Here is a 57,671-nt window from a genome sequence, read left to right on the forward strand (position 1 = left end):
CCGGCTCAGCTTGAGCAGGTTGTACGCGCAGCAGGTCTCGGCGTTGGTGTCGCTGACCGTCCCTGCGATCACCCCGCGCGCCTTCCAGAACTCGCCCGTGCTGGTGCCGCCGATCCCGTACATGCGCTGCGGGATCACCATCCCCCAGAAGTTCTTCGCGGCGGTCAGATAGCGCGCCTCGCCCGTCGCGTCGTACAGCCGGACGTAGCCGGTGAAGATCGGGATGTGCTGGTTGGCGTGCAGTCCGTTGAGCGTGTCGGTGTTCGCCGCGCACGCGTCGATGAGCGAGTCGAGGTCGAACAGCTTGGCCAGGGCGAGGTGATCCGCCTTGCCGGTGATCGTGTACAGGTCGACGATCGTCTCGACGATGCCGCCGAACTCCCCGCTGGAGAAGATCCCCCACATGCGCTGAAGGGTGGCGTCGGGCAGCTTGGACAGCCGGGAGTACATCCAGTCGCACATCCCGGACGCGAGATCCAGCGCCCGGGCGTCGTCCGTGGCGAGGTAGGCGTCCAGCAGACCCTTGAGGATCTTGTGCGCCGTGTAGTAGGGCGCCCAGATCTTGGTGTAGTCGGCGCTTGTCGCCGACTCCAGCGCGATGAACTGCGTCTCCGGGTAGGCGGCGAGGAAGCCCGGGTGGCTCGGGCCGCCCCAGGTGCGGCGCAGGGTGGCGGTGAGCCCGCGCCCGGAGGCGTCGCCGAAGGTGCCGCCGGTGGTCGCGGAGAAGTAGTACGAGGCGAGGTTGCCCAGCCCCGCGGCGGAGTTCTTCGCCTCGCTGCTCTGGAACGAGGTGATCTCGGCCTGCGTCAGGGCGCGCGAGTAGACGTTGAACTCGTCGAACGCGCCCGCGTAGACGGGGTCGCCGGAGTAGTTCGAGCGGCCGAGCCAGTTGTTCGTCAGGGTGCCCAGGACGGACGGGTTGACGGTCATCGCGGTGTTCGTGGCGACGGCGGTGCCGTTGACGTAGAGGGTGCCCGTGGTGCCCGAGATGGTGACCGCGAGGTGGCTCCACTGGTTCAGCGGCAGCGCGGCGGTGCCGTTGAGACCCTGTTCGCCGCCGGCACCGTTGGTGGTGATGGCGAAGCGCGGCACGCCGCTCCCGTTGCGGGAGGCCAGGTACATGTACCTGGTGGTGTCGTTGCCGAAGTCGAAGACCCGCTGCCAGTTGGCGTCGTGCGTGGGCCTGACCCAGATGGACAGGGTGATCGCCGAGGCACCGCCCGGCACGGCCGCCGGGAGGTCCACGTACTGGTAGGAGCCCCGGACGTTCTCGTGCGCGCCGCCCCACCTCCCGGTGACGACGAGCATGCGCGGGTCGGTGCGCAGGGCCGCGCGTACGTCGGTCAGGGCGCCGACCATGGTCGCGATCTTGGCGGCGTAGGCCTGGTCCCTGGTGCTCGCGTACGCCTGCGACAGCATGCTGAGGAAGTGGCCCGTGTAGTGGCCGCGCAGGTTGCCGTTGGCCTCGCCGTCCAGGCCCTCCCAGCCGCCCGGGGCGACCGCGCCGCCGGTGGAGAGGCCCGCGTTGGCACGGAACACCTGGAGCAGCCGGTTCACGTCGTAGCCGCGCCCGTGGTCCAGCATCAGCTGGCGCTTGCTCGCGAAGACGCCCTGTCCGAGCGAGACGTCCTTCAGCTCGAACGGGCGCAGCGTCCAGGCGGACGGCGCGGGCAGCGCGGCTGCGGCGGCCCGGCCGGAGGCGGTGTAGGCGAACGCGGGTGCCGCCGCCGCGAGGATCGCGCTCTGGAGCAGGAATCGTCGGGACAGAGGGGGTGTCACATGTGCCTCGTCTCTGAGGTGCTGACATGTCTGGGTCTGACTCGGCCTTGCTCGGCGCTCGACTACTCGGTGTAGTACGTCGCGTCCTGCTGGTCCAGCGAGGTGCTGAGCGGCTGGAGCTGGAGGAGGCCGTTGTAGTGGCGGATGTACCGGCCCGGGAAGTTGTACGACTCGAAGGACACCCCGGCCGGGTCGGCGAGGCCCGCCCGCCGGGTGAAGGAGGCGTCGGCGAGGAAGGTGGCGGTGCCGTCGTTCTTCTCGACCCACAGCTCGTAGTTCTTGTGCCGGAGGTAGTAGCCGGGGAAGTTCGCCGACTCCAGCGAGACGGTCCCGGAGCCGGTCAGTCCGGTGACGAACCGGAACTGCGAGTCGGCGAGGTTGGTGACGTTCGCCTCGATCCTCGCCCGGTACTCCCAGTGCCGGATGTACCGGTCCGGGTAGTTGAACGACGAGAAGCGGACCGGGGTGACACCGTCGGAGACAGGGATGCCGAAGTTCGGGGTGCCGTCGGCGTTCCAGTACAGCTTCTGGTAACGGGTGCGCCGGTTGGGGTCGTTGAGCGGATCGCCGCTGATGTCCTTGTAGTTGCGGTCGTGATAGACGAGGACGTCGGAGGTGCCGTCCTCGGAGACCGTGAAGGTGTTGTGTCCCGGCCCGTACTGGCCCGTCGAGGCGTTGCTGGTGAACACCGGCTGCGAACTCTTCGCCCATGAGGCCGGGTTGAGCAGATCGGCGGACGCGGACGCGGTCAGCAGCCCCAGGCAGTAGTTGGCGTCGGTGGCGCTCGCCGAGTAGGCCAGGAAGACCTTCCCGTTCCGCTGGATGACGGAGGGGCCCTCGTTCACCGTGTGCCCGATGATCTCCCAGGACAGCGTGGGCCGGGAGATCATCGCCGGAGTGCCGCTGATGGTCCAGGGGTTGGACATCTTCGCGAGGTAGAGGTTGGTGCCGTCACCGACGGCCGGGTCGTTCTGCGCCCAGCTCAGATAGCGGGTGCCGTTCACCACGAAGGTGGTCGCGTCGAGCGAGAAGGTGTCCAGGGGCAGCGCGATACGGCCCTTCTCCGTCCATGTCCCGGTGATCGGGTTGGCGGACGAGGACTCCAGGACCCATGGGCGGATCTTCCAGATGTCGTTCGAGGCGCCGGCCGCGAAGTAGATGTACCACTTGCCGTCGATGAAGTGGATCTCCGGAGCCCAGATGTGGGCGCCCATGTCACCGCTGGCGTGCTTGGTCCAGATGGTCGTCTCGGCGGCGGTCGCCAGACCCTGCAGCGTGGTCGCGCGGCGCAGCACGATCCGGTCGTACGCGGGGACCGTGGCGGTGAAGTAGTAGTAGCCGTCGGTGTGCTTGTAGATGTGCGGGTCGGCGCGCTGCGCGGCGATCGGGTTGGTGAAGGTGACAGCCGGGGAGGCCGGGACGGCGGCGAACGCGGGGGTGCCGACGACGGCAGGCACGGTCACGGCGACGACCAGTGCCGTACAGGCCTTGAGGAGCGTGCGTCTGCTGGTCGCGTCGTTGCGGCTGCGGTCCACGGCGAGTCTCCTTCAGCGGCCTGTCTCCGGGCCGACATTGTTCGATATATGGAACGACGTGCGGAGGTTCGACCGAAAGATAGGTAAGGGGCGGGAGCGAGTCAATGTTTCCGACAGATTGAATTCCGGTTGACCCCTCACGCCCCTCCGAAGATCACCTAGAAACGGGCGCCGATGTTCGTTCCCGCGCGCGGAACCAGGAAGTTGGGCGCGGCGGGCGGTGAACCGTCCGCGCGCCGTCCGCCCGTGATCGCCGCCGGGTCGGTGCTCAGCACCGAGGCAGCGTTCCAAGTGCCTCCCAGATCCCAGGAGTTGCCGGTGGAGACGGTGGCGGAGCCGAGGGCGACGGCACGTCCGTCGGCGAGTGAGAGATCGGCGGTGAGGGTGGCGCGTCCCCCGGAGACGTCGAAGTCGAAGCCGGTGCCCGCGTTCCCGTACGCCGTACTCCGGTTGACGCCGAGAGCGCCCGGGTTGCCGTTGTCCGTGAAGCCGTGCGCCGCGTTCTTGAACGCCACCGTGTTGCGCAGGACGTGCGCCACAGCGGGCGCCGGAGAACCGCCGCCCAGCTTGAATCCGTTGCCGTCACCCGCGAAGTCGGGGAAGTTCCAGCGGTTGAAGCCGTTGCCGTACGTGATCGTGTTCTCGATCGTGATCGGCGAGGTGAACTTCCAGGCGTCGAAGCCGTCGTCGACGTTGTTCCACAGTCGCGCGCCCCGCACCAGGTTGCCGGTCCCGGTGCCTTCCTTGACGGCCAGTCCGTCCGCGCTCTCACCGTTCTTGCGCGGGTCGCGGTTGCCGTAACTGTCCAGATCCAGGATCTGGTTGTTGGCGGAGGCGCCCTGGAGCTGGAATCCGGACTCGTAGTTGTCGTGGGTGACGAGCCGGGCGAAGACGTTGTTGTTGCAGCCGTCGCAGTAGACGCCGTACGGCCCGTTCACGATCTCCAGCCCCGAGATCCGCCACCAGGAGGCCTCCTGGTGGATCGCACCGCGCTCGCCGCGCGGGATGCTGCCCCCGACCGGCGTGTGACTGGCGGGCAGCCGCTCGCCGTCCACGACGACGCGCTCGCCCGGATAGGCACCCAGGGTGATGGGCTGGGAAGCGGTGCCGGAGGCGGCGATGGTGATGTTGTCGGTGAGCGCGTAGGTACCCCCGCGCACGGTGATCGTGTCGCCCGGTTTCGCCAGGTCGACGGCCCGCTGGATGGTCCTCAGGGGGCGCGCCGACGTGCCCGGCGCCGAGTCGTCGCCCCCTGTCGCCACGACGAGCGTCGTCGCGGCGGACGCTCCCGTGGCGGCTCCCACCAGCATCCCCGCTGTCATTAACGCGGTGCCCAGGACCGCCGTTCCCGTCCGGATCGCTGCGTTGCGCATGTACGGCTCCCGCCTCTGCCTCGGCTGTGTCGCCAAGGAGTGGCCGCCGAGGCGGCGGAGGTTGCCGGGTCAGGCCGACTGACTAGGGTCGGTGACCGTGACGCAGAACAGCAGCCCGAGACACAACAGCCCGAAGAGCGGCGGCACGGCGAGCGGTAGACCGCTCGCCGTGTTCGACCTCGACAACACCCTCGCGGACACCGCGCACCGGCAGCGGTACCTGGAGCGCAGACCGCGTGACTGGGACGCGTTCTTCGCCGCCGCGCCGCACGACCCGCCGCTCACCGAGGGCGTCGCGCTGGCCCTGGAGAGCGCGCGGGAGTGCGAGGTCGTCTATCTCACCGGCCGGCCCGAGCGCTGCCGCCGCGACACGCTCGCCTGGCTCGCCGCGCACGGACTGCCCGAGGGCCGCCTCCATATGCGGCGCGACGACGACCGCAGGCCCGCCCGCGGCACCAAGCTGGAGATCCTGCGCCGGCTGGCCCGGGGCCGCGAGATCCGCGTCCTGGTGGACGACGACGAACTCGTCTGCCAGGACGCGCGGCGGGCCGGCTTCAGCGTCGTACGGGCCGACTGGACAGCCGAGTCCGGCCCGCTGAAGGAGGCGCAGGAGACCGAGGGCCGGACCTGAGAGAGCGGCCCGGTCCCGCTACTCGCCGTCCTCCAGCCGGAAACCGACCTTCAGGCCGACCTGGTAGTGCTCGACCTCCCCGTCCACGATCTGGCCCCTGACCTGCGTGATCTCGAACCAGTCCAGGTTGCGCAGGGTCTGCGAGGCCCGGCTGATGCCGTTGCGGACGGCCTGGTCGACCCCTTCGTGCGAGGTGCCGACGATCTCGGTGACCCGATAGGTGTGGTTCGACATGCGGGTACTCCTCTTCGCGGTACTGGACGTGCTGGACGTACGGGACTTTTCTGGCGCCGTTCCACCGTGCCCCATGTGGCGGTGGTTCGCGAGGTGTCGCTGGGCCCTGTCTGACAATTCCTAGCGTGCGGTGCTCAGCGACAGGGCGAAACGGCCCTGCTCGTCCGTCCACCAACGGATCGTCTCCAGGCCGGCCACGGCCAGTTCGGCGCGCACTCCCTCCTTGCGGAACTTCGCGGACACCTCCGTCCGCATCTCCTCACCCGCCGCGAAGTCCACGGCGAGATCGAGCGCGGGAATCTTCACGGTCTGCTCGACGAGCGAGCGCAGCCGCATCTCGATCCACTCGTTGTCGGCGTCCCACAGCGCCACGTGGTCGAAGGCGTCCGGGGCGAAGTCGGCGCCGAGTTCACGGTTGACGACGCTCAGCACGTTCTTGTTGAACTCGGCTGTCACGCCCGCCGCGTCGTCGTACGCAGGGACCAGCACCGACGCGTCCTTGACCAGGTCCGTGCCGAGCAGCAGCGCGTCGCCGGGCGACAGCAGGGAGCGCACCGAGGCCAGGAACACGGCCCGTTCGGCGGGCAGCAGATTGCCGATCGTGCCGCCGAGGAACGCCACCAGCCGGGGCCCGGGCGTGTCCGGCAGTGCCAGACCGCTGGTGAAGTCGGCGATCAGGGCGTGTACGCCGAGTCCGGGCCGCTCGGCGATCAGCGCCTCGCCCGCCTGCCGCAGCGCGCTCTCACTGACGTCGACCGGGACATACGTCTCCAGTCCCGGCAGCGCGTCGAGCAGGTGCCGCGTCTTCTCCGAGGAGCCGGACCCCAGCTCGACCAGCGTGCGCGCCCCCGTCGCCGAGGCGATCTCCTCGGCACGGGCGACGAGGATCTCCCGCTCGGCTCGGGTCGGGTAGTACTCGGGCAACTCGGTGATCCGGTCGAAGAGTTCGCTGCCGTGAGCGTCGTAGAACCACTTCGGCGGGAGGGTTTTGGGCGTGCGGGTGAGCCCGTGCAGGACGTCGGCGCGCAGGGCGGCCTCCGTGGCGTCCTCGGGCAGGGTGCGGGTGACCAGGAACGGACTCACGTACGAAGCTCCTCGGATGGTGCGGATGCCAGGTCGCCGCTCAGGTCCTGGAGCGGGGTGAGCCGTACCTCGGTGCGGCTCGCGATGACGAGGTTGCGGTCGGGTACCTCCTGCCAGCGGGGGTCGTCGTCGTACGGCTCCGATGCCACGACCGTGCGGGGGCCGGGCCCGGTCAGGTGGTAGAGGCTGTCCCCCCAGGTGGTCGCCGCGATCGTCTCGCCGTCGGTGAGCAGCAGGTTGAGCCGGGAGCCGGGAGCCGCCGCGTCGACCTCCAGGACGGTCCGGGCCAACGCCTGTCCGACGTCGTCACCGGCGTGCAGCCGGTGCAGCACCAGGGCCCAGACGAACGCCGAGTCGGTGCGTGCCTCCAGCGACAGCAACTCCTCGCCGGGCAGCGCCTGTACGAGGGGCGCGAGGGATCCCGGCCAGCCCTTGACCGCCCCGTTGTGCCCGAACAGCCAGGCACCGGCCGCGAAGGGCGCCGCGGCGGCCTCACCGTCGGCGCCGGCCAGCGTCGCGTCCCGTACGGCGGCGAGCAGCGCCGTGGTCCGTACGACCCGGGCGAGGTCGGCGAAGGACGGGTCCGCCCAGACGGGCCCGGCGCGCCGGTAGCGGGCCGGTACTGGATCGCCCTCGGCGTACCAGCCGACTCCGAAACCATCGGCGTTGACCGTTCCGTACCGCTGGCGCCGGGGCGCCCACGACTGCCGGTACAGCCCGTGCGGCGGGTCCACCACCACACTGCCGATCGCCTCCGGGGGCCCCAGGAAGGCCAGTTGACGACACATCAGACCTCCTCCGGGGTACGGGCGGTGCGGAACCCGGAGAAGATCTGCCGCCGGATCGGATAGTCCCAGTTGCGGAACGTCCCCCGGCAGGCCACCGCGTCCACGCCGAACGAACCGCCGCGCAGCACCTTGTACTCGGGCCCGAAGAACACCTCCGAGTACTCCTTGTACGGGAACATGCTGAACCCCGGGTACGGCGCGAAGTCGCTGGCCGTCCACTCCCACACATCACCGATCAACTGCCGTATCCCGAGCGGCGATTCCCCGGCCGGATAGCTGCCGGCGGGTGCCGGACGCAGATGCCGCTGACCGAGGTTGGCGTGCTCGGGCCCCGGGTCGGCGTCGCCCCAGGGGTAGCGCGTCGAGCGGTCGGTCGCCGGGTCGTGCCGCGCCGCCTTCTCCCACTCCGCCTCGGTGGGCAGCCTGCGCCCGGCCCAGCGGGCGTACGCGTCCGCCTCGTACCAGCAGACGTGCACGACGGGCTCGTCGGGCGGCACCACCTCGGTGACCCCGAACCGCCGCCGCAGCCACTGCCCGCCGTCCCGGAACCAGAACTGCGGTGCGTACAGGGAGTTCCGGCGCACATGCGTCCAGCCGTCCGGTGTCCACCAGCGCTGGTCCTCGTAGCCGCCGGCCGCGATGAACGCCTGGTAGGCGCCGTTGGTCACGGGCGTCGTGTCGATGAGGAAGGGCGCCACCTCACGCCGGTGCGCGGGCCGTTCGTTGTCCAGGGACCACGGCTCGGTGGAGGTGCCCATCGTGAACGGGCCACCGGGGACCAGGACTTCGGACGGACCGGTGAACGGGGGAGCGGGCGCCGGGTCGGGAGCCCGCAGGACCGCCGGTCCCGTCCGCAGCTGATGGGTGATCAGCATCGTCTCGTCGTGCTGCTGTTCGTGCTGGGCGATCATCCCGAAGGCGAACCCGGCCCTGGTCAGCTGGGCGCCCGTACCTTCGAACTCGGCGTTCTCCAGTACGTCCAGGGCGCGCCCGCGCACCTCCGCCGCGTACTGACGGGCCTCGGCGGGCGGCAGCAGCGGCAGCGTGGGCCGTTCGGCGCGCGAGTGCTCGAAGGCGTCGTACAGGCCGTCGATCTCGGGCCGCATCGCCTCCCGGCCGGCGACCGCGCGCAGCAGCCACAGCTCCTCCTGGTTGCCGATGTGCGCGAGGTCCCACACCAGCGGGGACATCAACGGCGAGTGCTGCGCGGTGAGTTCGGGATCGTCCACGGAGGTGAGGAGCGCGGTCCGCTCGCGCGCGGTGGTGAGCGCGGCGAGGGCACGCTCGCGGAGCACCGCCGGTTCCAGGGCGGGGTCGGTCATGTGCGGAGATCCTTTCCGTACGAGGTTCCGTGCGCACGCCGGTCCGTGCCGGGCAGGCGGTCGAGCAGGTCGTCGGCGGGGCAACGGCCCTTGACGACGAAGCGGTTGAGGAACGCGTCGACGGCGTCGACGACCTCCGCGCTCGCGCCGAGCCGGGGCAGGGCCTCCAGCGCGGCCGAGAAGCAGACCAGAGCGACTTCCCGCAGCTCGGGATCGCTCAGGCCGTAGCGGGCCGCGTCGGTCCACAGGGGGTTGTGCGGGGCCGGGAGGGACAGGGTGCGCTCGGCGAGCGGCTTGACCGCCCGGTAGGCCACCTCGGCGGCCTCCGGGTCGTCGAAGAGCGCGGCCGTGACCGCCAGCGGGACGATCCAGCCGTCGTCGCCGGGCTGGGCGTCGATCATGCGCAGTTCGAGATGACCGCGCGGCCGGACCGGCGGGAACAGGGTCGTCAGGTGGTAGTCGAGATCCTCCTGGGTCGGCGGCCGGGGCGCCCCGGACCGGATCCACTCCCGGAACGTCAGCCCGTCCTCCGGCACGTCCCACGGCCCGCTGTCGCGCCGTACGCACATCACCGGGGCGTCGAGCACATGGCGGGCCCACGCCTGTCTCGGTTCGGCTTCCAGCGGGGGTGCGCCGGCCCGTCCGGCGCCGATCTCCGTCCACAGCACCTGCCGGGTGGAACGCCAGCCGGTGGGGCTGCGCCGGGCGATCGGGGAGTTGGCGAAGGCGGCCACGAGGACCGCGCCGAGCTGGTGTGCGAGCCACCAGCGCCGTCCGTGCCCCAGCGGGCCGGGTTCCTCGTGACCGGCGTCCAGGCACACCTGCACGGAGGCCGAGGTGCACATCATGGCCCGGCCGGCCGGGCCCGTGAGGTCGAGGCTCCGCTCCAGGGCGTCGTAACGCGGCTCGTGCAGGAAACGGCGGGGCGGGTGCCAGGGATCCTGGCCGATGCCGACGAGGCCGAGACCGTCCTTGCGCAGTACCGCGCGGACGGCTTCCAGATCGGCGGAGACGGATTCGACGCACTCCATCAGGGAGTCGGCGGGAGCGGAGCTGAGCTCCAGCTGGCCGCCGGGTTCGACGGTGAGCGCCGACCTGAGAGGCAGGTTCCGCAGTGCGGCGTAGGCCGCTTCGAGTCGTGCGGGTGTCACGGGGAGCCGCGGATCGCGCAGCTCGTGGACGAGCCATTCCACCTCGACCCCGAGGGTGCGGGGTGGACCGGTCTTGAAGCAGATTCCCCGGAGCAGGGCTTCCACCTCGGCCTCGGACAGGGCGGTGCGGCGCTTCGTACAGCCACTTACCGAATCGGACATGTCGGGATCCTCCTGAGATTCCTTCATGTCGCCCGGACCGGCTTCGGATGGGCCGGACAGGCAACACTCGTCCCACCCAAACCCCTCGCATGGAATCGCACAAGGGTGCACATGGGCACTTTCAGGACGATGGATCTCCGTTTCCGTGGCGTTTCCAGACTGTTCGCCAACCCGGAAACCCTGTTGCACAGCACGTCCAGCATCACCCACGATGCCGGTATGGGCACGGCGGGGGAGCGAGTACCGGGCGAGGCCATGGCGCACACGGGGGTGGCGCCATGAGTGCTCGCCTGCGCGACCTCGCCCGTGGTACGGAGGAGATCGTCGCGGCCGGTTCCTACCGCGCGTCCGACGGGCGCGAGGTGTCACTCGCCGCGGCGATCGAGGCCGCCCGAGCGGGCACCCGCCTCTACGGCCCGGGCCCGCTGGAGGTCCCGCCGGCCGCCGCGCCGGTGCACACGGCCTTCGAGGTCACCGGCGAGAGCAGCCTGGAGGCCGCCCGTCGCCTTCCCGGCCCGGTGGCGGTCCTGAACTTCTCCTCGGCCCGCAACCCGGGCGGCGGCTACCTCAACGGCGCCCAGGCCCAGGAAGAGGCCCTGTGCCGGGCATCGGCGCTGTACACCTGCCTGACGGAGGTGCGCGAGTTCTACGACCACCACCGCACTCACCGCGACCCCTTCTACACGGACCGCGTCATCCACTCACCCGGGGTGCCGGTCTTCCGCGACGACCGGGGCCGCCTCCTGGACGCCCCGTACACGGCGGGCTTCCTGACCTCGGCGGCCCCGAACGCCGGAGTCGTCCGACGAACGGCGCCCGAACGGGCGGCGGACCTCCCCGAGGCCCTGGCCTCCCGCGCGGAACGGGTCCTGGAGACGGCGGCGACAGAGGGCTACCGCCGCCTGGTCCTGGGCGCCTGGGGCTGCGGAGTCTTCCAGAACGACCCGGCGACCGTGGCGACCACGTTCAGAGATCTACTGGTGGGCGGCCGTTTCGAAGGCAGATTCGAGAAGATCGTCTTCGCGATCCTGGACCGCACGACCGGCACGACGACAAGGGCGGCTTTCGAGCGTACGTTCACCCCCTAGGTGCGCGGGGAACCACGCGACCAGCCCCCACGCACCCGCGCCGTGAAGACGACCGAACCTCACTGCCACCCGTACCGCTCCCGCAACCGCAGCACGACGGAGTTGAACCGCATCCGGTCCAACGCACAGGCCTCCCGCCGCATCCCGTCCTCGAACAGCCGCAGCACCCGATCCACGTCGACCCACGAATCGCGCCCGGTCCGGTCCCACGGCCCGCTCCCGATCGCGACCCACTCCCGGTCCCCGTCATGCCGCTTGCTGGACAACTGCACGGCGAGGAACGTCCCGGCGGTCTCGCGGGCGACAACCAGCACGGGCCGGTCCTTGCCCCGCCCGTCGTTCTCCTCGAACGGCACCCAGGTCCACACGATCTCCCCGGGGTCGGGATCGCCGTCGTGGGCGGGCGAGTACTCCGTACGCACCCGCCCCACGTCGCGAGGGTCGGCCTCGGTGGTGGCGGAGGGGCCGTAGCGGCCCGGGACTTCGTCATGGGAAAGGTCGGTCACGAGGCCCACGTTAGAGCCTGCGCACCACCCCACCAGGCAGCGCCCCGCACCTCACCGCACGGCCCTCACCGCATCAGCCCTCGTTCTTCTCCACCGGCACCTTCTGAACCGTCGGCGCCGCCACCCCGTTCAGCGCCGAAGTCCCGTTCGCCGGCTGCCCGTTCTGGTTCATGGACGCGAGCAGCTGCCGCGCCATGCCCAGTCCCGTACCGCCCATGGTGAGCGCCTTGGCGAGCATCTCCGCCATGCCGTCGGCGCCGTTGAGCACCACCATGTTGTCGATGCTGCCGAACGCGGACGCACCGGCCTTGACGATCTCCGGCCAGTTCTCGGCGAGTTGCTGGGCGACCACCGCTTCCTGGTTCTCCGCTAGCGCGGCGGCCCGTGCCTTGATGGCCTCCGCCTCCGCGAGTCCCTTGGCCTTCGTCGCCTCGGCGGCGGCGAGTCCCTTGGCCTGGGACGCGGCTGCCTCGGCCTCACCCGTGGCCCTGGTCGCCATGGCGGTGGCGGCACCCCGTGCCTTGGTCGCCTCGGCCTCGGCGGTCGCCGCCGTCGTGACCCGGTTCGCCTCGGCCAGGGCCGCGAGCTCCGTCTCCTTGGCCTTGGCCTGCGCCGCCGAGATACGCGCGTCACGCTCGGCCTCGGCCCGCGCCCGCGTCTCGTAGGCCTGTGCGTCGGCCGGCTTGCGGACGTCCGCCTGGAGCTGCTGTTCCCGGCGCAGGGCGTCGAGTTCGGCGATGCGGGTCTCCTGGACGACGACGTCCTGCCGGGCGGCGGCGTCGGCGAGCGGTCCGGCCTGGCGGGCCTTCGCCGCCGCCTTGTCGCGCTCGGCCTGGTAACCGGCCTGCAGGATCTCGCTGTCCCGGGTGGCCTCCGACATCCGCGCCGCGGCCTTCTGCTCGGCCTCGGTGGCGAGACGGTTCGCCTCGGCCTGTGCGATCCGCGCGTCCCGCTGGACGGCGGCGGCGTGCGGCATGGCAAGGTTCTTGATGTACCCGGTCGGGTCCTCGATCTCGTGGATCTGGAGGGAGTCGACGATCAGGCCGAGCTTCTCCATCTCCGTGCCGCACGCGGCCCGGGTCTGCCCGGTGAGTTTCTCGCGGTCGCGGATCATCTCCTCGACGGTCAACCCGCCGACGATGGACCGCAGATGACCGGCGAACACGTTGTGCACACGCTCCGCCATCATCTTCTGCTGGTCCAGGAAACGGCGCCCCGCGTTGGCGATCGACACGAAGTCGTCGCCCACCTTGAAGATGACCACACCCCGCACCTTGAGCGGAATCCCCTGGGTGGTCACACAGTCCACATGCAGTTCGGTCTCGTTCAGGTCGAGCGAGATCTTGCGCACCGCCTGGACCCCGGGCAGCACGAGGGTGCCCCGCCCGGTGACGATACGGAACCCCATGCCTGCCTCAAGGCCTTCGGTCCGATGCTTGGAACCGGAGATGATGAGTGCCTCGTTGGGTTCAGCGACCCGCCACATCATCTTGAAAATACCGATGAGTGCGAGGACCGCTACTACCGCGACCCCCGCAACGACGCCGACGAACATCGGCATACGCCCCCTTTGCCTGGTGCCCTTTCGGCACCGAACGACGCAAGGGTGCTCCTGTGCGAGGCCTGGGTACAGCGGCTGGGGAATCCTTGTTGCAAGCTTGACGCACACGTGATCATCCGCAGACGTACGGACTCCACGGACGTGCGTCCGCCGGGCTCAACTGTCGTAGGCGGCGGTGACGTACACGGTGCGCGGCGGCAGGTACTCGACGACCATGACCACCGTCCCGCGCTCGATACGGTCCTGGGCCGCGGCGGGGTACGCGAGGAAGTGCTCGGCGCCGCCCCGCACCCGGACGATGACCTCGCCCACCAGCCCCGGCCCGATCGTGCCCGTCACCCGCCCCATCAAGCCGACCATCGGCGCGTCGTCCATCGCCACAGCGTAAGGGCCGGGGCGCCCGTCTGCCGCCGTCGAGTCGGCGACCCGCTGGACCGGCGGTCGTGGCCGCGCCGCGACAGCGCCTTTCGCATAGCGATTGCACAGCTTTACTGCCGCCCGGCGCCGACCGGCCGGGCGGTGCGGTACGAGATGTCGAATGTGCCCTGTCCGGCCGGAAGTTCACAGGTCGGAGCACGTCCGAACTATTGACGCGCACACGACGTGGACTTACGGTCTGACCGATTTACCGAACTGCGTTCGCAATGTCGAACGTAGAGAGCCGTCGGTTGGATCACCAAGGAGCCGTACGTGACCAGTTCCCGCCCCACGCCCTCCCGTCGCAGCCTGCTGCGCGCGCTGGCCGCCCTGCCCGTCTCGGCACTCGTCCTGGGCGAAGCCCCCGGGCTGCTCGGCACCGCCGTCGCGGCGGCCCCGCCCAGTGGCTCCGCCACGCGCTACACCATCGTGCCGTTCCTCAACAGCAACGACGGCACGGTGAACGTCTACCAGTCCGACGACGCCACCGACTTCCGCCTCGTGCAGTCCTCGGCCTACACCCCGCCGAGCAACCGCATCCGCGACGCGAGCGTCTTCAAGCACACCAACGGCTACTACTACGTCACCTACACCACGCACACCTGGCAGGACACCAGCACCACCATCGGCTTCGCCCGCAGCTCGGACCGCGTCAACTGGACGTTCCTGTACGACTACACGGTCCCGATCGCCAATCTGTCCCGCGCGTGGGCCCCCGAGTTCTTCGTCGACAGCGACGGCAGCGTGAACATCATCGTGTCCTGCTCGGTCACCAGCGACGAGTGGATCTTCACCCCGTATCTGCTGAAGGCCACCAACTCCGCACTCACGGCGTGGAGTTCGCCGGTGGCGCTGTCGGGCATCGGATCGAACCACATCGACACCTGCATCGTGAAGATCGGTTCGACCTACCACGCCTTCCCGAAGAACGAGACGACGAAGTACATCGAGTACGCCACCGCCACCAGCCTCGCAGGCCCCTACACCATCTCGAAGACCGGCGACTGGGCCGGCTGGGGCAGCTACCGCGAAGGCCCGTCGGTGATCCAGCTCGACAACGGCGGCTGGCGGATCTTCTTCGACGGCTACGGCGACGGGAAGTACTACTACAGCGACAGCTACGACACGTTCGCCACCTGGACCGCCGCGAAGGCGCTGCCCTCCGTCTCCGGAACGGCCCGGCACTTCACGGTGGTCAAGGAGACGGTCAGCGGCGGCCCGAGCCTGTCCAAGGGCGTCACGCGCTCCTTCCAGTCGGTCAACTACTCGACGCGGTACTGGCAGGTGCAGTCCTCCCTGCTCAACCTCCCCGTGGTGAGCAGTTCCAGCACCACCGCGCTCAAGCAGGCGTCCACCTTCACGGTCGTCGCGGGCCTGGCCGACGGCAACGGCTACTCGTTCCGCGACAGCTCCGGCAACTACCTGCGCCACTGGGACTTCCGCGCCCGCTTCGACGCCAACGACGGTACGTCGACCTTCGCGAAGGACGCCACGTTCATCGCCCGGACGGGCACGGCGTCGGGGTCGGTGCGCTTCGAGTCGTACAACTACCCGGGCTACTTCCTGCGCCACTACAACTACCAGTTGCGCGTGGACGTGACGGACGGCACCGACACCTTCCGCCAGGACAGTTCCTTCGTCCCCGTGACGGCCTGGGCGTAGTCGCAGACCCCGCTACCCTCGCCCCAAATGCCGCATGGTCAGGGCCAGTTGCAGTCTGAGCCGGCCCTGCGGGGTACGGACGGGCCACCCGAGCAGCGCCTCGGCGTGGCCCAACCGGTCCTGGAGCGTGGAGTGGTGGACGTTGACCTCGACCGCGGCCGACCGCAGGCTCGCCGTCGAGGCCACGGCGTGCAGCGTGGTCAGCATCCAGGGCGCGTCCGCGACCGCTGCCTCCAGAGCCTGGACATCGGGCGGTGGATCCGCACCCGGCACGACGAGCTCGGCGAGCAGTCCGACACCGCCGAGCTCATCGGCGTACACGACCCGTGGGCCGGGGGAGTGCGGGGTGCCGTCGGCCGTGAACCGGAGGGCGGTGCGGGCGGCGGCCCAGGAGCCCGGCAGTTCGAGCACGGGCACGGCGGGGCCGACACCGGCCCGGCCGGGCGGGAGCGGGAAGCGGGCGGATCCGGGGTCGGAGGGGGCCGGCTGGGCCTGAGCCGGTGAGTCCGCCCTGCGGGGCTCCCCGGCGGCGAGCACGCGGGGCGGGCCGTCGAGCGGGGCGACCGCCCGGGCCAAGGCGCCCGGGTCCAGTCCCAGACGCCGGGCCGCGTGCAGCCGTACCTGTTCGGGCGCGGTGGCGTCGAGGAGGGTCTCCACGAGCGCCGGGTCGTCGGCGGGGGCCGCCGGGGCACGTCCACGGGTGCGGTCGATGACGACCCGGATGGCGGCCGCCGCCCGCTCCAGGATCACCGCGTCGACGACGGTGGGTGCCCCCGCCCGCTCCAGCCACAGTGCCGGGTCGCCGTCCGGGGACAGCGAGGCGGACGGCCAGGCCGGGTCCGGCGGCTGGTCGGTGTCGCGGCGGCGCCCGTCGGTCTCCACCCGCAGACGCACCCGCCGCCCGTCGTCGGCGAGCCGAGCGGGACACCCGGCCAGTACGGCGACTCCGCGCACCAGCGCCTCAAGGCCCGCCCGGTGCTCGGCCAGCCGATCGAAGTAGGCGATGACCCGAACGGCGGCGCCGGCATCCGGGTCCAGTGCGGTCAGGCGCCCCGCGAGCTCTTTCATGGCCCCATGGTGCCAGTTGCTCCGCAGGTTGTGCGGGGTCGTGGCTGGGGGCTCGGTGGGGGGTGGGTGCGCGGTTCCTCGCCGCCCCCGGCCCGGGGTGGGTCGTGTGGGGGCGGGGGTTCAGCCTGCCGCTGCGGGCCTGTTGTGGCTGGGCGCGCAGTTCCTCGCGCCCCTGGGGGGCTTCGCCCCCAGGCCGGGTCGTGTGTGGGGTGTGGGCCCGTCTCATGCTGCGGGCCTGTTGTGGCTGGGCGCGCAGTTCCCCGCGCCCCTGGGGGGCTTCGCCCCGGCGCAGGCCCGATGTTCTCTACTCCGCCAGGAGTCTGCGCAGCCAGTCCACCTGGGCCGACTGGCAGGCCTGGGACAGGACTGCCTGGGGGGCGAAGCCGTCGAAGCCGTGGAAGCCGCCCGGCCAGACGTGGAGCTCGGCGGCTCCGCCGGCCTGCCAGAGGCGGGTGGCGTAGGTGACGACCTCGTCGCGGAACGTCTCGGCGGAGCCGACGTCGAGGAAGGCCGGGGGCAGCCCGGACAGATCCTCCGCTCGGGCCGGGGCGGCGTACGGGGAGACGTCCGGGCCACCGCGCTCCGCGCCGAGCAACGCGGTCCAGCCGGTGTCGTTGGCCGTGCGGTCCCAGACGCCGAGGCCCTCCATCTGGTACACGGAGGGGCTGTCGTTGCGGTCGTCGAGCATCGGGCACATCAGCAGCTGGCCGAGCGGCCGGGGACCCTTGCGGTCCCTGAGGAGCAGCGCCAGTGCGGCCGTCAGGCCACCGCCCGCGCTGGCCCCCGCGATGACGATCCGCTCGGGGTCGGCGCCGAGCTCCGCCGCGTGGTCGGCGGTCCACAGCAGCCCGGCGTACACGTCGTCGATGGGCGCCGGATACGGGTTCTCCGGCGCCAGCCGGTACTCGACGGACACCACGACCGCGCCCAGCTCCTTGCCCCACCGCAGCGGACCGTCGACGCCGACACGGTTGTTGCCGAGCACCATGCCGCCGCCGTGGACGTGGTAGATCACCGGCAGCGGACCCTCCGTCGCCGGAGCGACCGGCCGGCAGATCAGCAGCGAGATGTCTGGCGCGTTCTCGGGGCCCGGCACGATCCGGTCCTCGACCTCGAAGGCTCCGCCCAAGGTCAGGTCCATGTCCGCGAGCATCTCCAGAGCGGGCCCGTTGCGCACCGTCGCGATCTCGTCCATGGTCAGCTTGGGCGGCAGCGTGTCCTTGATCATCTCCAGGACGGCGGCGAGTTCCGGGTCGAACGGGGGCGGCGTAAGCGTCATTGCCTCTGCTCCTCATGCTGCGTGCGGCGGATCGTACGCCGATGGTCCGCGCGTCCCTCGGCGCCGGACACGCCGCCGTCCGGCGGAACCTGCCCGCCATTCGGCGGGTAGCCCGGGCGGCCCTGGTCCCGGCCGGAACCGTGACAAAGGCGGTGACCTCGTGATTTGGCCAAGTGATGACCTGATGTTCACTGTGTGGGGGTGGAAGTGATCACTGGCTATGACAACGCTGCCATTCGCACAACTTTCCTCTGGAGCACCTGTGAACGTCTCACTCACCGTCTGGACGCTGACCGTCGTCGGCCTGTGCGTCCTGGTCGCCGTCGACTTCTTCATCGGCCGCAAGCCGCACGACGTGTCCCTGAAGGAGGCCGGCACCTGGACCGTGGTGTGGGTCGTCCTCGCCTGTCTGTTCGGGCTCGGGCTGCTGATCTACGGCGGGACCAAACCCACCGGTGAGTTCTTCGCCGGGTACATCACCGAGAAGTCGCTGAGCGTCGACAACCTCTTCGTCTTCGTCCTGATCATGGGCAAGTTCGCGGTGCCCTCGCAGTACCAGCAGCGGGTACTGATGGTCGGCGTCCTGGTCGCCCTCGTCCTGCGGGCCGCGTTCATCGCGGCGGGCGCGGCGATCATCACCACGTTCTCGTGGGTCTTCTACCTCTTCGGCGCCTTCCTCATCTGGACCGCGTGGAAGCTGGTCCAGGACGCCAAGGCGGGCTCGCACGAGGAGGAGTACGAGGAGAACAAGCTGCTCAAGATGGCCGAGCAGCGGTTCGGCGTCGCGGACCGGTACCACGGCACCAAGCTGTTCATCGTGGAGAACGGCAAGCGGATCATGACGCCGATGATGGTCGTCATGCTCGCGATCGGCTCCACGGACGTGCTGTTCGCGCTCGACTCCATCCCCGCCATCTACGGGCTGACCCAGGACCCGTACATCGTCTTCACCGCCAACGCGTTCGCCCTCATGGGCCTGCGCCAGCTGTACTTCCTCATCGGCGGCCTCCTGAAGAAGCTGGTGCACCTCAGCTACGGCCTGTCGATCATTCTCGGCTTCATCGGCGTGAAACTGGTGCTGCACGCGCTGCACGAGTCGGGCGTCCACGTCCCGCAGATCTCCATCCCCTTCTCGCTCGGCTTCATCGTCCTCGTACTGGCCGTCACGACCCTGACGAGCCTGCGGGCCTCGAAGAAGCAGGAGGAAGCCGCGGCCGCCGAGCCGCGGGCTTGACTTCGTGTGCGCTCCAGGAACTAGCGTCGCCGCTGGAACACGGCTGGACGAAGGCGATCGGAGACGGACATGCGACTCGGCGTGCACATCACTCGGTTCAACCACCCGGAAGGCGGTCCCGCGCTCGGTACCGAGCTGGCGGCGGTCGGTGCCGCGGTCGAGGCGGCGGGCGTCCACCGGCTGACGGTCATGGACCACTACTTCCAGATGGAGTTCAACGGCGGCGCCGAGGACCCCATGCTGGAGGCCTACACGACCCTCGGCTTCCTCGCCGCCCACACCTCCACGGTCCGCCTCGGTGCACTGGTCACCGGTGTGACGTACCGCCACCCCGGTCTGCTCGCCAAGATCGCCACCACGCTCGACGTCCTCTCCGGCGGCCGGGCCACCCTCGGCATCGGGGCGGCCTGGTACGACAGGGAGCACAAGGGTCTGGGGGTGCCGTACCCGTCGACGGCCGAGCGGTTCGAGCGGCTGGAGGAGACGCTGCGGATCTGTCTCCAGATGTGGGACCCGGACGACAACGGACCCTTCGAGGGCACGCACTACCGGCTCGCCGAGACCCTCTGCGTCCCGGCCCCCGTCAGCTCACCGCGCCCGGAGATCATGATCGGCGGTGGCGGGGAGCGGAAGACCCTGCGCCTGGTCGCCCAGTACGCGGACGCCTGCAACCTGTTCGCGAGCACCCCGGAGGAGATCGGGCACAAGCTCGACGTACTGCGCGGCCACTGCGACAGCGTGGGACGCCCGTACGACGACATCACCAGGACGCTTCTCTACATGGGCGACGCGGCGGCCGAGAACGACGTCGACGCCTTCGTCCGGGACATCGAGGGGTACGCCAAGTTCGGCATCGAGACGGTGATGCTGGCGCCGCGCACGGGCGAGCCGGCGGCCTGGATCGAGGAGTTCGTGGCCCCGGCGGCGCGGCGCGCGGCCGAGCTGGGCTGAGAACGGGGACATGAGGGGAGGGCCGGAGCCCGTACGTCGTACGGGCTCCGGCCCTCCCCTCATGTCCGTGCCGCTACGGCGGTCAGGCGGCGGCGGACGTGGCCTCGGTGTGGATCAGGCCGATGACCTCGGCGAGCTGCGCGGCGACCTCGGCGTCGTCGGAGGGGTGCGTCTCGGCGAAACGGACCAGCGAGCCGGGGATGGCGAGCTTGACGTCGACAACCTTGGCGCCGGCGATGCCCACGGACTTGCGGGCCTCGTCCTGCGCCCAGACGCCGCCGAACTGGCCGTACGCGGTGCCGACCACGGCGACCGGCTTCTCGGAGAGGGCGCCGGCACCGTACGGGCGGGACAGCCAGTCGATGGCGTTCTTCAGGACGGCCGGAATCGTGCCGTTGTACTCGGGCGAGAAGAGCAGCAGCGCGTCGGCCGAGTTGGCGGCCTCGCGCAGCGCGACGGCGGCGGCCGGGAGGCTGCCTTCCACGTCGATGTCCTCGTTGTAGAACGGGACGTCACCGAGGCCTTCGAACAGGATGACCTCGACACCCTCCGGGGCGTGCTTCACGGCCGCCTCGGCGAGCTGGCGGTTGGTGGAACCGGCGCGAAGGCTGCCGACGAGACCAAGGACACGAACAGACATGAGGGACTCCACAGAGGGTTGAAACATCGTCGTTACGATCCGGACCGAGGTCCGTTTAAAGTTCTACCAGCGAAACGGACCGTGGTCCAGTTTTCTTCCGACGCGTTACGATTCCTTCATGTCCGACATCCTGCAGCCCTTTCCGAAGCCCCTGCGGCGGACCGACGAACCCCTGCTGCTGGAACTGGGGACCGGCTCCGGCGCTGAGGCCGGCCCCGGTGTCGGTATCGAAGGGGAGGCCGACGAGCCGTGCCTGCGCGCCGACGCCGCCCGGAACCGCGCCCGCCTGCTGGAGGCCGCCGGGCGGCTGGTGGAGCAGCACGGCGTGGCCGGCCTGACCATGGAGGCGGTGGCCGCCGCTGCGCAGGTGGGCAAGGGGACCGTGTTCCGCCGCTTCGGGGACCGCACCGGCCTGCTGATGGCCCTGCTCGACCATTCGGAGCGAAAGCTCCAGGCCGCCTTCCTGGGCGGCCCCCCGCCGCTCGGACCCGGGGCGCCGCCCGTGGAGCGGTTGCGCGCGTTCGGGGTGGCGGTGATGCGCCGGGCCTTCGACGAGCTGGAACTGCAGCTGGCAGCCGAGGGTGAACCCGGCCGCCGCTTCGCATCCGCACCCCACCTGGTCCGGTCCGGTCACGTCACCATGCTGCTGCGTCAGGCGATTCCGGACGCCGACTGCGAACTCCTCGCCAAAACACTGATGGGTTATCTGGATCCGGCCCTCATTCATCACTTGACCAGGCAGTGCGGGATGCCGCCGGCGCGGCTGGAGGCGGGCTGGATCGACCTCGTCGACCGGATCGCGGGCGGCACGCCGTCACTTTGAGCGCGAGTTTCGGCCAATCGCGCCGGTAGTGCCGCGGCGCGCGGAGGTGGTCAACCGGTGCGTCCTGTCCGGGACTTGACTCCGGCTGTCCGGAAAGCGCGTTCGGTGGGCGACAACGCGGGGAGCAGGTGTGAAGCAGTTGGCCACGGGCCCGGGGTGCTTGGAAATGATCTTTCAAAGGCGGATTGGTAAAGCGCTTTCCTAAAGCGCTTTCGTCAACCGCCTTTGCTATCGGGTCGATTGCGAAGTTCCCCCGGTCAAAACTATGCCCCGAGCTTCTGCAAAGATGCCGTACGTCATGGTGCAGATACCGAATTCGGCCGCCCCGGCGGTACCCCAGCCGCGCTCCGTGCCCACGAGCGCGGATGTGGCACGCCTGGCCGGCGTCTCCCGCGCAACCGTCTCCTACGTCCTCAACAACACCAGTGCCGTCCGGATCAGCGAACCCACCCGCCGCCGCGTCCACGAGGCGGCGAAGGAACTCGGGTACGTTCCGCACGCGGCGGCCCGCAGTCTGCGGGCCGGACACAGCCGTATGGTGCTGATGCCCGCGCCCAGCGTGCCGATCGGCCCGCTCTACAGCCAGTTCATCAACGAACTCCAGTGGGCGCTCAGCCGTCTCGACTACACCGTCGTCCAGTACGCCTCGGTCGGACTGCGCGGTGACGAGGCAGCCCGGGCCTGGGCCGAACTGCGGCCCGCCGCCGTCCTCGTGCCCGTCGGCGGGATCGGACCGGAGGGTGTGGCCGTCCTCAAGCGCTCCGGAGCCCGGGCCGTCGTCACGCTCGGTACCGAGCGCATCGAGGGCGCGCACAGCCTGCTCATCGACCACGCCGGCGTCGGCCGCGTCGCGGGCGCGCATCTGTACGCTCGGGGCTGTCGCCGCATCGGCGTCGTCATGCCGGCGGAGCCGGGTCTGAAGGTCTTCTCCAAGCCCCGCCTCGACGGGGTGCGCGGCGCGCTGGAGGGCACGGACGCCTCGGTGACCGTGCTGCCGCTCGCGTACGAGGAGGAGTCCGCGGCCCGTCTGGCCGCCCGCTGGCCCGAACTCGGCCTGGACGGCGTCTTCGGGTTCAACGACGAGTACGCGATGCTCCTGATGCGGGCCCTGCAGGACGCGGGCGTCACGGTCCCCGGGGACACGGCGCTGGTCGGCGCCGACGACCTGGTCCTCGGCAGGCTGCTGCGGCCCAGACTGAGCACGGTGCACATCGAACTGCCGGCCGGCCGGGACCTCGCGGAACTCGTCGACCGCGCGGTGCGCAATCCCGGCGCCGCCGCCGAGACCCACCACGTCCACGGAGCGATGCTCGTCCACCGCGACTCCAGCTGAACCGGCGTGTGCACGCGGCGACTTGGGCGGCGCGGTTCCCGTACGGCGTGACTAGGATGTTGCACGCTCAACCAGTGGGGATGCCGTCGACCACCGGACGCCGTGTGCTGCTCTGCCGCGCGCCGGATCACCGCATCCCGCCCCGCGGCTGACGAACGGCCGCGAACCACAACGGGACCCGTGTTCGCTCCGCGCGTCCCGCCGGTGACTGATCGGAGAGCCGCAATGCCGTTGCTCGACCCCAAGACCTGGCAGTCCCAGGCCGCCCGTCCGCTGTCGGGCCCCGAGTACGCCGTCACCGAGCCCGCCACCGGCGACACGCTCGGTACGGTCACGCTCGCCACCGGCGAGGACGTCGGACCGGCCGCCCAGGCCGCCCGTGCCGCCCAGCGGGAATGGGCGCGCGCCCCGCACTTCGTGCGTGCCGGGGTGCTCCGCAAGGCGGGGGACCTCTTCGCCGCGCACGCCGACGAACTGCGCGACTGGATCGTCCGCGAGTCCGGTTCCATACCCGGCAAGGCCGAGTTCGAACTGCACGTCGCCGCCCAGGAGTGCTACGAGGCCGCCGCCCTCGCCTCCCGCCCGGCCGGACAGGTGTTGCCCTCCGAGGCGCCGCGGCTGTCCTACACCCGGCGGGTGCCCGTCGGGGTGGTCGGCGTGATCTCGCCGTTCAACGCCCCGCTGATCCTCTCCATCCGTTCCGTCGCCCCGGCCCTCGCGCTCGGCAACGCGGTCGTGCTGAAGCCGGACCCGCGCACGGCGGTCTGCGGCGGGCTCTCCCTGGCCGCGGTCTTCGCCGAGGCGGGCCTGCCCGAGGACCTGCTGCACATCCTGCCGGGCGGTCCGGACGCGGGCCAGGCACTGGTCGCGGACCCGCTGGTGCCGGTCATCTCCTTCACCGGCTCCACGGCGGCGGGCAGGGCGGTCGGCGAGGCGGCCGGCCGCCACCTCAAGCGGGCCCACCTCGAACTCGGCGGCAACTCCGCCATGATCGTGCTGGCGGACGCGGACCTCGACGCGGTGATCTCCACCGCCGCCTGGGGCTCCTTCTTCCACCAGGGCCAGATCTGCATGACGACCGGCCGCCACCTCGTCCACCAGTCGCTGTACGGGGAGTACGTCGAGCGGCTCGCAGCCAAGGCCGACGCCCTCGCCGTCGGCGACCCGTACCGGGCCCAGGTTCACCTCGGCCCGATCATCGACGGCTCCCAACTCGCCAAGATCCACGGCCTGGTGGAGTCCAGCACGGCGAGCGGTGCCAAGCTCGCGGCGGGCGGTACGCACGAGGGCCTCTTCTACCGGCCGACGGTCCTCGCCGACGCCGACGACCGGACCCCCGCCTACGCGGAGGAGGTCTTCGGCCCGGTCGCGCCCGTACGCCCCTTCAGCACCGTCGACGAGGCCGCAGCGCTCGCCTCGGTCGGCCCCTACGGGCTTTCCCTCGGCATCGTCACCCGTGACACCGCACGTGGCCTCGAGCTCGCCGAGCGCATCCCGACGGGGATCGTCCACATCAACGACCAGACGGTCAACGACGAGGCCGTCGCTCCCTTTGGCGGAGTTGCCGCGTCCGGCACCGGTGCGCGGTTCGGTGGGGAGTCGAACCTGGAGGCGTTCACCGATGTGCGGTGGACCACTGTGCGGGGGGATGTGGCCCCGTACCCGTTCTAGAGCGATCCGGTCCGTTGTCGGCCGCGGGTGCGTCGTGGCCGGTCGCGCAGTTCCCCGCGCCCCTGCGGGGGCTGCGCCCCCGGTCGGCTTACTCGCTCTGCTGGGCCTGCTGTTCGGCAACCGACTTGCGGACCTCGTCCATGTCCAGCTTGCGGGCCTGCCCGATGACGTCCGTCAGGGCGGCCTCGGGCAGGGCGCCCGGCTGTGCGAACACGGCGACCTGGTCCCGGACGATCATCAGCGTCGGGATCGACTGGATACCGAAGGCCTGCGCCAGCTCCGGCTGCGCCTCCGTGTCGATCTTGCCGAACACCAGGTCGGGGTTGTCCTCGGCGGCCTTCTCGTACACCGGGGCGAACTGACGGCACGGCCCGCACCAGGACGCCCAGAAGTCGATCAGCACGAACTCGTTCTCCGTGACCGTCTGGTCGAAGTTCTCCTTGGTGAGCTCCACGGTGCTGCTCATGACCTGATTCCTCTTCCTGCTGTGGGGTCGTTACCTGTGGCGCTCGCACAACACGGCCCGGCCACTGCCTATTCCGCGCCCCTACCCGTGTCGCCACGGGCCACACCAGCTACCAGACTGGGCCCATGACGGAAACGGAAACCAACGTGTACGACGTCGTGGTGCTCGGTGCCGGACCCGTGGGGGAGAACGTGGCCGACCGCACCCGCGCGGCCGGCCTCTCCACCGCGATCGTGGAGAGCGAACTGGTCGGCGGCGAGTGTTCCTACTGGGCCTGCATGCCCAGCAAGGCCCTGCTGCGCCCGGTCATCGCCCGAGCCGACGCCCGCCGGGTACCCGGCCTGCGCCACCTCGTCCAGGGCCCCCTGGACGCCGAAGCGGTTCTCGCCCACCGCGACTACGAGACCTCGAACTGGCAGGACGACGGCCAGCTCGCCTGGCTGGAGAGCATCGGCGCCGACCTCTACCGCGGCCAGGGACGCCTGGCCGGGCCGCGCACGGTGAAGGTGACGGGCGAGGACGGTTCGACGCGGACGCTGACCGCCCGGCACGCGGTCGCCGTGTGCACGGGCACCAGCGCCCAACTGCCCGACTTCCCGGGTCTCGCCGAGGTCCGGCCCTGGACGAGCCGGGAGGCGACCAGCGCCAAGTCGGTGCCCGGCAGCCTGATCGTGGTCGGCGGCGGTGTCGTCGCGGTCGAGATGGCCACCGCCTGGCAGGCCCTCGGCTCCCGGGTCACCCTGCTGGTCCGCGGCAAGGGCCTGCTGCCCCGCATGGAACCGTTCGCGGGCGAACTGGTCGCCGAAGCCCTGGCGGAGGCGGGTGCGGACGTCCGCACCGGTACGTCGGTCCAGTCGGTGACCAGGGAGAACGGCACCGTCGTCGCGGTCACGGACACCGGCGACCGGATCGAGGCCGACGAGATCCTCTTCGCGACCGGACGCGCCCCGCGCACCGACGACATCGGCCTCGACACGGTCGGTCTGGAGCCGGGCTCCTGGCTGCCTGTCGACGACAGCCTCCGGGTCACCGGCAGCGAGTGGCTGTACGCCGTCGGCGACGTCAACCACCGCGCCCTGCTCACCCATCAGGGCAAGTACCAGGCCCGGATCGCGGGCGCGGCCATCGCGGCCCGCGCGGCCGGCGTACCCCTCCTGGAGACCGACCCCTGGGGCGCCCACGCGGCCACCGCCGACCACGACGCCGTCCCGCAGGTGGTCTTCACCGACCCGGAGGCGGCGTCCGTCGGTCTCTCCCTCGCCGAGGCTGAGCAGACGGGCCGTCGAGTGCGCGCGGTCGACGTGGAGTTCTCCTCGGTGGCGGGCGCCGGCCTGTACGCCGACGGCTACCGGGGCCGCGCCCGCATGGTCGTCGACCTGGACCGCGAGATCCTGCTCGGCGTGACCTTCGTGGGCCCCGGCGTGGGAGAACTGATCCACTCGGCGACCGTCGCCGTCGCCGGTGAGGTGCCGCTCGGACGGCTGTGGCACGCGGTGCCGTCGTATCCGACGATCAGTGAGGTCTGGCTGCGGCTGCTGGAGGCATTCCGGGACACGAAGTAGGAACCGGCCCGCGGAGAAGGCGGATGCCCGGAGAAGCCGTGGCGGTCGGAGCGGCCGGGCGGTCAGCGGCGACGGGCGGTCAGAGGGCGAAACCCAGCTCCTCGGCCGCCCGTGCCGGGGTCGGCTGGGCCCACCGCTCCGCCATGGCCGTGCCGGAGGAGAGGGAGCGCAGCTCGGCGCGGTCGAGATAGAGCGTGCCGTCCAGGTGATCGGTCTCGTGCTGGACGATCCGGGCAGGCCACCCCGTGAACACCTCGTCCACCGCCCGCCCGTGCTCGTCCTGGCCCGTGAGCCGCACCGCCTCGGGCCGGGACACCACCGCCTGCCAGCCCGGCACGCTCAGACAGCCCTCGAAGAACGCGGCCCGCTCGGTGCCGACCGCTTCGTACGACGGATTGACCAGCACCCGGAAGGGCAGCGGGACACGCCCGCGCGCCACCCGTACCTCCTCCGGTACCGGCGCCGGGTCCTCGATGACCGCGATCCGCAGTCCCACCCCGACCTGTGGCGCCGCCAGGCCGACGCCCGGCGCGGCGTACATCGTCTCGCGCAGCGCCTCGACGAAACGGGCGAGCAGCTCAGGGCCGAGCTGCCCGTCGAAGGGCACGGACGCCCGGCGCAGCACCGGGTCACCGGCGGCGACGATCGGCAACGGGCCGCCGACGGCGAGGAGTCGCTCGACCTGGTCGGCAAGGGTGCGTGGGTCATGGGGAGTTGCCATGGCGCCAGGATGCCATGCGCTTCCGACACCCGGCGCCCCCTTGTGTGACGTACGCCACTTGCGAGCTCGGGAACTCGACGGCCCGACGATCCGACTACTGAGCCGTCCCCCTGTCGTACCCGCTCGCAGTCGGTCGCCCCCACAACCGCCTTCCCCGCTCACCGTCCCCAGCCCACCGGAGAAGCCCGCCGATGTCCACCGCACCCACGACCACGACGGACGAATCCCCGGATTCACCGGACGCGTCGAAACCCTCCGCCCCGGCGAAGCCGTCCCCCGCCGCCACGCTCCGCCCGCTGGTCCTGCGGCTGCACTTCTACGCCGGCCTGCTCGTCGCCCCGTTCCTGCTGGTCGCCGCGCTGACCGGATTCCTGTACGCGGCCTCGTTCCAGGCCGAGAAGATCGTCTACGCCGACGAGCTCACCGTGTCCTCCGTGGGCGACACCAAGCTCCCGATCTCAGAGCAGGTCGCCGCCGCCCGCAAGGCCCACCCCGAGGGCACCGTCGCGGCTGTGCGCCCCTCGCCCGAGGACGACGCCACGACGAGGGTCATGCTGTCCGGCGTCCCCGGTGTCGGCGAGGGACACACGCTCGCCGTGTTCGTCGACCCGTACACCGCGAAGGTGGAGGGCGCGCTCGAACAGTACGGGTCGTCGGGCGCGCTGCCGCTGCGTACCTGGATCAGCGAGTTCCACCGCAATCTCCACCTCGGTGAGAGCGGGCGCCTCTACAGCGAACTCGCCGCGAGCTGGCTGTGGGTGATAGCCGGCGGCGGCCTGGTGCTGTGGTTCGCCCGCCGCCGCACACAGCGCAAGGTACGCGGCACGAGCGGACGCCGCCGCACCCTCGGGCTGCACGGCACCGTCGGCGTCTGGGCCTCGGCCGGCTTCATCTTCCTCTCCGCCACCGGACTGACCTGGTCGACCTACGCCGGCGCCAACATCGACGTCCTGCGAACCTCCCTCGGCCAGTCCACCCCCTCGGTCTCCGCCGCGGCCGGCGGCGACCACGCGGGCCACGGGGCGGCGGCCGGTGCCGGAAGCACCGGCGAGCACGGAGTCGGCCTCGACAAGGTGCTGGCCGCCGCCCGCGCCGAGGGCCTGGGCGACCCGGTCGAGATCGTCCCGCCCGCCGACGAGTCCTCCGCGTACGTTGTGAAGCAGACTCAGCGCAGCTGGCCCGAGAAGCAGGACGCGGTCGCCGTGGACCCGTCGACCGGCGAGGTCCTCGACGTCCTCAGGTTCGCGGACTTCCCGGTGCTCGCGAAGCTGACCCGCTGGGGCATCGACGCCCACACTGGGCTTCTGTTCGGGTTCGTCAACCAGCTCGCGCTGATGGGCCTCGCGCTCTCCCTCGTCCTGCTCATCGTCTGGGGCTACCGCATGTGGTGGCTGCGCGGTCGGGCCTCCTCCTTCGGCCGCCCGATCCCGCGCGGCGCCTGGCAGCAGGTGCCCCCGTTGCTCCTCGTGGCGCTGATGGCGGGCGTGGCCGTCGTGGGCTACTTCGTTCCGCTGCTCGGCATCCCGTTGGCCGCCTTCATCGCCGTCGACGTGATCCTGGGCGAGATCGACCACCGCCGGGGCAACCGGACGTACGGGGAGCGGGCCGGCGCGAACAAGTAAGCGGTACTACAGGACGGCCCGGCATCCCCTCGAAGCCTGTACCGGGGAGCCGGGCCGTCCTGTGTGTCGTGGTGCGCGACTACTCGAAGTCGCCCGCGAGGGCGGAGGCGAGCTTCATGTGCGGTGCGGCCTCCTCGTGACGGCCCTGGCGCTGGAGCGTGCGTCCGAGCAGTAGCCGGGCGTAGTGCTCGACCGGGTCGCGCTCGACGAGGACCCGCAACTCGGCTTCCGCGCGCTGCAGTTGAGCCGAGTGGTAGTAGGCGCGGGCCAGCAGCAGCCGAGGTCCAGTCTGCTCCGGCACCTCCTCGACCAGCCCGCCCAGCACCCGCGCCGCACCGGCGTAGTCCTTGGCGTCGAAGAACAACCGCGCCCGCTCCCAGCGCTCCGCAGCGGTTCCGTGGTCGTAGTACGTGTACGTCGTGGTCTCCACTCGTGCCTCCTTCGGAGTCGCTAACCACTCAGGGCGGCCGCTCATTCCGCCGCTGGTCCGGCCAGGGGCCGACGCCGACGGCGCCGACGTCGTAGCGCCTGCTCATGAGGTGTCCCGCTGTCGGGGAGTTCGGTGGCCGGCTCGTGGGGTGAGCGGTGGTGCGGCGCGTTGGTGGGGCGTCAGGGTGGCGTGGATCTGGTCGCGGATGTCGGCGAGTACGGCTTCGTCGCTGCGGTGCCGGTACATGGTGGCGGTGGTGCTGATGTGGATGATCGCGGTGATCACCCGCGCCAGCGTCGCCGCGTCGGTGGCGCCGATGCGTTCGTCGCGGGTGAGCAGACCGGTGACGCCGTCCTCCAGACGGCCGGCAAGGGCCAGGCCCGCGCGCCGGTAGGGCTCGGCCGGGTCGCCGAAGACGAGTTCGTGCAGGTATGTGCGGCCGTTCTCGATGTGCTCCCGCATGCACTCCACCACGGGACGGACGAGGGCGAGGACCGGTTCGAGCGCGCCGTGTCCGGCGGTGGCGTTCGCGGTGGCGAGGCCGTCGTCGATGGCCGCGGCGAACTTCTCGTTCTGCACCATGATCAGCAATTCGGCCTTCGTGGACGCGTACAGGTAGAGGGTGCCGATCGCCACGTCGGCCCGGCGGGCGATCTGCTGCGTCGTGACTCCGCTGACGCCGTGTGCGGCGAACAGCTCGCGGGCCGCGGTCATGATGCGCTCGCGCTTGGCCTCTTTGCCCCGCTCGCGCCGCCCGAGCGGCAGGTGACCGCGTCCCATGTCGACCTCCCTTGACATTAATTCTGAGTGCGCTCATAGTTGAGTGTACTCGGATTGAACGGGTGAGGTGAGACCTCGGCCGTCACTCCGAATTGGCCGGTTCGGTCAGACCTGAATAAATAGGATAAAAGTAAGGAGTTGGACCCCATGAGAGCGTTCGTCGTCACCAAGTACAAGGAGCCGCTGCAGGAGGCGGAGGTGCCGGAACCCACCGTGGGGGAGCACGATGTGCTGGTGCGCGTGGAGGCCGCCGGGCTCAACCCGCTGGACGAGAAGATCCTCGCCGGTGAGTTCAAGCGGATCCTGCCCTACAAGCTGCCGCTGATCCTGGGCAACGACGTCGCGGGCACCGTCATCGGCGTCGGGACGGCGGTTCGCGGCTTCAAGCCCGGAGACGAGGTCTACGCCCGGCCCAGCCAGGACCGCATCGGCACGTTCGCCGAGCGTATCGCCGTCGCGGAGGGGGACGTGGCGCTCAAACCCGCCTCGATCAGCATGGATGAGGCCGGCTCGCTGCCGCTGGTGGCGCTCACGGCGTGGCAGGCGCTGGTGGAGCGCGGGAAGGTGCGGCCCGGGCAGAAGGTTCTCATCCACGCCGGGGCCGGCGGGGTCGGTTCGATCGCGATCCAGCTCGCCGCGCACCTCGGCGCGAGCGTCGCCACGACCGCCAGTGGTTCCAACGCGCACTTCGTGCGCGCGCTCGGCGCGGACACGGTGATCGACTACCGCACCCAGGACTTCGAGCAGCTCCTGACCGGCTACGACCTGGTGTTGGACGGCCTCGGTGGTGAGAACCTCGAGAAGTCCCTGCGGGTGCTCAAGCCCGGCGGCAAGGTCATCGGGATCGCAGGTCCCCCGGACCCCGCTTTCGCCCGCGAGGCCGGCCTGAACCCGCTGCTGCGCCTGGCGGTCGCAGGCCTGAGCGGCAAGATCCGCAGGCAGGCGAAGAAGCTCGGCGTGACCTACGAGTTCCTGCTCATGCGCGCCAGCGGCGACCAGCTCCGCCAGATCACCACCCTCATCGACCAGGGCTTTTTGCGCCCGGTAGTGGGGAAGGTGGTCCGCTTCGACCAGACCCCGCAGGCGCTGCGGTCCCTGTCCCAGGGTGGCATCCGCGGCAAGACCGTCATCGGCACCAGCTGACCCGCCGCAACCGCGACGGGCGACGCGACCCACACACCGCACGACCCACACACCGCACGACCCCCATACCGACAAACCGCACGAGGAGAATCCGACATGAGCAGCACCGGCACCCCGAACGAAGCCGTCATCACCTCCTACGCGAAGGCCCCGGCCCGCACCGTCAACGCCGGTGGCGTCACCTACGCCTACCGCGAGCTGGGACCGAAGGGCGGCATCCCCGTCGTCTTCTTCGTCCACCTCGCCGCGACCCTGGACAACTGGGACCCCCGCATCATCGACCCCGTCGCGAAGGGCCGTCACGTCATCGCCTTCGACAACCGCGGAGTCGGAGCGTCCACCGGCCAGGTGCCGGACAGTGTCGAGGCGATGGCCGACGACGCCTACACCTTCATCAAGGCGCTCGGATACGACAAGATCGACATCTTCTCCTTCTCCCTCGGCGGCATGGTCGCCCAGGCCCTGGTGGTGAAGCACCCCGAGCTCGTCCGCAAGCTCGTCCTCACCGGCACCGGGCCCAAGGGCGGAAAGGACATCGACAAGGTCGCCGGAACCACCTACTGGGACATCCTGCGCGCCACCCTGACCCGCTCGGACCCCAAGGAGTTCCTGTTCTTCAACCGCGACGCCGTAGGCAAGGCCGCCGGACGCGCGTTCGTCGCCCGGCTGAGCGAGCGGACCGTCGACCGTGACTCGAAGATCAAGACCAAGGCGTTCCAGACCCAGCTGAAGGCGATCAAGAAGTGGGGACGCTCCACCCCCGACGACCTGTCGTCGATCACGCAGCCCACCCTGATCGCCAACGGCGACAACGACCGTATGGTGCCGTCGATCCTGTCGGAGGACCTGCACCGGCGTATCAAGGGCAGCCAGGTGATCATCTACCCCGGTTCCGGGCACGGCGGCATCTTCCAGTACCACGACGAGTTCGCCCCCGTGGCGGTCGAGTTCCTCGCCCGCTGACCACCACCTGACCATGACGACCAGGAAGAGAAGGGCAACACCATGAGCACGTCACCGGCGCCGGCCGTCGCACCCCTGGAAGTGAAGAAGCACCTCACCTCCTCGATCCTGCTGTGGGTACGCACCGACCAGCCCCGCCAGACCGGCATGGATCACTGGAAGGGCCCGCACTCAGGGATCATCTCCGCCACCCCGGGCCTGGAGGAGTACCGGCAGATCCATCTCGCCGAGCACAACACGGGCCGGTGGCCGGCCATCGACGGGGTCGAGACCGCGATCCCCGCCGACCGGAAGATCGACGGTGTCGCGGAGGTCACCTTCCAGTCGGCGCTCGCGCCCCTGAAAGGGCGCGAGCAGACGAGGCTGGCCTACGCCGACGAGATCAACGTGTTCCGCCGCACCCTGCTCTACGCCGGCCCGCCGAACTCCTCCCGGTGGTACGACATCGCAGGCCCCGGAGAGACGGTCGGCGCCCGCACTCTCGTCTACCTGCGCCGCAGGGACGGCGTCGGCGCCGGCGCCTTCCGGAAGTTCGTCAACGAGCAACTCGCTCCCGCGCTCGCCGGCACCGGAGTGCTGAAGGAGCTGCGCACGCAGACGTTCCTGCCCTGGATCGAAAAGCTCTGGGACACCCCGAACGTCGCCCACGACAACCCCCAGGACCAGCGCTTCCACGCCTCGGTCAGCCTCGGGTTCACCGACACCGCGGCACGGGACGCCTTCTTCACCGGCCATGTGATCGAGGACCTGTCCAACCGGCTGGCGCCGCGGGTCTCCGCGATCCACGCCTACGACGTCACCGCCGCCCTCACCTATGTCAAGAACGGCGGCATCCTCCCGCACTACGAGGAGTGAGCGGCGCGGAACCGGCCATGAGCGAGAGCGAGCGGAACGTCATGGAGCACGGGGTCCCGACGCGAGGAGATCACGTCGGGCGCGTCGGGACCGAAGAACAAGCTCAGGCGTTCGTACCGTGCAGGTCCGGGTACAGCGCCTCGACCGGGCCGCTCAGAGCGGCCTTGACCCCCTGGGTCAACTCGTCGGCCAGGACCTCGTATTCGTCGGCCTCGACACCGTCGTAGACCGCCGCCACCAGTTGCTCCGGCGCCATCTTGGGGCCGTCCGCGTGCGCGGCCATGCCGGTGTCGACGTAGCCCATGTGCACACCGGTCACGTGGACGCCCATGGGTGCGAGCTCGATGCGCAGCGAGTTGGTGGCCGACCACAGTGCGGCCTTGGACGCGCTGTAGGCGCCGCCGAAGGCGTACCAGCTGGCAACGGAGTGCACGTCGACGAGGACTGCCCCCTTCTTGGCGGCGAGGACCGGCGTGAAGGCGCGGGCGAGGAGGACCGGTCCGAAGAAGTTCGTCTCCATGTTCGCCCGGATGTCCGCCTCGGTGACGTCCAGCAGGCTCGCGCTCGGCGGGATGGCGCCCGCGTTGTTGATGAGCGCGGTGACATCCGCCGCGGCGGCCACGGCCGCGTCGATCGACGCGCGGTCGGTGACGTCGAGAGTCAGGGGGACGATGCGTTCATCGCCCCAGGTGCGGGGGGAGCGGGCGGTGGCATAGACCTTGGCGGCGCCGCGAGCCAGGGCCTCGTGGACGAAGTGGGTGCCGATACCGCCGTTGGCGCCGGTGACGAGGACGACTGCGCCGTCGAGAGAGGGCATGGGTTCCTGCTTTCCGAGGGATGTGAAGTGCGTGGCTCTGCACGGATGGAGCAATGGCTCCGAGCCGTGCCGTGGGAGAATGAGCGCAGCCACATTCGAGCCCACACGGTAGTGACTGTCATCATAATTGATTACAGTCAGAATTTACTCCTGGAGGACACCGCCATGTCTGTCGCCCCCCGGCCGGTCGGACGGCGCGAGCGGAACAAGCAGGAGAAACTCGACCGCATCGTCGCCGCCGCCACTGAGCTGTTCGTCGAACACGGGATCGACGAGGTGACGACCCAGCAGATCGCCGACAAGGCCGACATCGGCACCGGGACCCTGTTCCTCTACGCCAAGACCAAGGGCGAACTCCTTCTGCTGGTGCAGAACGCCAAGTACGTCGAAGCGCTTGAGCAGGGCCGGGCGAACGCCGAGACCGTCCCGGGCGTGCTGGACGCGGTGCTGGCGATCGTCCGGCCGATCGTCGAGTGCAACCGCGTCCAGATCGACAACGGACGCACCTACCTGCGGGAGATGGTCTTCGGCGACCCCGAGGAGCCCCGGCACAGCGCGGCACTCGCCATCGTCGCGCAGACCGAGGAGGCCGTCGCCGCCGTGCTGCGCCGAGACGAACGGGTCACGGAGGGCGACGCCGCGACGCTGGCACACATCGTGTCCGCCGTGATGTTCCTCAGTACGGCGGCCAGCGTGAACATCGCCTTGAGCGTCGAGGAGATCGTGCAGGACATCCGACGGCAGATCGAGGTCCTGCTGCCTCGCTGAGGCCCGACTCCACGATCCCTCGGTGCGGATCTACGCTTGACGCCTGACAAGTGAGGAACGTGATGGTCAGGACAGCCAGGTCCGCGCGGATGCCGGAGATGATGACCGATGACTGACACCGCCGCGGTCGAGATCCTCGCCGACGTGCGCCGGGGCGTCGGCCACATCCTGCTGAACCGCCCCAAGGCGCTCAACGCCCTGACGGCAGGCATGATCGCCGCCATCGACCGTGTGCTCGCCGCGTGGGAGGACGCGTCGCTCTCCGCTGTGCTGATCGCCAGTACCAGCACGAAGGCGTTCTGCGCCGGTGGGGACATCCGTACGATCCGCGAGCACAGCCTCGCCGGGGATGCCGGGGCCAGTGAGCGGTTCTTCGCCTCCGAGTACCGGCTCAACGCCCGGATCGCCGAGTATCCCGTGCCGGTCGTGTCGCTGATCGACGGACTGTGCATGGGCGGCGGACTCGGTCTGTCCGTGCACGGCGGCTTCCGGGTTGTCACGGAGCGAGCGGTGCTGTCGATGCCGGAGACCGGGATCGGGTTCTTCCCGGACGTCGGGGCCAGCTACTTCCTGCCGAGGCTGCCCGGCGCGATCGGCATGTACCTGGGACTGACCGGGCACCGGCTCGACGCGGCCGACGCCCTGTACACGGGGCTGGCCACGCACTTCGTCCCTGCGGACGGGCTCGACGCGGTCGGGGAGGCCCTGGCCGACAGCCCCGGCGACCCGGTGGACGTGGTCCTGAACCGCCTCGCCGGCCGTTCCCCGGTGGCGGACAGCGGGCTGGCGACGGCACGCGGGGACGTGGACTGGGCGTTCGGCGCGCCGACCCTGGGCGAGATCGACAAACGCCTGCGCCTGCTCGACACCCCCTGGGCGGCAGCCGCGTCGGCCGCCTTGGAGTCCGCTTCGCCCCAGAGCCTGGAGCTCACGCACGCCCTGCTGGCTCGGGGCAGGCAGCACACGTTGCGCGAGTGCCTGGACGCCGAACTCGCCCTCACGCGCACGACCATCCGCACGCCGGACTTCCTGGAGGGCGTCCGTGCCGCCCTGGTCGACAAGGACCGCACCCCCAACTGGCAAGGTGCGTCCCTCGGTGGACGGACACCGCTGTCCTGAGCGTGTCCGCCACGCATGTGCGACGGCGGTCCGTTCGCCGTGATCACACCTCTGGCGCGGTACGGGTGTGAGGGCCGTACGGGACGAGGAGGCACCGAGACGTCTGCGGCGGGGGCTCTCCGCGACCGGTCGCCGAAGCGGGACATGGAGCACAGGCGGCGGTTTCGGGCGGGGGAGTGGTCCCGGAAGCGCAGGTTGTTCCCGTCTGCTCACCCCGTGGCGTTGGCGCGGTCGAACGTCGTCGTCGGGTCAGGATTCCGATTCGGGGTTCTGTGGCTCGGTCAGGGCTTTGTGAGTCGATTCCAGGATCTTCTCCGAGAGTTCGGTGCCCGCCGTGGCGCGGGCCAGCAGGATCGCGCCGACCAGGGTCGCCACTATGGGTAGGCCGTCGTTGGCGTCGGTGGACATCCACGCGGCGAAGTCCTGGACTCCGCCCGCGTACGTTTCGCGCACGTCCCCCGCTGTGGGCTCGCGAGCCATGTCCCCCGCGAATCCCGCAGTGGGGCAACCGGTGCCGGGCTGGTCACGGTGCTCGGTCGACAGATAGAAGTCGACGAGGGCGCCGCGCGCGGTGTCGTGATCGCCGTGGGTCGCGTCGAACGAGGCCAGGAGCAGGTCGAGGTCCCCGAAAGCGGCTTGCGCGGCCTCGGCCACCAGGGCTTCCTTGGAGGGGAACTGCTTGTAGAAGCCGCCCGTGGTCAGCCCGATGGACTTCATCAGATCGGCGACGCTGATGCCGTTCACGCCGCGCTCCCGGAAGAGCTGGGAGGCCGCGGCGACCGCGCGCTCGCGGTTCTCGAGCGCTTGGGCCTGCGAAACCCGACTCATCTCTCACCTGCCCAGGTTAGATAGTTATGTGCATCTATCGTACGCGAAGTGTCGAGCGGTCTCCGGCCGGGGGTGGCGGCCGGCGGGGTCGCAGGTCGTTGACCGGAACTCTTTAGATAGCTATCGTAATCTAAAGAGGGGTCGACGCTCTGGCCCCCATTCCTCCGCAGCCCAGAAACGAGATCCCCCATGACCACGCAGAACAAGACCGCTGTCGTCACCGGCGCGTCCGCGGGCCTGGGTACCGCTTACGCCCATCGGCTTGCCGACCGGGGCTACGACCTGATCCTGGTGGCCCGGAACACCGCACGCCTGGAAACGCTGGCGTCGGACATCCGTAGCCGCACGGGCCGCGCGGTGGACGTCGTCACCGCGGACCTCACCGACGCCGCGCAGATCTCCGTGGTCGAGGAGCGTCTGCGCACCGACGAGAGCGTCGAGGTACTGGTCAACAACGCCGGCGGAGGGCTGTTCACCCCGCTGGCGGCCTCCGACGCCGCGGCCTCCGAGGCGCTGATCAGCCTCAACGTGACCGCGCTGACCAGGCTGACCACCGCGGTCCTGCCGGGCCTGACGTCCCGCGGGCACGGCACCGTGGTGAACGTGTCCTCGGCGCTGGCTCTCAACATCCTGCCCGTCAGCGCTGTCTACAGCGGCACCAAGAGCTACGTGCTCACCTTCACCCAGGCGCTGCAGCAGGAGCTCGCCGAGAGTCCCGTCGTGGTCCAGGCCGTGCTGCCGGGTGCTGTCCGCACGGAGTTCTGGGACGGCTCCGGCGCCGACCTCGGGGCGTTCCCCGACGAGTGGATCATGAGCGCGGACGACGTCGTCGACGCGGCGCTCGCCGGCCTCGACGCGGGGGAGCCCGTCACCATCCCGTCGCTGCCCCAGATCAGCGACTGGGAGTCGTTCGAGAAGGCGCGTCAGACGCTCGTCCCGAACCTGTCGCTCAAGGCCCCGGCAGCCCGCTACCTCGGCTGACTCCCACTCGTATCCGGGCCGAAGCCCCTTGTGGCAACGGCATGCCTGCGCTTGACACGGCCTGTGCCTGACGCGGCTGGTCCATGACACGGCCGGTGCATCTTGTGGCCGGTGATCCGCAGGACGTGGGGGCGGACCGACACCCTCTTCATTCTCCCTTCGTCCGCCCGAACAGCCGGGGACCGGCACCGCAGTAGCGGCGGTCATGTGCGCGGCGAGCCTGTCCGTTCCGTCGGCTGCCCCTGCGCGCGGCTGTGTTCACGAAAAGAGGGTCCGCCGGCCGCGTCCAGGCTGCTCGCGGCAGCCCGCTGCCCCCGCTGCTCTCTCTCACTCACCATGTCAGTCGTTCGAACCATTTGAGGAAACCTCCATGTTGAACGCCCTGTGGAACCCGATCGTCGCCGGGGAGATCTCTCTGCCGCACCGGCTGGCCATGGCCCCCCTGACCCGGAGCCGGTCCACTCCTGAAGGCGTGCCGACCGAGTTGAACGCCGAGTACTACGCCCAGCGCGCCTCGCACGCCCTCATCATCTCCGAGGGCACTCAGCCCAACGCCGACGGCCAGGGCTACCTGCTCACCCCGGGCATCTACTCCGAGGAGCACATCGCCGGGTGGCGCAAGGTCACGGACGCCGTGCACAAGGCCGACGGGCGCATCGTCATCCAGCTCATGCACGCCGGACGGGTGTCCCACCCCGACAACACGCCGCATCACCGGCAGCCGGTGGCTCCCTCAGCGGTCAAGCCGGTGGGCGAGACATTCACCATGTCCGGTCTCCAGGAGTTTCCGGTACCGCGCGCACTGTCCACCGAGGAGGTCGCCGCCACGGTCGACGACTTCCGCCGCGCCGCGGCTGCCGCTGTCGCGGCCGGCGCCGACGGTGTCGAGATCCACGGTGCCAACGGCTACCTCCTGCACCAGTTCTTCGCCACCAACACCAACGAACGCACCGACCGTTACGGCGGTTCCGTCGAGAACCGCATCCGTTTCGCCGTCGAGGTCGCCACCGCCGTGGCCGAGGAGATCGGCGCCGGCCGCACCGGTATCCGGATCTCGCCCGGCAACCCCTTCAACGACATCGCCGAGAGTGACACCCACGAGCTGTACCCGGCCCTCGTACGTGCGCTCGCTCCGCTCGGCCTCGCCTACCTGCACATCGGAAACCACGGTGGCGACGACGAACTCCTGCACACCCTGCGCAAGCTGTGGCCGGCCACGCTGGTCCTCAACCGGGCCGGCACCGACATCGCCGTCCGCGCCAAGGACGTCGAAGACGGCGTCGCCGACGTCGTCACCGTGGGCTCCATGGCCCTCGCCAACCCCGACCTGGTCGAGCGTGTCCGCGCCGGCGCGCCGCTGAACACCCCCGACCCGGACACCTTCTACGGCGGCGGTGAGGCCGGCTACACCGACTACCCCACCCTCACCTCCTGACAAACGCCACCCACACCGCCTCACAAACCTCACCCGGCACCGGTCCTCGCGGGCCGACATGCCCCTGATGGCCCCCTGGAGGTGCCTCGTGTCTGAGCACGCCGTTGTTGAACTGAGCCCGGAAGCGACCGAGTTCGCGGAATTCTTCGCAGGACTGGCGGTTCCCGAGTCCGAGTTGGATGCGATGCGCATCGTGTCGGAGGGCGTCCATGTCAAGGCCCGGGAGCCGGAAGGCGTCACCTACCGGGAGGTGGATGCGGGAGGCGTTCCGGGGATCTGGTGCGAACCGGTCGACGCCAACACCGACTACGTTCTCCTGCACGGTCACGCCGGGGGCTCCGTACTGTCGTCGGCGTACGTCGACCGAAAGCTCGCCGGCCATATCGCCAGGGCCGCAGGGGCCCCGGTACTGGTGCTGGACTTCCGGCGCGCACCGGAACACAAGTATCCGGCTCAGGTGGACGACGCGGAGGCGGCCTTCAACTGGCTGCTCTCCGAAGGGTATGAGCCGGGGAACATCATCACGATCGGCCACTCGATCGGCGGGTTCATGGCCGTCGCCCTGGCACTTCGCCTCCGTGACAAGAAGCAGCCTCTGCCCGGCGCCATCGTGTCGATCTCGCCCTGGTGCGACCTCGAGATCGCCAACGAGACCATCGCGGCCAACGCCGGGACGGACAAGATCCTCAGCAAGGAACTGCTGGAGTTGTTCCGGGACGCCTGGATCGGCGGCACGGGCATCGAGTTCACGGACACCCGGATCAACCTGAACCGGGTGGACCTGAGCGGCCTGCCCCCGACTCTCGTCTCCTGGGGAACGTACGAGGTGCTCGCCGGAGAGGACGAGGAGTTCGCCGCCCGCGTCAGGGACGCCGGAATCGACACGGCGACCGTGGTGGTCCCCGGCGGCCAGCACTCGTACGTCTACGGTGCCGGCCGGGTTCCGGAGACCGACGCCGCCATCGCGAAGATCGGCGCGTGGGTCCGGGAGAAGGCGAAGATCTGACCGAGAGGTCAGGGTCCGGAGGTCGCGGGATCCGCGCGCCCGCCGGACCGGGACGCTGGACGGACGTCGACACGACCCGTGATGGCCCGCAGGCCGGCGACGCCCGAAACCTCGTCCCGGTCCGACAGGCAGGGTCCGCGCACCGCCGTCCCAGCGAACCGTCAGGGGTCACCCGGCGGTGAAAATCGGCGCAACCCGGCACGGTCGGCGTGGAGCGGCCGGCGCCCGGAATCCGCAAGGTCGCGTTCTTGGGTCCACCGGTGATTCTCATCGTCGAGGAGACCGTGTCGCGAGTCGAAGGGCCACCCGCCGTCACCGTTGCGGACTCTTTGGATTACGTTTGAACTACCATGGGCCGGCGAAATCGGAGAGGGGCGATCGGTCCTTCCGGCCGGCGAAGGAGCGTGTGCTGTGGTGCGGTATGCCAAGGAGCACAAGTCGGAGACAAGGCGGCGGATCGTCGAGACGGCAGGCCGTCGGTTCAAGCAGGACGGTATCGACGGATCCGGCGTCTCGACGCTCATGAAGGACGCGGGACTGACCAACGGGGCCTTCTACGCCCATTTCGCGTCCAAGGATGACCTGGTCACCACCGCGATCGCCGAACAGTTGAAGGCGCAGGCCGAGAACGTCGTCGCGCAGGCCGCGCCTGGCCGAGCCGGACTCGAACAGATTGTGCGCGCGTATCTGTCGCCGCTGCACCGCGACAGTCCCGGTGACGGATGCCCCAATGCCGCTCTGCTCGACGAGATCGGGCGTTGCACCGACGCGACCAGGCAGGCGTACACCGACGGCGTGCTGGTCCTCATTGAGGGCATCGCCGCCCGGATGGCGCCCGAGGCCCCTTCCTCCGCACGTGTGAAGGCACTCAGCCTCCTCGGTCTGATGGCCGGGACACTGCAGCTTTCCCGCGCCCTGACCGACCGCCGACTCGCCCATGAACTCCTCGATCAGGGGATAAGCAACGCCCTCGCCCTGCTGGACGCCGGGCAGCGCGTCTGACGCACCACATCCCTGGGCCCGGGTGACCTCCACCGCTGCGTGCGCCCTCCATCGCGTGCAGTTGTCGGCCGGAATGCTCCAGGCGCAGGTCGTCTGTGTCACCGCCGCCGGGTTCTCCGGCATCGGGTGACCCCTGGTGCTGCGGGTGTTCGTCTTCGCCGGTGGCCGGACCTGTGCACCTGCTGCACGGCGAGTGGCTGTGGCGGGCGGGCCGCCGTGCCGACGCCCGGACCCAGCTGGCCGAAGCCGCGGAAACCTTCCAGTGGCTGGACGCGGCGCCCCTGCTTGCCCGCGCCCGGGTCGAGCGGGAACCGACCAGGCGGCACCTGCGCCGCGAGGCCGTGCCGGCCCGCGGCGCGAGACCGGGGCGCAGCCGCTGATCAGCTCGCGTACGTGGCTCATCGCCGTCGAGTGACCGGTTGCGGAACCGCTAGCTGAGTATACAAAAGTAAACCCAAAGTCGGTTAGGATCGCTCCCATGGACGCGCGGACCGAAGTTCTTCCAGTCACCGGCATGGACCCTCGGCTCGACCGGGACACGTCCAACTGCTCGATCGCGCGGACTCTTGAGGTCGTGGGCGAGAAGTGGACGATCCTGATCCTGCGTGAGGTGTGGTACGGATCGTCCCGGTTCGGCGACTTCGAACGTGTCCTGGGCTGTCCTCGCAATCTTCTGGCGACGCGGCTTCGGATGCTGGTGGAGGAAGGCATCCTGGCCACCGAGACGTACAAGGAGCCCGGTTCGCGGAGTCGGCCCAAGTATGTGATCACTGCCAAGGGTATGGATCTGGTACCGGCCGTGATGGGGCTGCTGCAGTGGGGTGACCGTCACCGCGCCGACCCCGAGGGGCCGGCGGTACTGGCGCGACACCGTGAGTGCGGCGCGAGCGTCGACGTCCGGATTCGTTGCGAACGAGGCCACCCGGTGGAACCGAAGGACATCGAGAGCGCCCCCGGCCCGGCCTTTCGTATGAGGTCACCCGAGTGAGTTGAGGATCTCTCCGTCAGCCTTCGGTCATCCGGGCGCTGTGACGTGTACGGGAGCGAGCCGGCCCCTCGCGGGAGTCGGCCGCCCAGTGGAAAGGAAGCAGTCCATGGACGAGCAGGATGAGCGTTTCGACGTCGTCGTACTCGGCGCGGGTCCCGGCGGATACGTCGCCGCCATCAGGGCAGCCCAACTGGGTAAGCGGGTCGCGGTCGTCGAGGAGAAGTACTGGGGCGGCGTCTGCCTGAACGTGGGCTGTATCCCCACCAAGGCCCTGCTGCGCAACGCCGAACTCGCGCACATCTTCACGCGCGAGGCGAAGACCTTCGGCATCAAGGTCGAGGGTGAGGTCTCCTTCGACTACGGGGAGGCCTTCCGCCGCAGTCGGAAGGTCGCGGACGGCCGGGTCAAGGGCGTCCACTACCTGATGAAGAAGAACAAGATCACGGAGATCAGCGGTCGCGGCACGTTCCTCGACCCGCACACGCTCCAGGTCGCCGACTTCGACGGCAACACCCGCACCATCGGCTTCGACCACTGCGTCATCGCCGCCGGGGCGAGCCCCAGACTGCTCCCCGCCACCCGCCGCACGTCGCGCGTGGTGACGTTCGAGGAGCAGATCCTGGCCGAGGACCTGCCGCGGTCCATCGTCATCGCCGGCGCCGGGGCCATCGGCATCGAGTTCGCCTATGTGCTGCACAACTACGGTGTGAAGGTCACCGTCGTCGAGTTCCTGGACCGGATCGCCCCGCTGGAGGACGCCGAGGTCTCCGCCGAACTGGCCAAGCAGTACCGGAAGTTGGGCATCGACGTCCTCACCTCGACCCGCGTCGAGTCGATCGACGAGTCGGGCCCGCAGGTCCGGGTCACGGTCACCGGCAAGGACGGCGCCAAGCAGGTCCTGGAGGCCGACAAGGTGCTCCAGGCGATCGGATTCGCGCCGAACGTCACCGGCTACGGCCTGGAGAACACCGGCGTGCGCCTCACCGAGCGCGGCGCGATCGACGTCGACGGCCGCTGCCGCACCTCGGTCCCGCACATCTACGCCATCGGGGACGTCACGGCGAAGCTGATGCTCGCCCATGCCGCCGAGGCCATGGGCGTGGTCGCCGCCGAGACGATCGCGGACGCGGAGACCATGGAGCTGGACTACGTGATGATCCCGCGGTCCACTTTCTGTCAGCCGCAGATCGCCAGCTTCGGCTACACCGAGGCACAGGCGAGGGAGAAGGGCTTCGACGTCCAGGTCGCCAAGTTCCCGTTCACCGCGAACGCCAAGGCCCACGGCCTGGGCGACGCGAGCGGTTTCGTGAAGCTGATCAGCGACGCCAAGTACGGCGAGCTTCTCGGCGGCCACCTGATCGGCCCCGACGTCACCGAACTGCTGCCCGAGCTGACCCTGGCCCAGCAGTGGGACCTCACGGTCCACGAGGTCGCCCGCAACGTCCACGCCCATCCCACCCTGGGTGAGGCGGTCAAGGAGGCCGTCCACGGCCTCGCAGGCCACATGATCAACATGTAGCAGGGCAGTCGGCGCAGCTGCACAGCCACCACGGCCGCGACAGTCGCCAGGCCGCAACAAGGCATGTGCGGCGACGGCCGGGTGCGCTGCGGTCGGTGCGGGTCGCGGGGTTGGCGGCGTTCGGGCGGGCCCGGTGCCCGCTGCGGACGCGGAAGGCCCCGGGCCCCGGCCTTGAGATGGACGCTTCACAGATATCGGCGATGTCAGCGATGCCGCCGATGTCGGTGTGTATCGGAGGCGTTCAGGCAGGAAGGGCGCTCTGAGGCCTGACCCGAATCTCCTCGGCCCTTGAGGCCGGCCGGGCCGGTGCGTCAGCCGGGCAGGCGGTTGTTCTTGCGGATCTGCCGGTCGAACACGCCTGCGGGGGCGAGTCGGCGCGCGGTGGTGACGCGGGCGGCCAGCGGACCGGCGGTGTAGCGCAGCTTCGGCTTCTTGTCGGTGGCCGCGGTGACGATCACCTTGGCGACGACGGCGGGGTCGTCGCCGTTCTCCATCGCCTTTGCCATCACCTCGTCGAAGTCCCGCCGCCGCTCCGCGTACAGCGGCAGCGGGGTGTCGGGCTGGGCGGCGTTGGTGTCGAAGCTGGTCCTGGTGTAGGCGGGCTGGACGAGCAGGACCCGCACGCCGTGCTCGCGGACCTCGTGGTCCAGCGACTCGGAGTAGCCCTCGACGGCGTGTTTCGCGGCGACGTACAGGGCCATGAAGGGCTGGGGGGCGACCCCGAGGACGGACGAGATGTTGATGACGCGTCCGCCGCCCTGGGCTCGCATGTGGGGCAGGACGGCCTTCGTCATACGGATGACCCCCAGGACGTTGATGTTCAGCACGTTCTGGGCCTGCGCCACGGAGTTCTCCTCCACCGCACCCGCCGAGCCGAGGCCCGCGTTGTTGACCAGGACGTCGACGCGTCCGAACCGGTCGATCACCTCCGCGACCGCCGCGGTGGCCGAATCGTCACTGCCCACGTCGAGATCGAGGTACGTCACACCGGCGGGCGGGGTGAGTCCGGAGGTCTTGCGGCCGGTCCCGACCACCTCGAAACCCGCCGCGACGAAGGCGCGGGCCGTCTCCTTGCCGATCCCCGATGAGGCCCCTGTCACGAGCGCCACCGGCCGAGTCGCCGTCATCACGTACTCCTTGCTTTGAATTACATTCGTACGTCTTACGTTCGTACGACCATAAGGCGGCCATCGATCGATGGCAAGGGGCGCGTCCGGCGATACGGGAAAGCTCCGGGAAGCGCGGGGTGGGTGGCCGCAGGGCGGGGTGCGGAGTCTCACCGGCAAGGAGGGGGCGGTCAGGGATGCGGGGTGATCAGTGGAGCCGTGTCCCGCGACGGCGGCCCCCGCACGCCGCTCTGCTGAAGGAGGCGTCAGGTCGGCATTTGTCCTGCCGGAGCTGCTCGCGGACGCGGACGCGCACGCTTGACGAACGCGGACGGCCTGGGAGGCGCCTCTGTGGCAGTGTCTGAGAGGCCGCGCCACTCCGAGTGCCGGCAGCTTGACAGGCTTCCGGCCGGTCCCGGAAGTGCGGGACCGGCAGCTTGGGCCTCTGGTGAGTGGGCACTGTCGGGCACTGCCCGGGCCGGTACGCGGGGCGGGTGCTTCTGGCGTGGATGGCGCCGGGCAGGACCATGCGCGCATTCGGTGATCTGGTGGAGTTGCGGCGAGTGGCCGACGAGGGGCACGGCCGGACTGCCCGCGCCGGGCCGCATCCGGGGTCGGCTCGGCATCGTCTCCAAGGGGGTGGTGTCCGGTCGCCGCCATGATTGCCGCCATGGGCGGCGACCGTGGCCGGGCCGCTGTGCTGGGCCCGGCCGCCCCGTGCGTCAGCCTCGGTGTCTCAACCTCTGTTCCTGGCCGGAGATAACGTTGTCCTCCGGTTCGGTGGGACACCAACTGCTGTCAGGCACCCACGTAACCGACAACCTGGCTGGGAGTCGTCGCGCGGTCCTCCGGGAGACGGGTCCAGGTGCTGGCCAGCTCGACGCGGGAGGACACGTCGAGTTTGCGGAAGATCTTCTTGAGGTGGAAGGCCACCGTGTGGGGCGAGATGAACAGTTGGCGGGCGACCCGCCCGTTGGTGAGACCCTGGCTGACCAGCTCGGCGACCGCGTACTCGGTGTCGGTCAACTGGCTTCCGGTCCGCCGGAAGCGCCCGGATCTGACGGGAATCCGGCCGCCGTTGACCTCCAGCTCACGGAGCTTGCTGGCCACACGCAGGACATCGCGCCGCGCGCCGACCGTTCTGTACCCGTCTGCCGCCCTCTTGAGGAGTTCGGCCGCCTGGTCGTGCTCGGAGCGACGGGTGAATCGTACGGCGCTCGCGTCCTCCAGCGCCGAGGCGCGCGCCCAGCCGTCGAGGTGGAGGGCGGAAGCCATCTCCAGAGCCGCGGCGTTCTTCTCGTGGAGGCCCTTGGCATGGGCGGCGGAGGCCTGGATCGTGCGGAACGTCCGGTTGCGGGCACCCAGTTCGCCGGCCAGGGAGACGATGCGGGCGGCGATGTCCTGGTCACCCAGCTGTTGTGCGGCCCGTACCAGCCAGGCCGCCGCGGCGGGTTGTGATACGAGTAACTCCTGGGTCATCGCCCTGTCATGTACGAGGTCACCGAGCAGGCAGGCGACGCTGGCCGGGCCGTCCCGGGCTTCCAGAGCCTGTGCGACAGCCCAGGCGCACTGCCCTGCCATCAGGATCGAGTGACCGAACAGGGCGTTGTCCCGCAGGCGGTTCGCGTAGACGAGGCCGACGTTCGGATCCAGTCGCCGCGTCGCGCTGACGGCCATCACGAGATTTCCGCTCGGCACCGGTTGACGATGCCCGGTCTGCTGCGCCAGGCGCAGGCCCGCCTCGGCCGCTGCCGTTGCGGAGTCCAGGTCCCCCCAGGCGAGTGCGGTTTCCGCCTGGCACATCAATTCGTCCGGCTGTCCGTTAACTTCGGCGAAACGATGGACATCTGACTGGCATTCAGTAAGTATCCTCGTGGCAGCCGCTAGGCCTCGGGCGCGTGTCACCAGGGTTGCGTACCAGATTCTCGCGCTCGGTGAACTGCCCGCCGTCGCTTCGGCCGCCTCCAGCGCTGTGGCCGCTGTGGCGAGACCCATGCTCTTGCCCAACTGGCCGTCGATCCAGGAGTGCACCGAAGCAGAGACTAATCGACCCACTTCGCTTGATCTGTGAAAGAGGGGGTCAGTAACCGCTGATGCCTGAAGGGACACTCTTGCCTCCGAATCGGGACCAGTGAGGCCTGGCGGCGGCCCACTGCTCGCTGAGCGCGGTCGATCGCTCGTGTTCTTCCCGGGTTGAACCGTGCGACGACAGACAGTGTGGGGTGCTCGCGGTGCGTCTCAGACTGCGATCGGGGCTGCAACTCTGTCAAGCATATGCAGGCGGGCGATTCGTTCACCTGTTCCCGAATGTCCGAGGAAACGGAATGCGAGATTCAACCCGGGTGGATCAGTGGAAAAGGTGAGGTGGGCGGCGTTGTCGGCGCGCGAAGCCGAGCTGTGGCCGGTCACGGGTGGTCGTCCTTTCGGTGGCGGGATATCCAGGATGCGGACTAGACCTGTGCGTACCGCACGGCCGATCGATGATGACCAGAATTCGGCCGAGAATGGCCGAGAGGCCCCCTTTTCCTTTTTGGTACGGCACTCCGTCCGTCGAAATCGCCGCGAAAAGGCGTCCTGACTCCCATGATGCCGCGATCACGGGTTGAATCGGATCCGGTGTCGGTTGCCACGGCGCGATGGTGCGATCGGCGTGATGGGTGTGATGGGTGACGGGGCCGGTCGAGCTGTGAGTTCGTTGTCCGGGGTGGAAGCGTTGCACGGTGCGGTCCGCGTTGAGCAGGGTGTCGGGAGACCTGCCACGAGGAAGCGCGGGGCCTGGGCGAAGAGTTCGGGAAAACAGGTCGTCCGGCCGGAGATTTCGGCGGTGTCCAGGACGGGCGGGAACTGATGAGCGTCGGCTCGGTGTCCTCGATCGCGGTGGTCTTCGTGACCGGCGTGCCCAGGGGGCGGCGGACTTGGAGCAGCGCCAGAGGAATCGCCGCGTCATCTGCCGGCACCCGGTAGACGTCCCGGCTGTTCCGTGACCACCTGGACGGCTCGATCGGCCCCGCGACCTGCGCGCATGCCCTGTCTCCAGGTCCCCTCGTGGGCGCCGTCGCGAGGCGGATCGGTGTCTGCGACGGCAGCGGGAGCGCCTGCTCCCCGCGGGCCCCGGCCTGAGCTACCGCGGCTCGCACGGTTCCTCCGGGAACCCCGTCGACGCGGGTAACCCGATCGACATGTCGTCCGTCGACCGCCTCGCGGCCCCACCCTCAACTCGCTCCACTTGAAGATCATCACACGCGGGGCGACTGCTCGGGACCGCCGCGTTGCAGGTGGCCGCCCTTGCGGCGGTGGGATATGCGGGGGCCGGGGGTGACCTGTGTCCGACATGCGGCCGATCGGCGTGACCAGAATTCGGCTGAGAATGGCCGAGAGGCTTCCTTTTCTTTATTCGGCGCGGCATCACGGCCGCCGATATCGGCGCGAAAGGCGTCGAGACCCCCACGACGCCGCTGTGGGACACCATGCCCTGGTCGGGAGCTACCAGACTGAGGGATGCCCCGCGAAGGCGGCCCTGTCTAGACTCGGCGAAGTCGGATCTGCGCTTTCGCGGGCCGTCTGCCGTCCTTACGAACTACCCAGGAAAATTCAGAGGTCTTCTGTGTCTTCTCTTCTTCACATCGATGCGAGCATCCGTACTGAGGGTTCCACCTCGCGCCAGCTGACCTCGTACTTCGCGACGCAGTGGCGGCAGAACCACCCCGATGCCGGCTACGTCTACCGTGACCTGGCCGCGCAGCCCATCCCGCACATCACTCACGCGGTGCGCGAGTACCTTCTCGACCCCAGCCGCGACCACGGTCAGACGGCCGACGAGCAGGCGCTCGCCGACGCGGTGACGGCTGAGGTGCGCGACGCCGACGCGATCGTGCTCGGCGTACCGATGTACAACTACTCGATCCCGTCGAGCATCAAGGCCTGGATCGATCTGCTGGTCTGCCCGGCCCACATGATTCCCCCGGGGGCCGATTCCGGTGCGCTCAGCGGCAAGTCCGTCATCGTGGTCACCGCGCGCGGCGGCTCCTACGCGCCGGGCACTCCCCGCGAGGGCTGGGACTACCAGGAGGCGTACCTGCGGGCCGTTCTCAGCTCGATCGGCCTCGCGGACGATCTCACCTTCGTGCACGCCGAGTTGACCCTCGCCGCGATCGTGCCGGCCATGGCGGCGCTCAAGCCGCTGGGTGAGAAGTCCCTGGCGACCGCCCACGAGACCCTCAAGAAGTTGTCCGCCTGATTCCCACGCGCCCACGGACCCGGTAGGAGTCCGTACCGGCTTGCCGTCCCCTCCACTCCAATTCGGCGGGGCCGGCGGGCCGCCGCATGGGAGCGGCAGCGGCGTGAAGCACGAGGCGAGACGTTCAGAAGATGCCCCGCGCGTGCGGACGCCCTTTCCCATGCGCGCAGTCATGGCCGGAAGCGATACGGATTCACGGATCGGAGAAGAAGCTTCATGAGCGAAGCGATCTCGTACGAGGACGCCTGGGCCCGCATCGACAAGTTCGACCCGCCCGCGCTCTTCGACGAGCTGCGGAAGGAACGCCCGCTCGCCCGGATGGTCTACCCCGACGGCCACGTCGGCTGGATCGCCACCAGCCACGAGTTGGCCCGGCAGGTCCTGGGCGACCCCAGGTTCAGCCACAGCCTGGAGATCGGACACTTCCCGGTCACCAAGTACGGCGGCCCGGTACCGCAGTTCCCGGCCATGCCGGGCATGTTCATCCATATGGACCCGCCGGAGCAGACCCGCTTCCGTAAGCTCCTGACCAAGGAGTTCACCGTGCGTGGCGTAAGCCGGCTCGCGCCGGTCGTCGAGGCGGTGGCCGCAGAGCAGGTCGCGGAGATGCGTGCCCAGGGTGACACCGGCGACTTCATGGAGGTTTTCGCCAGGCCCCTGGTCCTGAAGGTGCTTGCCCCGCTGATCGGCCTCGACTACAGCGAACGGGACCGCTTCGCCGACGCACCGGCCGTGATGAACGACCCGTTCGGCGACCCACAGGCCGCGATGGCCGTGTTCCAGCAGGTGGGCGAGTTCGTCCACGAGACCCTCGCCCGCAAGAAGGCCACACCCGGCGACGACATCGTCAGCCGCCTCATCGCGACCGGTGAGCTGTCCGACGAGGAACTCGGCAACATCACCACCCTGTTGCTCTTCGCGGGATACGAGACCACCGAAGGCGCGCTCGCCACGGGCACCTTCGCCCTGCTGCACCACACCGAGCAACTGGCCGCCCTGCGCGGCGACCTGTCGAAGATCGACGACGCGGTGGAGGAGATCCTCCGCTATGTCACCGTCAACCAGTACGAGACCTTCCGCACCGCCCTGGAGGATCTGGAGCTGGGCGGCGAGTCCGTCACGAAGGGCGAGACGGTCACCGTCTCCCTGCCGGCGGCCAACCGCGACCCGGCGAAGTTCGGCTGTCCCGCCGACCTCGACCTCGACCGCGACACCGCTGGGCACGTCGCCTTCGGCTACGGCGTCCACCAGTGCGTGGGCCAGAACCTGGCCCGCCTCGTGCTGCGCATCGGCTTCCGCTCCCTCCTGGAAGCCTTCCCCGACCTTCGGCTGGCCGCGCCGGCCGACGAGATTCCGCTGCGGACGAAAGGGTCCGTGTTCTCGGTGAAGAGCCTGCCCGTCTCCTGGTAGCCCGCTCCCAGAGGGTGAGCGGGAGCGAGTCCGTTCTCCGGCACGTCCCGAACCGTCCTGGGTGTTCCCTCACTGACTCAAGTGCGCGCGAGACGTCCGCGGGTTGCCCGCTGTAGAACCCAGGGTGCGGTCGCACCCAAGGGCGGCGATGGATCCTGTCCAGGCTCCGGTTCCGGCGGTCGGAGCCTCGCACAACCTGGCCATGTGGATGCGGCTGATGGCGAGGTGGAGGCCCTGAACCACCAGGCTGGTGGAGCTGAGGCACCGTAGGCCGACACCGCAAGCCCGGAAGCCGATCACCACCCGATCGAGCTGACTCACCCCTGCGCCTCGTTCCCGGCCCAACAGTTACCCACCCTTGATCTCCGGAAGGAGTTCGCGGCAAGGTGCGTCCTGACCTGATCACCCCGCTCCCGGTCATCCTCCGGGAGAACGCAGTCCGGTTCCCGGACAAGATCGCTTTCGAGGACGACCGGCACGCGGTCACCTATGGAGAACTCGACGCTCGGACGCGGAGGCTCGCCGGTCACCTGGCCGGCCTCGGTGTCGGGCGCGGCGACCGGGTGGCCCTGTGTCTCGGCAACTCGGTCGCCATGGTGGAGAGTTACCTCGCGGTAGTACGGGCCGGCGGCATCGGCGTACCGATCAACCCGCAGGCCTCCCCGGCCGAGACGGCATACCTCCTGGCCGACAGTGGCGCGGTGTTCGCCTTCACCGGCATCGCACATGCCGAAACGTTTCTTCGGTTAATTCCTCGTGAAACACCTGAGGTGTCCGTCGTGGTGGCCGGTGCTGGACACGGCCTGGCCCCGGGCGCCGCGGTGTACGAGGAACTCGCCGTCACCGAACCCGTCACCCGGGCCCCGGACGACCTCGGTCTCGACGAGGTGGCCTGGATGTTCTACACCTCGGGCACCACCGGCCGCCCCAAGGGCGTCCTCTCCACCCAGCGCAACTGCCTCTACTCCGTGGCCTCCTGCTACATCCCCGTGCCCGGACTCTCGGAGCACGACCGCGTCCTGTGGCCACTGCCGCTCTTCCACAGCCTGTCCCACATCGCCTGCGTGCTGTCCGTCACCGTCTCCGGCGCCACCGCCCGGATCATGGACGGCAGTTCGGCCGACGACATCCTGACCGCGCTGCGCGAGGACCGGTCCACCTTCCTGGCCGGCGTACCCACCACCTACCACCACCTGGTCACCACCGCCCGGCGCACCGGTCTCTCTCTGCCCGACCTGAGGATCGGCCTGGTCGGTGGCGCCGTCACCGGCCCCGGACTGCGTCACTCCTTCGAGGAGAGCTTCGGCGTCCCTCTCGTCGACGCCTACGGCAGTACCGAGACCTGCGGCGCCATCACCATCAACCCGCCCGACGGCGACGTGGTCGAGGGCTCCTGCGGCCTGCCCGTGCCCGGTGTCGGCGTCCGGATCGTCGACCCCCGCACCGGACAGGAAGTACCCGTCGGGCAGGAGGGCGAGGTCTGGGTCAGCGGGCCGAACGTCATGGTCGGCTATCACAACAGCCCCGAGGCCACCGCGGAAGCCGTACAGGACGGCTGGTTCCACACCGGAGACCTGGCCCGGCGCGACGAGGCCGGCTACTTCACCATCTGCGGACGCCTCAAGGATCTCGTCATCCGCGGCGGCGAGAACGTCCACCCCGACGAGATCGAGGCCGCTCTGCGCGGGGCCGAGGGCGTGGCCGACGCCGGAGTCGCGGGCATGCCCCACGACACGCTCGGCGAGGTACCCGTCGCCTGGGTGGTTCCCGGTCCCGACGGTATCGACCTCGCCCGGCTGCTGACCCACTGCCGGACCGAACTCTCCGCCTACAAGCTCCCCGAGCGGATCCACGAGACCCGGACCATCCCCAGGACCGCCTCGGGAAAGATCGTCCGCCGCCTCCTCGCCGACCTGCCGGCCCGGCTGCGGTACGCCGCAGACGGCCACCACGAAGGACTCCTGCGGACGCGCTGGAGCGAGGTGACCGTCGTCTCCGACGCCCCGAAGCAACTCCGGTGGGCGGTGGTGGGCCGGGCCGCCGTCGCCGACGGCCTTGTGGCCGGCCTTCGGCGGGCCGGTGTCGCCGAGGTACGGCACTACCCCGACCTCTCGACGTCACGCGCCGCCGGTGACGCGGCCCCCGAGGTGACGGTGCTCGCGGAAGCGGACGGGGACGGGGACCGCCCGGCAGGCTGGGGCGAGGAGACCGGGGCGCGGCTCGTCGTCCTCACCCGGGGTGCGGTGGGCGTCACCGACCGGGACGGAACGCCGGATCGCTCCGAGGTCGGGCTGTGGGCGACCGCGCGGGCCGTACAGGCGGACGGGAGTGACGGCACGCGGCTGACGGTCGTCGACCTCGACACCCGTACACCGGAGTCCGAGTGTGCCGCGGCGCTGATCGCCGCCGTCGCCTCGGAACTGCCCCAACTCGCCGTACGGGACGGGCGACTGCTGCGGCCCGGACTCGTCCGCGTCCCCGTCGTCGACGGGCCGGGCTCCGCGGCTCCGGGGCTTGACGGCACCGTGGTGGTCACCGGCGCCGACACCGAGACCGGTGCGGCCCTCGCCCGTCACCTGGTCACCGTGCACGGAACACGGCGTCTGGTGCTCGTCCGGGCAGCGGATACCGACGACGGCAGGAGCCAGGACGACTCGCCGACGGACGGCGCGGAGATCGTCCGCGTCGTGGCCGACGGCTCGGATCAGCAGAAACTGCGTGAGGCGCTGGCCGGACTCGGTCCGGTGACCGCGGTAGTGCACACCGCCGACGACCCCGAACTCGCTCAGGCACTCGACGACCTGACCGCCGCCGACGAACCCGCCGTGTTCGTCGTGGTGACCGACGCCGCGGCACTGCTGGGTGCGGAGTCCGAAAGCCGCGCCTCGACGGTGGTCAGCGCCGCACTCACCGAGGCCGTCGTCCGCAGCCGCCGACTGCGCGGACTGCCCGGCTCGTTGCTGGCACTCGGTCGGCCGGACGAGGGCCCCGGCGCCTTCGACGTACTGATCGAATCCGGATCCCCGGACCTGCTGGCGCTCCGGCCGACCACCACCGACCCGGGCGACGGGGTGCGGAGGCTCCTCGAAACCCTGATCGAACAGGAGCCCCGCACCGCCGCCCAGGCCGACGAGACGGTCACCGCCGCCCTGCGCGCTCACCTTGCCGACCTGGACAAGCGGGCTCAACTCGCCCTGCTCGATGGGCTGGTCCGCGAACTGACCGCCGCCGTCCGTACCTCCGCGAGCACCGAGCCGATCCCGGCGGACCGGTCCTTCCGCGACCTCGGCCTCGGCTCCCTCGCCGTTGTCGAGCTGCGCAATCGCCTGACCGAGCGCACCGGTCTGCGTCTCCCGACCACCGTGACCTTCGACCACCCGACCCCCGAGGCCCTCGCCGTCCACCTGCGGGGCAGGATCCTGGGGCTGCACGACCCGGCCGGGCTGGGGGCACCCGACGAGGCGCCGTCCGGGACCGCCGACCCCGCGGAACCCATCGCGATCGTGGGCATGGCTGTCCGTCTGCCGGGCGGTGTGGGAAGCCCGGAGGATCTGTGGCGACTGGTGTCGGAGGGGCGCGACGCGATGTCCGCGTTCCCGACCGACCGCGGCTGGGACCTGGAGAGGCTGTTCGACTCCGACCCGGACAAGGCCGGCACGTCGTATGTGGACCAGGGCGGATTCCTGGACGGCGCGGGGGAGTTCGACGCGGGTTTCTTCGGGATCTCGCCGCGTGAGGCCCTCGCGATGGATCCGCAGCAGAGGCTGCTCCTGGAGACGTCGTGGGAGGCCATGGAGCGGGCCGGGATCGACCCGGGAACGCTGAAGGGCCGTGACGTCGGGGTGTTCTCCGGACTGATGGGTCAGGGCTACGCGCCGACGGGTGCGGCTCCGGCCGAGCTCGAAGGCTTCGTCGCCACGGGCACCGCGTCGAGCGTGGCGTCGGGGCGCGTGTCGTACGTGTTCGGCTTCGAGGGCCCCGCGGTGACCGTCGACACGGCCTGCTCCTCGTCCCTCGTCGCCATCCACCTGGCGGCACGGTCGCTGCGCCAGGGCGAGTGCTCGCTGGCACTTGCGGGCGGCGCGACGGTGATGGCGACGCCGGACACCTTCGTGGAGTTCTCGCGCCAACGCGCACTGTCCCCGGACGGCCGCTGCAGGTCGTATGCGGATGGGGCGGATGGTACGGGCTGGGCCGAGGGCGCTGGTGTGGTGGTTCTGGAGCGGCTGTCGGAGGCGCGCCGCAACGGGCACCGAGTGCTGGCAGTGGTACGGGGTTCGGCGGTCAACCAGGATGGTGCGTCGAACGGTCTGACGGCGCCCAATGGTCTGTCGCAGCAGCGGCTGATCCGTAAGGCGCTCGCCGACGCGGGTCTGTCGACGGCTGATGTGGACGTGGTCGAGGGGCATGGCACGGGTACGGTGCTCGGTGATCCGATCGAGGCGCAGGCGTTGCTGGCGACGTACGGCCAGGACCGGCCTGTCGAACGGCCTTTGTGGCTGGGTTCGTTGAAGTCGAACGTCGGTCATACGCAGGCGGCTGCGGGTGTTTCCGGTGTGATCAAGATGGTGCAGGCACTGCGCCATGGCGTGCTGCCGCCCACCCTGCACGTCGACGCTCCGTCTTCACAGGTGGACTGGTCGGAGGGCGCGGTCGAGCTGCTGACGCAGGCGCGGGAGTGGCCGGAGGTGGACCGGCCGCGCAGGGCCGCGATCTCGTCCTTCGGTGTCAGCGGGACGAACGCGCACCTGGTCCTGGAAGAGGCCCCGGCCGTGGCGCCGGAGGCGACTCCGGTGGTGACCGACGGCATCGTGCCCTTGGTCGTCTCGGCGAAGAGCCCCAGTGCGCTGGCGGGCCAGGCCGAGCGGCTCGTCTCCTTCGTGGAGGCGGGCCAGGAACTGTCGCGGGTGGCCGGTGCGCTGGCTTCGCGGCGGGCGGTGCTGTCCGAGCGTGCGGTGGTGGCGGCCGGTTCGCTGGGTGAGGCGTTGGCGGGGTTGCGTGCGCTGGCGCGTGGGGAGTCCGTGCCTGGTGTGGTCGTTGGCAGTGCGGTGGCTGCTGGTCGGACGGTGTTGGTGTTCCCGGGTCAGGGTTCGCAGTGGGTCGGTATGGGTCGTGAACTCCTCGACTCCTCACCGGTGTTCGCGGAGCGGATCGCTGAGTGTGTGGTGGCGCTGGATCGTTGGGTCGACTGGTCGCTCGTGGATGTGCTGCGGGGGGACGCTCCGGCCGAACTGCTGGAGCGGGTCGATGTGTTGCAGCCCGCGAGTTTCGCGGTGATGGTGGGTCTTGCGGCGGTGTGGGCGTCGGTGGGTGTGGTGCCGGATGCGGTGGTGGGTCACTCGCAGGGGGAGATCGCCGCCGCGTGCGTATCGGGCGTGTTGTCGTTGGAGGACGCTGCCCGGATTGTGGCGGTGCGCAGCCAGGTGATCGCGGGGAGTCTCGCGGGCCGGGGTGGCATGGCCTCGGTGGCACTGCCGGAGGCCGACGCGGTCGAGCGGCTGGAGCCCTGGGCGGGCCGGGTCGAGGTCGCGGCGGTCAACGGTCCGGCGTCGGTGGTGATCGCCGGTGATGCCGAAGCCCTGGATGAGGTGCTGGAGGTCCTGGCGGCGGATGGTGTGCGGGTGCGTCGGGTCGCGGTGGACTACGCCTCCCACACTCGGCATGTCGAGGCGATCGAGGAGACGCTGGGTGAGGCCTTCGCCGACATCCGTGCTCAGGCCCCCCTGATTCCCTTCTACTCGACCGTGACCGGTGGGTGGGTGCGGGAGGCGGGTGTTCTGGAGGGTGGTTACTGGTATCGCAACCTGCGCAATCAGGTCCGCTTCGGTCCGGCGATCGCCGATCTCCTGGCTGGGGGTCACACGGTGTTCGTGGAGGCCAGTGCCCATCCGGTCCTGGTCCAGCCGGTCAGCGAGATCGTCGACGCCGAGGGCGTGGCGGCTCTTGTCGGTGGCTCGCTGCGTCGTGACGAGGGCGGTCTGCGCCGGCTTTTGACGTCGATGGCCGAAGTGTTTGTGCGGGGTGTGCCTGTCGACTGGACCGGGGTCCTGCCGGACGGTGCCGCTGCCGGTCACGTCGACCTTCCAACGTATGCCTTCGACCACCAGCACTACTGGTTGCAGACCGCCCCCGTGACCGACGCCGCCTCCCTCGGTCAGGCCACTGCCGACCACCCGCTCATCGGTGCGATCGTCGGCCGGCCGGACTCCGGTGGTTTCATGACCACCTCGCGGTGGTCGGTGGCCGCCCACCCCTGGCTCGGTGACCACGCTGTCGGTGACGTCGTGGTCGTGCCGAGCGCGGTGCTGGTGGAGCTGGCCGTCCGGTTCGGCGACGAGGTCGGCAGCCCCGTGGTCGAGAAGCTGGTCGTGGACCGGCCCGTCGTGCTTCCGCTGCGCGGTGGCAGGGCCGTACAGATGACCGTGGGGGAGGCCGACGGCCAGGGGCGGCGCACGGTCGGGGTGTACTCCCGTCCGGACGACGCCGGTCTGGACGCGATGTGGACCCGTCACGCGCGCGGCACGCTGGTGCCCGGGGCGCCGGCCCCGGCCGCTTCCGACGGCACGCCGTCGGCCGACGGTCCCGCGACCGATGTCGCCATCGACGATGCGCTCGGCGACGCGGGCCGTTACGGCCTGCATCCGGCGCTGCTCGACGCGGCGGTCCGAACGACGCTCCCCGAGGGCATGATCGTGACCCGGTGGAGCGGCGTGACCCTGCTGGCCTCCGGCGCCGCCGCGGTGCGGGTCCGCTCGGCCCCTACCACTGCCGGGGAGACCCGACTTGAGCTGCGTGACGCCACCGGCGCGCCGGTGCTGACCGCCGACGCCGTCGTTGCCGAGCCGTTCTCGCCCGAGCGGGCGGGGATCGGGGACGCGTCGGCGCATGATGCCCTGTTCCAGGTCGACTGGTCCGAACTGCCGCTGTCCGCAGGTGAGATGACCGAGGACGTCGGCTCCACGGTTGGTGTTGCCGGCGCCGAGGACATCGCTGCCCTCGCGGCGGACGGCGCGATGGTGCCGGACTTCCTGCTGTACGAGGCCGGGCGCGCGTCCGCCGATCCGCGTGCGGCGGTCGCCGCGGCGTTGGCCGTTCTCCAGGCGTGGTTGGCGGCGCCGGCCCTGGCGCTCACCCGCCTGGTCGTGATGGTTCCCGGCGGCGCAGAGGACGATCTCGCAGTGGCAGCCGTATCGGGTCTGCTTCGTTCGGCGCAGTCCGAGCATCCGGACCGTATCGTCCTTGTCGACCGTGACCGTGACCGTGACCGTGACCGTGACCGTGACCGTGACCGGGCCCGTGACCGTGACCGGGCCCGTGACCGCGATGGCGACGAGTACAGCGACGGTGCGTCGACCTCGGAGGACTCGGCGGCCGTGAAGGCCGTTGGGCTCGCCGTGGCCGCCGGTGAGAACCGGATCCGTGTGCGCGGTGGCGTGGTCTCCGTCCCCCGGCTGGTGCGCACCCCGCTTCCCGAAGGCCCCCGGCGCGAGCTCGACCCCGACGGCACCGTGCTCGTCACCGGCGGTACCGGGATGCTCGGCGGCCTTGTCGCCCGTCACTTGGCAACCGACCACGATGTACGGCACCTACTGCTGGCCAGCCGGAGCGGGCCGGACGCCGAC

The 57,671-nt window shown here is 70.1% G+C and carries 47 protein-coding genes (2 of these 47 only partly in view); 25 read left to right on the plus strand and 22 right to left on the minus strand.

Annotation, left to right across the window (positions count from 1 at the left end; genetic code table 11):
* The 3 genes from PV734_RS09375 to PV734_RS09385 form a co-directional block, all read right to left on the minus strand.
* Positions 1 to 1,779: the 5' portion of a beta-L-arabinofuranosidase domain-containing protein gene (locus PV734_RS09375; protein ID WP_319091004.1), read on the minus strand. 1,026 nt of this gene lie to the left of the window's left edge; only the first 1,779 of its 2,805 coding nucleotides appear in the window; the start codon lies at positions 1,777 to 1,779; its stop codon lies off the left edge, out of view.
* Between the two features lie 62 nt (positions 1,780 to 1,841).
* Positions 1,842 to 3,254 carry a family 43 glycosylhydrolase gene (locus tag PV734_RS09380; RefSeq protein ID WP_319091325.1) on the minus strand — a complete coding sequence of 471 codons (1,413 nt, stop codon included), beginning with the start codon at positions 3,252 to 3,254 and terminating at the stop codon, positions 1,842 to 1,844.
* A 218-nt stretch (positions 3,255 to 3,472) separates the two neighbouring features.
* Positions 3,473 to 4,687: a right-handed parallel beta-helix repeat-containing protein gene (locus tag PV734_RS09385; protein ID WP_319289235.1), complete on the minus strand. Its 1,215-nt coding sequence runs from the start codon at positions 4,685 to 4,687 to the stop codon at positions 3,473 to 3,475.
* 97 nt (positions 4,688 to 4,784) lie between these two features.
* Here PV734_RS09385 and PV734_RS09390 point away from each other — a divergent pair, with 97 nt between their 5' ends.
* Positions 4,785 to 5,318 (plus strand): hypothetical protein, encoded by a 534-nt coding sequence (locus PV734_RS09390; protein WP_415924177.1) that lies wholly within the window; start codon positions 4,785 to 4,787, stop codon positions 5,316 to 5,318.
* Between the two features lie 18 nt (positions 5,319 to 5,336).
* Here the strand turns inward: PV734_RS09390 and PV734_RS09395 are convergent, their stop codons facing one another.
* From PV734_RS09395 to egtA, 5 genes are all read right to left on the minus strand, one after another.
* Entirely contained in the window at positions 5,337 to 5,552 is a 216-nt protein-coding gene (locus tag PV734_RS09395) for a dodecin (RefSeq protein ID WP_319091002.1), read from the minus strand.
* Between the two features lie 120 nt (positions 5,553 to 5,672).
* Positions 5,673 to 6,635, minus strand: coding sequence for an L-histidine N(alpha)-methyltransferase (gene egtD / locus PV734_RS09400; RefSeq protein ID WP_319289236.1), 963 nt, complete (start codon positions 6,633 to 6,635; stop codon positions 5,673 to 5,675).
* Positions 6,632 to 7,423 (minus strand): ergothioneine biosynthesis protein EgtC, encoded by a 792-nt coding sequence (gene egtC / locus PV734_RS09405; protein ID WP_319091000.1) that lies wholly within the window; start codon positions 7,421 to 7,423, stop codon positions 6,632 to 6,634. The genes egtD and egtC overlap by 4 nt, the downstream gene beginning before the upstream one ends.
* On the minus strand, positions 7,423 to 8,745 hold the full coding sequence (gene egtB, locus PV734_RS09410) for an ergothioneine biosynthesis protein EgtB (protein WP_319090999.1): 1,323 nt from the start codon (positions 8,743 to 8,745) through the stop codon (positions 7,423 to 7,425). Before egtB ends, egtC begins: the two co-directional genes overlap by 1 nt.
* Complete coding sequence (egtA, locus tag PV734_RS09415) at positions 8,742 to 10,058, minus strand: ergothioneine biosynthesis glutamate--cysteine ligase EgtA (protein ID WP_319289237.1); 1,317 nt, start codon at positions 10,056 to 10,058, stop codon at positions 8,742 to 8,744. Before egtA ends, egtB begins: the two co-directional genes overlap by 4 nt.
* A 278-nt stretch (positions 10,059 to 10,336) precedes the next feature.
* Here egtA and PV734_RS09420 point away from each other — a divergent pair, with 278 nt between their 5' ends.
* Positions 10,337 to 11,146 (plus strand): TIGR02452 family protein, encoded by an 810-nt coding sequence (locus PV734_RS09420; RefSeq protein ID WP_319090997.1) that lies wholly within the window; start codon positions 10,337 to 10,339, stop codon positions 11,144 to 11,146.
* 59 nt (positions 11,147 to 11,205) lie between these two features.
* On the opposite strand, the gene PV734_RS09425 is transcribed toward PV734_RS09420, so the two are convergent.
* From PV734_RS09425 to PV734_RS09435, 3 genes are all read right to left on the minus strand, one after another.
* The gene (locus tag PV734_RS09425; RefSeq protein ID WP_319090996.1) at positions 11,206 to 11,652 is read right to left on the minus strand and encodes a type II toxin-antitoxin system PemK/MazF family toxin; all 447 of its coding nucleotides are present in this window, start codon (positions 11,650 to 11,652) and stop codon (positions 11,206 to 11,208) included.
* Positions 11,653 to 11,725: 73 nt separating this feature from the next.
* A complete protein-coding gene (locus PV734_RS09430; protein WP_319090995.1) occupies positions 11,726 to 13,213 on the minus strand; it encodes an SPFH domain-containing protein in 1,488 nt (495 codons plus the stop codon).
* A 156-nt stretch (positions 13,214 to 13,369) separates the two neighbouring features.
* Positions 13,370 to 13,594 carry a hypothetical protein gene (locus PV734_RS09435; protein ID WP_235472881.1) on the minus strand — a complete coding sequence of 75 codons (225 nt, stop codon included), beginning with the start codon at positions 13,592 to 13,594 and terminating at the stop codon, positions 13,370 to 13,372.
* A gap of 309 nt (positions 13,595 to 13,903) precedes the next feature.
* Between PV734_RS09435 and PV734_RS09440 the strand changes: the two genes are divergently transcribed.
* Positions 13,904 to 15,292 carry a glycoside hydrolase family 43 protein gene (locus tag PV734_RS09440; RefSeq protein ID WP_319090994.1) on the plus strand — a complete coding sequence of 463 codons (1,389 nt, stop codon included), beginning with the start codon at positions 13,904 to 13,906 and terminating at the stop codon, positions 15,290 to 15,292.
* 12 nt (positions 15,293 to 15,304) lie between these two features.
* Here the strand turns inward: PV734_RS09440 and PV734_RS09445 are convergent, their stop codons facing one another.
* Positions 15,305 to 16,360 carry a helix-turn-helix domain-containing protein gene (locus PV734_RS09445; protein WP_319090993.1) on the minus strand — a complete coding sequence of 352 codons (1,056 nt, stop codon included), beginning with the start codon at positions 16,358 to 16,360 and terminating at the stop codon, positions 15,305 to 15,307.
* Between the two features lie 304 nt (positions 16,361 to 16,664).
* Positions 16,665 to 17,639, minus strand: a complete 975-nt coding sequence (locus tag PV734_RS09450) for an alpha/beta hydrolase (protein WP_319090992.1) — start codon at positions 17,637 to 17,639, stop codon at positions 16,665 to 16,667.
* 262 nt (positions 17,640 to 17,901) lie between these two features.
* Between PV734_RS09450 and PV734_RS09455 the strand changes: the two genes are divergently transcribed.
* Positions 17,902 to 18,873, plus strand: a complete 972-nt coding sequence (locus tag PV734_RS09455; protein WP_319090991.1) for a TerC family protein — start codon at positions 17,902 to 17,904, stop codon at positions 18,871 to 18,873.
* Positions 18,874 to 18,942: 69 nt separating this feature from the next.
* Entirely contained in the window at positions 18,943 to 19,824 is an 882-nt protein-coding gene (locus PV734_RS09460) for an LLM class F420-dependent oxidoreductase (RefSeq protein ID WP_319090990.1), read from the plus strand.
* Positions 19,825 to 19,906: 82 nt separating this feature from the next.
* On the opposite strand, the gene PV734_RS09465 is transcribed toward PV734_RS09460, so the two are convergent.
* On the minus strand, positions 19,907 to 20,464 hold the full coding sequence (locus PV734_RS09465; protein WP_319090989.1) for an NAD(P)H-dependent oxidoreductase: 558 nt from the start codon (positions 20,462 to 20,464) through the stop codon (positions 19,907 to 19,909).
* Between the two features lie 118 nt (positions 20,465 to 20,582).
* On the opposite strand from PV734_RS09465, the gene PV734_RS09470 reads away from it, so the two are divergent.
* From PV734_RS09470 to PV734_RS09480, 3 genes are all read left to right on the plus strand, one after another.
* On the plus strand, positions 20,583 to 21,287 hold the full coding sequence (locus PV734_RS09470; protein ID WP_319090988.1) for a TetR/AcrR family transcriptional regulator: 705 nt from the start codon (positions 20,583 to 20,585) through the stop codon (positions 21,285 to 21,287).
* Positions 21,288 to 21,585: 298 nt separating this feature from the next.
* Positions 21,586 to 22,620, plus strand: coding sequence for a LacI family DNA-binding transcriptional regulator (locus PV734_RS09475; RefSeq protein WP_415924178.1), 1,035 nt, complete (start codon positions 21,586 to 21,588; stop codon positions 22,618 to 22,620).
* 225 nt (positions 22,621 to 22,845) lie between these two features.
* Positions 22,846 to 24,291: a benzaldehyde dehydrogenase gene (locus PV734_RS09480; RefSeq protein WP_319289238.1), complete on the plus strand. Its 1,446-nt coding sequence runs from the start codon at positions 22,846 to 22,848 to the stop codon at positions 24,289 to 24,291.
* 88 nt (positions 24,292 to 24,379) lie between these two features.
* On the opposite strand, the gene trxA is transcribed toward PV734_RS09480, so the two are convergent.
* Positions 24,380 to 24,757, minus strand: a complete 378-nt coding sequence (gene trxA, locus PV734_RS09485) for a thioredoxin (protein ID WP_319289239.1) — start codon at positions 24,755 to 24,757, stop codon at positions 24,380 to 24,382.
* Between the two features lie 125 nt (positions 24,758 to 24,882).
* Between trxA and PV734_RS09490 the strand changes: the two genes are divergently transcribed.
* Positions 24,883 to 26,319 carry an NAD(P)/FAD-dependent oxidoreductase gene (locus PV734_RS09490; RefSeq protein ID WP_319090983.1) on the plus strand — a complete coding sequence of 479 codons (1,437 nt, stop codon included), beginning with the start codon at positions 24,883 to 24,885 and terminating at the stop codon, positions 26,317 to 26,319.
* Positions 26,320 to 26,398: 79 nt separating this feature from the next.
* Here the strand turns inward: PV734_RS09490 and PV734_RS09495 are convergent, their stop codons facing one another.
* A complete protein-coding gene (locus PV734_RS09495) occupies positions 26,399 to 27,040 on the minus strand; it encodes a peptide deformylase (protein WP_319090982.1) in 642 nt (213 codons plus the stop codon).
* A gap of 191 nt (positions 27,041 to 27,231) precedes the next feature.
* Here PV734_RS09495 and PV734_RS09500 point away from each other — a divergent pair, with 191 nt between their 5' ends.
* Positions 27,232 to 28,662: a PepSY-associated TM helix domain-containing protein gene (locus tag PV734_RS09500; protein ID WP_319090981.1), complete on the plus strand. Its 1,431-nt coding sequence runs from the start codon at positions 27,232 to 27,234 to the stop codon at positions 28,660 to 28,662.
* A 79-nt stretch (positions 28,663 to 28,741) separates the two neighbouring features.
* Here PV734_RS09500 and PV734_RS09505 read toward each other — a convergent pair whose 3' ends face one another.
* Together PV734_RS09505 and PV734_RS09510 are read right to left on the minus strand one after the other, a co-directional pair.
* Complete coding sequence (locus PV734_RS09505) at positions 28,742 to 29,092, minus strand: tetratricopeptide repeat protein (RefSeq protein WP_319090980.1); 351 nt, start codon at positions 29,090 to 29,092, stop codon at positions 28,742 to 28,744.
* A 102-nt stretch (positions 29,093 to 29,194) separates the two neighbouring features.
* Complete coding sequence (locus tag PV734_RS09510) at positions 29,195 to 29,872, minus strand: TetR/AcrR family transcriptional regulator (protein ID WP_319090979.1); 678 nt, start codon at positions 29,870 to 29,872, stop codon at positions 29,195 to 29,197.
* Positions 29,873 to 30,019: 147 nt separating this feature from the next.
* On the opposite strand from PV734_RS09510, the gene PV734_RS09515 reads away from it, so the two are divergent.
* The 3 genes from PV734_RS09515 (at position 30,020) to PV734_RS09525 (ending at position 32,833) form a co-directional block, all read left to right on the plus strand.
* Positions 30,020 to 31,015 (plus strand): NADP-dependent oxidoreductase, encoded by a 996-nt coding sequence (locus PV734_RS09515; protein ID WP_319090978.1) that lies wholly within the window; start codon positions 30,020 to 30,022, stop codon positions 31,013 to 31,015.
* A gap of 96 nt (positions 31,016 to 31,111) precedes the next feature.
* Positions 31,112 to 31,978 carry an alpha/beta hydrolase gene (locus PV734_RS09520; protein ID WP_319090977.1) on the plus strand — a complete coding sequence of 289 codons (867 nt, stop codon included), beginning with the start codon at positions 31,112 to 31,114 and terminating at the stop codon, positions 31,976 to 31,978.
* Between the two features lie 42 nt (positions 31,979 to 32,020).
* On the plus strand, positions 32,021 to 32,833 hold the full coding sequence (locus PV734_RS09525; protein WP_319289240.1) for a strictosidine synthase: 813 nt from the start codon (positions 32,021 to 32,023) through the stop codon (positions 32,831 to 32,833).
* 103 nt (positions 32,834 to 32,936) lie between these two features.
* Here PV734_RS09525 and PV734_RS09530 read toward each other — a convergent pair whose 3' ends face one another.
* The gene (locus tag PV734_RS09530) at positions 32,937 to 33,650 is read right to left on the minus strand and encodes an SDR family oxidoreductase (protein ID WP_319090975.1); all 714 of its coding nucleotides are present in this window, start codon (positions 33,648 to 33,650) and stop codon (positions 32,937 to 32,939) included.
* 165 nt (positions 33,651 to 33,815) lie between these two features.
* Between PV734_RS09530 and PV734_RS09535 the strand changes: the two genes are divergently transcribed.
* Together PV734_RS09535 and PV734_RS09540 are read left to right on the plus strand one after the other, a co-directional pair.
* Positions 33,816 to 34,418, plus strand: a complete 603-nt coding sequence (locus PV734_RS09535) for a TetR/AcrR family transcriptional regulator (RefSeq protein ID WP_319289241.1) — start codon at positions 33,816 to 33,818, stop codon at positions 34,416 to 34,418.
* 108 nt (positions 34,419 to 34,526) lie between these two features.
* The gene (locus PV734_RS09540) at positions 34,527 to 35,537 is read left to right on the plus strand and encodes an enoyl-CoA hydratase/isomerase family protein (protein ID WP_319289242.1); all 1,011 of its coding nucleotides are present in this window, start codon (positions 34,527 to 34,529) and stop codon (positions 35,535 to 35,537) included.
* Between the two features lie 249 nt (positions 35,538 to 35,786).
* Here the strand turns inward: PV734_RS09540 and PV734_RS09545 are convergent, their stop codons facing one another.
* Positions 35,787 to 36,365 (minus strand): TetR/AcrR family transcriptional regulator, encoded by a 579-nt coding sequence (locus PV734_RS09545; RefSeq protein ID WP_319090972.1) that lies wholly within the window; start codon positions 36,363 to 36,365, stop codon positions 35,787 to 35,789.
* Positions 36,366 to 36,554: 189 nt separating this feature from the next.
* Here PV734_RS09545 and PV734_RS09550 point away from each other — a divergent pair, with 189 nt between their 5' ends.
* The 7 genes from PV734_RS09550 (at position 36,555) to lpdA (ending at position 43,296) form a co-directional block, all read left to right on the plus strand.
* A complete protein-coding gene (locus tag PV734_RS09550; RefSeq protein WP_319090971.1) occupies positions 36,555 to 37,346 on the plus strand; it encodes an SDR family oxidoreductase in 792 nt (263 codons plus the stop codon).
* Between the two features lie 370 nt (positions 37,347 to 37,716).
* On the plus strand, positions 37,717 to 38,781 hold the full coding sequence (locus PV734_RS09555; RefSeq protein ID WP_319090970.1) for an alkene reductase: 1,065 nt from the start codon (positions 37,717 to 37,719) through the stop codon (positions 38,779 to 38,781).
* 88 nt (positions 38,782 to 38,869) lie between these two features.
* Entirely contained in the window at positions 38,870 to 39,787 is a 918-nt protein-coding gene (locus tag PV734_RS09560) for an alpha/beta hydrolase (protein WP_319090969.1), read from the plus strand.
* A 411-nt stretch (positions 39,788 to 40,198) separates the two neighbouring features.
* Entirely contained in the window at positions 40,199 to 40,789 is a 591-nt protein-coding gene (locus tag PV734_RS09565) for a TetR/AcrR family transcriptional regulator (protein ID WP_319090968.1), read from the plus strand.
* 161 nt (positions 40,790 to 40,950) lie between these two features.
* Positions 40,951 to 41,169, plus strand: coding sequence for a hypothetical protein (locus PV734_RS09570; RefSeq protein ID WP_319289243.1), 219 nt, complete (start codon positions 40,951 to 40,953; stop codon positions 41,167 to 41,169).
* Between the two features lie 134 nt (positions 41,170 to 41,303).
* Entirely contained in the window at positions 41,304 to 41,777 is a 474-nt protein-coding gene (locus PV734_RS09575; RefSeq protein WP_319289244.1) for a helix-turn-helix domain-containing protein, read from the plus strand.
* 106 nt (positions 41,778 to 41,883) lie between these two features.
* The gene (gene lpdA / locus PV734_RS09580; protein WP_319289245.1) at positions 41,884 to 43,296 is read left to right on the plus strand and encodes a dihydrolipoyl dehydrogenase; all 1,413 of its coding nucleotides are present in this window, start codon (positions 41,884 to 41,886) and stop codon (positions 43,294 to 43,296) included.
* Positions 43,297 to 43,607: 311 nt separating this feature from the next.
* On the opposite strand, the gene PV734_RS09585 is transcribed toward lpdA, so the two are convergent.
* The gene (locus tag PV734_RS09585) at positions 43,608 to 44,423 is read right to left on the minus strand and encodes an oxidoreductase (protein ID WP_319289246.1); all 816 of its coding nucleotides are present in this window, start codon (positions 44,421 to 44,423) and stop codon (positions 43,608 to 43,610) included.
* Positions 44,424 to 45,200: 777 nt separating this feature from the next.
* Positions 45,201 to 46,205, minus strand: a complete 1,005-nt coding sequence (locus tag PV734_RS09590) for a response regulator transcription factor (protein WP_319090965.1) — start codon at positions 46,203 to 46,205, stop codon at positions 45,201 to 45,203.
* A 1,801-nt stretch (positions 46,206 to 48,006) separates the two neighbouring features.
* On the opposite strand from PV734_RS09590, the gene PV734_RS09595 reads away from it, so the two are divergent.
* The 3 genes from PV734_RS09595 to PV734_RS09605 form a co-directional block, all read left to right on the plus strand.
* Positions 48,007 to 48,639 (plus strand): FMN-dependent NADH-azoreductase, encoded by a 633-nt coding sequence (locus tag PV734_RS09595; protein ID WP_319090964.1) that lies wholly within the window; start codon positions 48,007 to 48,009, stop codon positions 48,637 to 48,639.
* Between the two features lie 216 nt (positions 48,640 to 48,855).
* Positions 48,856 to 50,049: a cytochrome P450 gene (locus tag PV734_RS09600; protein ID WP_319090963.1), complete on the plus strand. Its 1,194-nt coding sequence runs from the start codon at positions 48,856 to 48,858 to the stop codon at positions 50,047 to 50,049.
* 386 nt (positions 50,050 to 50,435) lie between these two features.
* Positions 50,436 to 57,671 carry the 5' portion of a type I polyketide synthase gene (locus tag PV734_RS09605; protein WP_319289247.1) on the plus strand. Its footprint extends 10,095 nt past the window's final position, so only the first 7,236 of its 17,331 coding nucleotides appear in the window; its start codon is at positions 50,436 to 50,438; its stop codon lies beyond the right edge, outside the window.

The sequence above is a fragment of the Streptomyces sp. AK08-02 genome, from assembly GCF_033795085.1.
Taxonomy (GTDB): domain Bacteria; phylum Actinomycetota; class Actinomycetes; order Streptomycetales; family Streptomycetaceae; genus Streptomyces; species Streptomyces echiniscabiei.

Coding starts and splice junctions, on each gene's coding strand:
- PV734_RS09450 (WP_319090992.1), bottom strand. CDS start 17,639: ATGACGCTTACGCCGCCCCCGTTCGACCCGGAACTCGCCGCCGTCCTG.
- PV734_RS09520 (WP_319090977.1), top strand. CDS start 31,112: ATGAGCAGCACCGGCACCCCGAACGAAGCCGTCATCACCTCCTACGCG.
- PV734_RS09495 (WP_319090982.1), bottom strand. CDS start 27,040: ATGGCAACTCCCCATGACCCACGCACCCTTGCCGACCAGGTCGAGCGA.
- PV734_RS09465 (WP_319090989.1), bottom strand. CDS start 20,464: ATGTCTGTTCGTGTCCTTGGTCTCGTCGGCAGCCTTCGCGCCGGTTCC.
- PV734_RS09540 (WP_319289242.1), top strand. CDS start 34,527: ATGACTGACACCGCCGCGGTCGAGATCCTCGCCGACGTGCGCCGGGGC.
- PV734_RS09600 (WP_319090963.1), top strand. CDS start 48,856: ATGAGCGAAGCGATCTCGTACGAGGACGCCTGGGCCCGCATCGACAAG.
- PV734_RS09530 (WP_319090975.1), bottom strand. CDS start 33,650: ATGCCCTCTCTCGACGGCGCAGTCGTCCTCGTCACCGGCGCCAACGGC.
- PV734_RS09475 (WP_415924178.1), top strand. CDS start 21,586: ATGGTGCAGATACCGAATTCGGCCGCCCCGGCGGTACCCCAGCCGCGC.
- egtC (WP_319091000.1), bottom strand. CDS start 7,423: ATGTGTCGTCAACTGGCCTTCCTGGGGCCCCCGGAGGCGATCGGCAGT.
- PV734_RS09550 (WP_319090971.1), top strand. CDS start 36,555: ATGACCACGCAGAACAAGACCGCTGTCGTCACCGGCGCGTCCGCGGGC.
- egtB (WP_319090999.1), bottom strand. CDS start 8,745: ATGACCGACCCCGCCCTGGAACCGGCGGTGCTCCGCGAGCGTGCCCTC.
- trxA (WP_319289239.1), bottom strand. CDS start 24,757: ATGAGCAGCACCGTGGAGCTCACCAAGGAGAACTTCGACCAGACGGTC.
- PV734_RS09385 (WP_319289235.1), bottom strand. CDS start 4,687: ATGCGCAACGCAGCGATCCGGACGGGAACGGCGGTCCTGGGCACCGCG.
- PV734_RS09510 (WP_319090979.1), bottom strand. CDS start 29,872: ATGGGACGCGGTCACCTGCCGCTCGGGCGGCGCGAGCGGGGCAAAGAG.
- PV734_RS09500 (WP_319090981.1), top strand. CDS start 27,232: ATGTCCACCGCACCCACGACCACGACGGACGAATCCCCGGATTCACCG.
- PV734_RS09590 (WP_319090965.1), bottom strand. CDS start 46,205: ATGTGCCAGGCGGAAACCGCACTCGCCTGGGGGGACCTGGACTCCGCA.
- PV734_RS09480 (WP_319289238.1), top strand. CDS start 22,846: ATGCCGTTGCTCGACCCCAAGACCTGGCAGTCCCAGGCCGCCCGTCCG.
- PV734_RS09490 (WP_319090983.1), top strand. CDS start 24,883: ATGACGGAAACGGAAACCAACGTGTACGACGTCGTGGTGCTCGGTGCC.
- PV734_RS09555 (WP_319090970.1), top strand. CDS start 37,717: ATGTTGAACGCCCTGTGGAACCCGATCGTCGCCGGGGAGATCTCTCTG.
- PV734_RS09430 (WP_319090995.1), bottom strand. CDS start 13,213: ATGCCGATGTTCGTCGGCGTCGTTGCGGGGGTCGCGGTAGTAGCGGTC.
- egtA (WP_319289237.1), bottom strand. CDS start 10,058: ATGTCCGATTCGGTAAGTGGCTGTACGAAGCGCCGCACCGCCCTGTCC.
- PV734_RS09445 (WP_319090993.1), bottom strand. CDS start 16,360: ATGAAAGAGCTCGCGGGGCGCCTGACCGCACTGGACCCGGATGCCGGC.
- PV734_RS09460 (WP_319090990.1), top strand. CDS start 18,943: ATGCGACTCGGCGTGCACATCACTCGGTTCAACCACCCGGAAGGCGGT.
- lpdA (WP_319289245.1), top strand. CDS start 41,884: ATGGACGAGCAGGATGAGCGTTTCGACGTCGTCGTACTCGGCGCGGGT.
- PV734_RS09575 (WP_319289244.1), top strand. CDS start 41,304: ATGGACCCTCGGCTCGACCGGGACACGTCCAACTGCTCGATCGCGCGG.
- PV734_RS09585 (WP_319289246.1), bottom strand. CDS start 44,423: ATGACGGCGACTCGGCCGGTGGCGCTCGTGACAGGGGCCTCATCGGGG.
- PV734_RS09395 (WP_319091002.1), bottom strand. CDS start 5,552: ATGTCGAACCACACCTATCGGGTCACCGAGATCGTCGGCACCTCGCAC.
- PV734_RS09515 (WP_319090978.1), top strand. CDS start 30,020: ATGAGAGCGTTCGTCGTCACCAAGTACAAGGAGCCGCTGCAGGAGGCG.
- PV734_RS09470 (WP_319090988.1), top strand. CDS start 20,583: ATGTCCGACATCCTGCAGCCCTTTCCGAAGCCCCTGCGGCGGACCGAC.
- PV734_RS09420 (WP_319090997.1), top strand. CDS start 10,337: ATGAGTGCTCGCCTGCGCGACCTCGCCCGTGGTACGGAGGAGATCGTC.
- PV734_RS09535 (WP_319289241.1), top strand. CDS start 33,816: ATGTCTGTCGCCCCCCGGCCGGTCGGACGGCGCGAGCGGAACAAGCAG.
- PV734_RS09545 (WP_319090972.1), bottom strand. CDS start 36,365: ATGAGTCGGGTTTCGCAGGCCCAAGCGCTCGAGAACCGCGAGCGCGCG.
- PV734_RS09525 (WP_319289240.1), top strand. CDS start 32,021: ATGAGCACGTCACCGGCGCCGGCCGTCGCACCCCTGGAAGTGAAGAAG.